At 50.1% G+C, this 54692-nt stretch carries 66 protein-coding genes and 8 pseudogenes; 65 read left to right on the top strand and 9 right to left on the bottom strand.

Going from position 1 to position 54692, the window contains the following annotated elements; translation table 11 throughout:
• Positions 1 to 311: 311 nt before the first annotated feature.
• The 3 genes and pseudogenes from A31E_RS21560 (at position 312) to A31E_RS21570 (ending at position 1393) form a co-directional block, all read left to right on the top strand.
• Positions 312 to 737 (top strand): antirestriction protein, encoded by a 426-nt coding sequence (locus A31E_RS21560; RefSeq protein ID WP_001198928.1) that lies wholly within the window; start codon positions 312 to 314, stop codon positions 735 to 737.
• A gap of 46 nt (positions 738 to 783) precedes the next feature.
• Positions 784 to 1205: pseudogene (locus A31E_RS21565) on the top strand (hypothetical protein).
• Positions 1202 to 1393 carry a hypothetical protein gene (locus tag A31E_RS21570; RefSeq protein ID WP_001027495.1) on the top strand — a complete coding sequence of 64 codons (192 nt, stop codon included), beginning with the start codon at positions 1202 to 1204 and terminating at the stop codon, positions 1391 to 1393. Before A31E_RS21565 ends, A31E_RS21570 begins: the two are co-directional and overlap by 4 nt.
• Before the next feature lie 194 nt (positions 1394 to 1587).
• On the opposite strand, the pseudogene A31E_RS26305 reads toward A31E_RS21570, so the two are convergent.
• Positions 1588 to 1874, bottom strand: a pseudogene (locus A31E_RS26305) (hypothetical protein); the annotation flags it as partial.
• A gap of 69 nt (positions 1875 to 1943) precedes the next feature.
• Here A31E_RS26305 and A31E_RS0121920 point away from each other — a divergent pair.
• From A31E_RS0121920 to A31E_RS21580, 3 genes are all read left to right on the top strand, one after another.
• Positions 1944 to 2150: a hypothetical protein gene (locus A31E_RS0121920; protein ID WP_000547955.1), complete on the top strand. Its 207-nt coding sequence runs from the start codon at positions 1944 to 1946 to the stop codon at positions 2148 to 2150.
• Positions 2151 to 2173: 23 nt separating this feature from the next.
• The gene (locus A31E_RS21575; protein ID WP_016248295.1) at positions 2174 to 2455 is read left to right on the top strand and encodes a hypothetical protein; all 282 of its coding nucleotides are present in this window, start codon (positions 2174 to 2176) and stop codon (positions 2453 to 2455) included.
• A 119-nt stretch (positions 2456 to 2574) separates the two neighbouring features.
• Complete coding sequence (locus A31E_RS21580) at positions 2575 to 3396, top strand: DUF932 domain-containing protein (protein ID WP_016233176.1); 822 nt, start codon at positions 2575 to 2577, stop codon at positions 3394 to 3396.
• A 295-nt stretch (positions 3397 to 3691) separates the two neighbouring features.
• On the opposite strand, the gene A31E_RS0121915 is transcribed toward A31E_RS21580, so the two are convergent.
• Entirely contained in the window at positions 3692 to 4339 is a 648-nt protein-coding gene (locus A31E_RS0121915; RefSeq protein ID WP_016233175.1) for a transglycosylase SLT domain-containing protein, read from the bottom strand.
• A 287-nt stretch (positions 4340 to 4626) separates the two neighbouring features.
• Between A31E_RS0121915 and traM the strand changes: the two genes are divergently transcribed.
• The 36 genes and pseudogenes from traM (at position 4627) to traD (ending at position 31851) form a co-directional block, all read left to right on the top strand.
• Positions 4627 to 5010 carry a conjugal transfer relaxosome DNA-binding protein TraM gene (gene traM, locus A31E_RS21585; RefSeq protein ID WP_000124981.1) on the top strand — a complete coding sequence of 128 codons (384 nt, stop codon included), beginning with the start codon at positions 4627 to 4629 and terminating at the stop codon, positions 5008 to 5010.
• Positions 5011 to 5200: 190 nt separating this feature from the next.
• The gene (locus tag A31E_RS21590) at positions 5201 to 5887 is read left to right on the top strand and encodes a PAS domain-containing protein (protein ID WP_016233174.1); all 687 of its coding nucleotides are present in this window, start codon (positions 5201 to 5203) and stop codon (positions 5885 to 5887) included.
• A gap of 93 nt (positions 5888 to 5980) precedes the next feature.
• Positions 5981 to 6208, top strand: coding sequence for a conjugal transfer relaxosome protein TraY (gene traY, locus A31E_RS21595; protein WP_001254386.1), 228 nt, complete (start codon positions 5981 to 5983; stop codon positions 6206 to 6208).
• A gap of 33 nt (positions 6209 to 6241) precedes the next feature.
• Positions 6242 to 6607 carry a type IV conjugative transfer system pilin TraA gene (gene traA, locus A31E_RS21600; protein ID WP_016233173.1) on the top strand — a complete coding sequence of 122 codons (366 nt, stop codon included), beginning with the start codon at positions 6242 to 6244 and terminating at the stop codon, positions 6605 to 6607.
• Between the two features lie 14 nt (positions 6608 to 6621).
• Positions 6622 to 6933, top strand: coding sequence for a type IV conjugative transfer system protein TraL (gene traL / locus A31E_RS21605; RefSeq protein ID WP_000012118.1), 312 nt, complete (start codon positions 6622 to 6624; stop codon positions 6931 to 6933).
• 21 nt (positions 6934 to 6954) lie between these two features.
• The gene (gene traE, locus A31E_RS21610; protein WP_000399792.1) at positions 6955 to 7521 is read left to right on the top strand and encodes a type IV conjugative transfer system protein TraE; all 567 of its coding nucleotides are present in this window, start codon (positions 6955 to 6957) and stop codon (positions 7519 to 7521) included.
• Positions 7508 to 8236 (top strand): type-F conjugative transfer system secretin TraK, encoded by a 729-nt coding sequence (traK, locus tag A31E_RS21615; protein ID WP_016233172.1) that lies wholly within the window; start codon positions 7508 to 7510, stop codon positions 8234 to 8236. Before traE ends, traK begins: the two co-directional genes overlap by 14 nt.
• A complete protein-coding gene (gene traB, locus A31E_RS21620; RefSeq protein ID WP_016233171.1) occupies positions 8236 to 9642 on the top strand; it encodes an F-type conjugal transfer pilus assembly protein TraB in 1407 nt (468 codons plus the stop codon). Before traK ends, traB begins: the two co-directional genes overlap by 1 nt.
• Before the next feature lie 10 nt (positions 9643 to 9652).
• Positions 9653 to 10238: pseudogene (gene traP, locus A31E_RS21625) on the top strand (conjugal transfer pilus-stabilizing protein TraP).
• Positions 10225 to 10545, top strand: coding sequence for a conjugal transfer protein TrbD (locus tag A31E_RS21630; protein WP_016233169.1), 321 nt, complete (start codon positions 10225 to 10227; stop codon positions 10543 to 10545). Before traP ends, A31E_RS21630 begins: the two are co-directional and overlap by 14 nt.
• The gene (gene traV / locus A31E_RS21635) at positions 10542 to 11057 is read left to right on the top strand and encodes a type IV conjugative transfer system lipoprotein TraV (protein ID WP_016233168.1); all 516 of its coding nucleotides are present in this window, start codon (positions 10542 to 10544) and stop codon (positions 11055 to 11057) included. Before A31E_RS21630 ends, traV begins: the two co-directional genes overlap by 4 nt.
• Before the next feature lie 134 nt (positions 11058 to 11191).
• Complete coding sequence (gene traR / locus A31E_RS23610) at positions 11192 to 11413, top strand: conjugal transfer protein TraR (RefSeq protein ID WP_001278689.1); 222 nt, start codon at positions 11192 to 11194, stop codon at positions 11411 to 11413.
• Positions 11406 to 11879 (top strand): hypothetical protein, encoded by a 474-nt coding sequence (locus A31E_RS21640; protein ID WP_016233167.1) that lies wholly within the window; start codon positions 11406 to 11408, stop codon positions 11877 to 11879. The genes traR and A31E_RS21640 overlap by 8 nt, the downstream gene beginning before the upstream one ends.
• A 79-nt stretch (positions 11880 to 11958) precedes the next feature.
• Positions 11959 to 12177 carry a hypothetical protein gene (locus A31E_RS21645; RefSeq protein ID WP_016233166.1) on the top strand — a complete coding sequence of 73 codons (219 nt, stop codon included), beginning with the start codon at positions 11959 to 11961 and terminating at the stop codon, positions 12175 to 12177.
• The gene (locus A31E_RS21650; protein WP_016248294.1) at positions 12174 to 12578 is read left to right on the top strand and encodes a hypothetical protein; all 405 of its coding nucleotides are present in this window, start codon (positions 12174 to 12176) and stop codon (positions 12576 to 12578) included. The genes A31E_RS21645 and A31E_RS21650 overlap by 4 nt, the downstream gene beginning before the upstream one ends.
• Entirely contained in the window at positions 12575 to 12922 is a 348-nt protein-coding gene (locus A31E_RS21655) for a hypothetical protein (protein ID WP_016248293.1), read from the top strand. Before A31E_RS21650 ends, A31E_RS21655 begins: the two co-directional genes overlap by 4 nt.
• 126 nt (positions 12923 to 13048) lie before the next feature.
• A complete protein-coding gene (traC, locus tag A31E_RS21660) occupies positions 13049 to 15679 on the top strand; it encodes a type IV secretion system protein TraC (RefSeq protein ID WP_016248292.1) in 2631 nt (876 codons plus the stop codon).
• Positions 15676 to 16062 (top strand): type-F conjugative transfer system protein TrbI, encoded by a 387-nt coding sequence (trbI, locus tag A31E_RS21665; protein WP_016233162.1) that lies wholly within the window; start codon positions 15676 to 15678, stop codon positions 16060 to 16062. Before traC ends, trbI begins: the two co-directional genes overlap by 4 nt.
• A complete protein-coding gene (gene traW, locus A31E_RS21670) occupies positions 16059 to 16691 on the top strand; it encodes a type-F conjugative transfer system protein TraW (RefSeq protein ID WP_016233161.1) in 633 nt (210 codons plus the stop codon). Before trbI ends, traW begins: the two co-directional genes overlap by 4 nt.
• Entirely contained in the window at positions 16688 to 17680 is a 993-nt protein-coding gene (gene traU / locus A31E_RS21675; RefSeq protein ID WP_001712363.1) for a conjugal transfer pilus assembly protein TraU, read from the top strand. The genes traW and traU overlap by 4 nt, the downstream gene beginning before the upstream one ends.
• A gap of 28 nt (positions 17681 to 17708) precedes the next feature.
• Entirely contained in the window at positions 17709 to 18044 is a 336-nt protein-coding gene (locus A31E_RS21680; protein WP_016233160.1) for a hypothetical protein, read from the top strand.
• Entirely contained in the window at positions 18037 to 18489 is a 453-nt protein-coding gene (locus tag A31E_RS21685; protein WP_016233159.1) for a hypothetical protein, read from the top strand. The genes A31E_RS21680 and A31E_RS21685 overlap by 8 nt, the downstream gene beginning before the upstream one ends.
• 27 nt (positions 18490 to 18516) lie before the next feature.
• Positions 18517 to 19155: a type-F conjugative transfer system pilin assembly protein TrbC gene (gene trbC, locus A31E_RS21690; protein ID WP_016233158.1), complete on the top strand. Its 639-nt coding sequence runs from the start codon at positions 18517 to 18519 to the stop codon at positions 19153 to 19155.
• A complete protein-coding gene (traN, locus tag A31E_RS21695) occupies positions 19152 to 20960 on the top strand; it encodes a type-F conjugative transfer system mating-pair stabilization protein TraN (RefSeq protein WP_016248291.1) in 1809 nt (602 codons plus the stop codon). Before trbC ends, traN begins: the two co-directional genes overlap by 4 nt.
• Positions 20961 to 20978: 18 nt before the next feature.
• Positions 20979 to 21044: pseudogene (locus A31E_RS25560) on the top strand (conjugal transfer protein TrbE); the annotation flags it as partial.
• Complete coding sequence (gene traF, locus A31E_RS21700) at positions 21037 to 21780, top strand: type-F conjugative transfer system pilin assembly protein TraF (protein ID WP_016233156.1); 744 nt, start codon at positions 21037 to 21039, stop codon at positions 21778 to 21780. The pseudogene A31E_RS25560 and the gene traF, both read left to right, overlap by 8 nt.
• 13 nt (positions 21781 to 21793) lie before the next feature.
• On the top strand, positions 21794 to 22159 hold the full coding sequence (locus A31E_RS21705; protein ID WP_000008454.1) for a hypothetical protein: 366 nt from the start codon (positions 21794 to 21796) through the stop codon (positions 22157 to 22159).
• Between the two features lie 378 nt (positions 22160 to 22537).
• Entirely contained in the window at positions 22538 to 22819 is a 282-nt protein-coding gene (gene traQ / locus A31E_RS21715; protein WP_016233155.1) for a type-F conjugative transfer system pilin chaperone TraQ, read from the top strand.
• Positions 22806 to 23351, top strand: a complete 546-nt coding sequence (gene trbB, locus A31E_RS21720; protein WP_016233154.1) for a type-F conjugative transfer system pilin assembly thiol-disulfide isomerase TrbB — start codon at positions 22806 to 22808, stop codon at positions 23349 to 23351. Before traQ ends, trbB begins: the two co-directional genes overlap by 14 nt.
• On the top strand, positions 23341 to 23655 hold the full coding sequence (gene trbJ / locus A31E_RS23605; RefSeq protein WP_016233153.1) for a P-type conjugative transfer protein TrbJ: 315 nt from the start codon (positions 23341 to 23343) through the stop codon (positions 23653 to 23655). Before trbB ends, trbJ begins: the two co-directional genes overlap by 11 nt.
• Complete coding sequence (trbF, locus tag A31E_RS21725; RefSeq protein WP_016233152.1) at positions 23609 to 24001, top strand: F-type conjugal transfer protein TrbF; 393 nt, start codon at positions 23609 to 23611, stop codon at positions 23999 to 24001. Before trbJ ends, trbF begins: the two co-directional genes overlap by 47 nt.
• Positions 23988 to 25361 (top strand): conjugal transfer pilus assembly protein TraH, encoded by a 1374-nt coding sequence (gene traH, locus A31E_RS21730; protein WP_016233151.1) that lies wholly within the window; start codon positions 23988 to 23990, stop codon positions 25359 to 25361. Before trbF ends, traH begins: the two co-directional genes overlap by 14 nt.
• Entirely contained in the window at positions 25358 to 28204 is a 2847-nt protein-coding gene (gene traG, locus A31E_RS21735; protein WP_016248290.1) for a conjugal transfer mating-pair stabilization protein TraG, read from the top strand. The genes traH and traG overlap by 4 nt, the downstream gene beginning before the upstream one ends.
• A complete protein-coding gene (traS, locus tag A31E_RS21740; protein WP_016233149.1) occupies positions 28201 to 28710 on the top strand; it encodes a conjugal transfer entry exclusion protein TraS in 510 nt (169 codons plus the stop codon). Before traG ends, traS begins: the two co-directional genes overlap by 4 nt.
• Positions 28711 to 28723: 13 nt before the next feature.
• Positions 28724 to 29445 (top strand): annotated as a pseudogene (gene traT / locus A31E_RS0121905) (conjugal transfer complement resistance protein TraT).
• A gap of 252 nt (positions 29446 to 29697) precedes the next feature.
• Positions 29698 to 31851 carry a type IV conjugative transfer system coupling protein TraD gene (gene traD, locus A31E_RS21745; protein WP_016233146.1) on the top strand — a complete coding sequence of 718 codons (2154 nt, stop codon included), beginning with the start codon at positions 29698 to 29700 and terminating at the stop codon, positions 31849 to 31851.
• Between the two features lie 8 nt (positions 31852 to 31859).
• On the opposite strand, the gene A31E_RS21750 is transcribed toward traD, so the two are convergent.
• Both A31E_RS21750 and vapB read right to left on the bottom strand, forming a co-directional pair.
• Positions 31860 to 32258 (bottom strand): type II toxin-antitoxin system tRNA(fMet)-specific endonuclease VapC, encoded by a 399-nt coding sequence (locus tag A31E_RS21750; RefSeq protein WP_001377646.1) that lies wholly within the window; start codon positions 32256 to 32258, stop codon positions 31860 to 31862.
• A complete protein-coding gene (gene vapB / locus A31E_RS21755) occupies positions 32258 to 32485 on the bottom strand; it encodes a toxin-antitoxin system antitoxin VapB (protein WP_000450532.1) in 228 nt (75 codons plus the stop codon). The genes A31E_RS21750 and vapB overlap by 1 nt, the downstream gene beginning before the upstream one ends.
• A gap of 81 nt (positions 32486 to 32566) precedes the next feature.
• Between vapB and traI the strand changes: the two genes are divergently transcribed.
• From traI to lolC, 17 genes are all read left to right on the top strand, one after another.
• Positions 32567 to 37732: a conjugative transfer relaxase/helicase TraI gene (gene traI, locus A31E_RS21760; RefSeq protein ID WP_016248289.1), complete on the top strand. Its 5166-nt coding sequence runs from the start codon at positions 32567 to 32569 to the stop codon at positions 37730 to 37732.
• Between the two features lie 19 nt (positions 37733 to 37751).
• Positions 37752 to 38498, top strand: a complete 747-nt coding sequence (gene traX, locus A31E_RS21765) for a conjugal transfer pilus acetylase TraX (RefSeq protein ID WP_016233144.1) — start codon at positions 37752 to 37754, stop codon at positions 38496 to 38498.
• 54 nt (positions 38499 to 38552) lie between these two features.
• On the top strand, positions 38553 to 39113 hold the full coding sequence (locus tag A31E_RS21770) for a fertility inhibition protein FinO (protein WP_016248288.1): 561 nt from the start codon (positions 38553 to 38555) through the stop codon (positions 39111 to 39113).
• A gap of 135 nt (positions 39114 to 39248) precedes the next feature.
• Positions 39249 to 39533 carry an ANR family transcriptional regulator gene (locus A31E_RS21775; RefSeq protein ID WP_016233142.1) on the top strand — a complete coding sequence of 95 codons (285 nt, stop codon included), beginning with the start codon at positions 39249 to 39251 and terminating at the stop codon, positions 39531 to 39533.
• Between the two features lie 222 nt (positions 39534 to 39755).
• A complete protein-coding gene (locus tag A31E_RS23595) occupies positions 39756 to 39962 on the top strand; it encodes a Hok/Gef family protein (protein WP_001558272.1) in 207 nt (68 codons plus the stop codon).
• A 283-nt stretch (positions 39963 to 40245) separates the two neighbouring features.
• A complete protein-coding gene (locus tag A31E_RS21785; protein WP_016233141.1) occupies positions 40246 to 40503 on the top strand; it encodes a replication regulatory protein RepA in 258 nt (85 codons plus the stop codon).
• 232 nt (positions 40504 to 40735) lie between these two features.
• The gene (gene tap, locus A31E_RS26530) at positions 40736 to 40810 is read left to right on the top strand and encodes a RepA leader peptide Tap (protein WP_032157818.1); all 75 of its coding nucleotides are present in this window, start codon (positions 40736 to 40738) and stop codon (positions 40808 to 40810) included.
• Entirely contained in the window at positions 40803 to 41660 is an 858-nt protein-coding gene (gene repA / locus A31E_RS21790) for an incFII family plasmid replication initiator RepA (protein ID WP_024193527.1), read from the top strand. The genes tap and repA overlap by 8 nt, the downstream gene beginning before the upstream one ends.
• 913 nt (positions 41661 to 42573) lie before the next feature.
• A complete protein-coding gene (yacA, locus tag A31E_RS21795) occupies positions 42574 to 42843 on the top strand; it encodes a type II toxin-antitoxin system antitoxin YacA (protein ID WP_000079931.1) in 270 nt (89 codons plus the stop codon).
• A complete protein-coding gene (gene yacB, locus A31E_RS21800) occupies positions 42843 to 43121 on the top strand; it encodes a type II toxin-antitoxin system toxin YacB (RefSeq protein WP_001384452.1) in 279 nt (92 codons plus the stop codon). Before yacA ends, yacB begins: the two co-directional genes overlap by 1 nt.
• Before the next feature lie 45 nt (positions 43122 to 43166).
• A complete protein-coding gene (locus tag A31E_RS21805; RefSeq protein WP_016233139.1) occupies positions 43167 to 43391 on the top strand; it encodes a hypothetical protein in 225 nt (74 codons plus the stop codon).
• Positions 43392 to 43658: a hypothetical protein gene (locus tag A31E_RS21810; RefSeq protein ID WP_000215180.1), complete on the top strand. Its 267-nt coding sequence runs from the start codon at positions 43392 to 43394 to the stop codon at positions 43656 to 43658.
• A gap of 1 nt (position 43659) precedes the next feature.
• Entirely contained in the window at positions 43660 to 44142 is a 483-nt protein-coding gene (locus A31E_RS21815) for a hypothetical protein (RefSeq protein WP_000189924.1), read from the top strand.
• Between the two features lie 49 nt (positions 44143 to 44191).
• Complete coding sequence (locus A31E_RS21820; protein ID WP_016233138.1) at positions 44192 to 44401, top strand: hypothetical protein; 210 nt, start codon at positions 44192 to 44194, stop codon at positions 44399 to 44401.
• Between the two features lie 107 nt (positions 44402 to 44508).
• Positions 44509 to 45150 carry a recombinase family protein gene (locus A31E_RS21825; RefSeq protein ID WP_016233137.1) on the top strand — a complete coding sequence of 214 codons (642 nt, stop codon included), beginning with the start codon at positions 44509 to 44511 and terminating at the stop codon, positions 45148 to 45150.
• Between the two features lie 68 nt (positions 45151 to 45218).
• Entirely contained in the window at positions 45219 to 45455 is a 237-nt protein-coding gene (locus A31E_RS21830; RefSeq protein WP_016233136.1) for a type 2 periplasmic-binding domain-containing protein, read from the top strand.
• A 124-nt stretch (positions 45456 to 45579) separates the two neighbouring features.
• Positions 45580 to 46779, top strand: coding sequence for a lipoprotein-releasing ABC transporter permease subunit LolC (gene lolC / locus A31E_RS21835; RefSeq protein ID WP_016233135.1), 1200 nt, complete (start codon positions 45580 to 45582; stop codon positions 46777 to 46779).
• Positions 46780 to 46866: 87 nt separating this feature from the next.
• Here the strand turns inward: lolC and A31E_RS0121890 are convergent.
• Both A31E_RS0121890 and A31E_RS21840 read right to left on the bottom strand, forming a co-directional pair.
• Positions 46867 to 47290, bottom strand: a pseudogene (locus tag A31E_RS0121890) (hypothetical protein); the annotation flags it as partial.
• A 55-nt stretch (positions 47291 to 47345) separates the two neighbouring features.
• The gene (locus A31E_RS21840) at positions 47346 to 47945 is read right to left on the bottom strand and encodes a ProQ/FINO family protein (RefSeq protein ID WP_032157808.1); all 600 of its coding nucleotides are present in this window, start codon (positions 47943 to 47945) and stop codon (positions 47346 to 47348) included.
• Between the two features lie 470 nt (positions 47946 to 48415).
• On the opposite strand from A31E_RS21840, the pseudogene A31E_RS0121885 reads away from it, so the two are divergent.
• Together A31E_RS0121885 and A31E_RS21845 are read left to right on the top strand one after the other, a co-directional pair.
• A pseudogene (locus A31E_RS0121885) lies at positions 48416 to 49000 on the top strand (hypothetical protein); the annotation flags it as partial.
• 279 nt (positions 49001 to 49279) lie between these two features.
• Positions 49280 to 51160 (top strand): colicin Ia central receptor-binding domain-containing protein, encoded by a 1881-nt coding sequence (locus tag A31E_RS21845; protein WP_016233131.1) that lies wholly within the window; start codon positions 49280 to 49282, stop codon positions 51158 to 51160.
• Between the two features lie 21 nt (positions 51161 to 51181).
• Here A31E_RS21845 and A31E_RS21850 read toward each other — a convergent pair whose 3' ends face one another.
• Positions 51182 to 51517 (bottom strand): colicin 1A immunity protein, encoded by a 336-nt coding sequence (locus A31E_RS21850; protein WP_001080730.1) that lies wholly within the window; start codon positions 51515 to 51517, stop codon positions 51182 to 51184.
• Positions 51518 to 51645: 128 nt separating this feature from the next.
• Between A31E_RS21850 and A31E_RS21855 the strand changes: the two genes are divergently transcribed.
• On the top strand, positions 51646 to 51993 hold the full coding sequence (locus A31E_RS21855; protein WP_000142455.1) for a DUF6404 family protein: 348 nt from the start codon (positions 51646 to 51648) through the stop codon (positions 51991 to 51993).
• A gap of 17 nt (positions 51994 to 52010) precedes the next feature.
• Here A31E_RS21855 and A31E_RS21860 read toward each other — a convergent pair whose 3' ends face one another.
• Together A31E_RS21860 and A31E_RS21865 are read right to left on the bottom strand one after the other, a co-directional pair.
• The gene (locus tag A31E_RS21860) at positions 52011 to 52601 is read right to left on the bottom strand and encodes a hypothetical protein (RefSeq protein WP_016233130.1); all 591 of its coding nucleotides are present in this window, start codon (positions 52599 to 52601) and stop codon (positions 52011 to 52013) included.
• Positions 52598 to 52858 (bottom strand): hypothetical protein, encoded by a 261-nt coding sequence (locus tag A31E_RS21865; protein WP_016233129.1) that lies wholly within the window; start codon positions 52856 to 52858, stop codon positions 52598 to 52600. The genes A31E_RS21860 and A31E_RS21865 overlap by 4 nt, the downstream gene beginning before the upstream one ends.
• A 531-nt stretch (positions 52859 to 53389) precedes the next feature.
• Here A31E_RS21865 and A31E_RS21870 point away from each other — a divergent pair.
• From A31E_RS21870 to A31E_RS26295, 3 genes and pseudogenes are all read left to right on the top strand, one after another.
• Positions 53390 to 53740 carry a hypothetical protein gene (locus A31E_RS21870; protein ID WP_016233128.1) on the top strand — a complete coding sequence of 117 codons (351 nt, stop codon included), beginning with the start codon at positions 53390 to 53392 and terminating at the stop codon, positions 53738 to 53740.
• Positions 53741 to 53809: 69 nt separating this feature from the next.
• Entirely contained in the window at positions 53810 to 54418 is a 609-nt protein-coding gene (locus A31E_RS21875) for a hypothetical protein (protein WP_016233127.1), read from the top strand.
• Positions 54419 to 54485: 67 nt separating this feature from the next.
• Positions 54486 to 54590 (top strand): annotated as a pseudogene (locus A31E_RS26295) (phage integrase family protein); the annotation flags it as partial.
• Between the last annotated feature and the right edge of the window lie 102 nt (positions 54591 to 54692).

Below are 54692 nucleotides of genomic sequence, written 5' to 3'. Positions count from 1 at the left end.
TGTGGGTTTTCAGTTATGTGGCCGCCGTGTCGTGTGCGGGCTGTGCCGTGCCTCCATCTTAGCCGGGCTGGCAGGGATGCAAGGGTACGCTTCGCCGCTGCGGTCACCCGGTCCCTCCTTCCCGTCTGCCGTGATTTTCCGGTCGTTCACTCGCTCAGATTTCGCGGTCTCACCCTCCAACTCCCGCCAGCCGTGTGCGTCAGGCTGCGGCTTCCCTTGCGCCCTGTGCATCCCCGCCTTATCGCCCGGCTTTTATGGAGGCACGGCACCGCCCGGTGTCGCGGAATATGTGAACAACGGAGGAAAACATCATGCAATATGCGAAACCTGTCACTCTGAATGTTGAAGAGTGCGACCGTCTCTCCTTTCTGCCGTATCTGTTTGGCAACGATTTTCTGTATGCCGAGGCGTATGTGTACGCGCTGGCGCAAAAAATGATGCCGGAATATCAGGGAGGCTTCTGGCACTTCATCCGCCTGCCGGACGGTGGCGGTTACATGATGCCGGACGGTGACCGTTTCCACATGGTGAACGGTGCAAACTGGTTTGACCGTACCGTGAGTGCTGATGCCGCAGGCATCATTCTGACTTCCCTTGTGATTAACCGCCAGTTGTGGCTGTACCACGACAGCGGGGATGCAGGACTGACTCAGCTTTACCGGATGCGCGATGCGCAGTTGTGGCGTCACATCGAATTTCACCCCGAATGCAACGCGATTTACGCGGCACTGGACTGATTAACGGACGGGGCGGCAATGCCGCCCCTGTAAAGGAGACGAGAACATGTACTGCACTGTTAAAGAAATTATCCGCGATGTACTGGATACAGACGTGCCGGACAGTGAATGCGTTTTTGCCGTGGTGCTGACCCGTGGGGGGGGCGCCACATAGCCCAGGACTGGAGTCTGACAGACGATGAGCTGGAAACCGTCATGCAGCGACTGGACGATGCCTTTGAGCATGGTGCGGATGTCAGCATTGTTCACGACGTTGTTCGTGAGCTGATGGAAGAAAAGCGCGCCAGCCGTCAGGTGACAGTTCCGGCGGTGATGCTGGAAAAAGTGATGGCGCTGGCAGGCAGTGAAATGAAGCGCCTGTATGCCGTCGGGAATGAGAACGGGGGCGACGGTGACGCATTCGTCAGGGAAGAACGCGAAGCAATGGACGTTGTGTTACAGGCGCTGGACGGGGAGCACATGTCATGAATATCAGCACAGAAACCCGCGAAATTCTGCGCAATTACAAAGCCGTGATTAATGCGCGGCGTCGTGAAATGGGGCAGAAACCGCTCACCACTGCGCAGATTGTTGATGAAATCTGCGATTTTGTGGCGAATCAGCAGGCTGTTTTCCTCGGCGGTCACTACATCCTTCAGGGCAGCAGAAACAGGTGATACAGGGGCAGGCGGTGGAGGCCGCCTGTCAGCCCGCGCGAAAACCCCTGGCAGGCTGACGCCTGCCGGAAGGGAAGCGGGCCACGCTGACGCGTCGCCCGTTACCCTTCCCGTTTGTGATGTGTCAGGAATGTTTTTTCCTGATGTTATATTTCTGTGGTTACTGTGCTTGTTACTGTTGTTGTTCTTCCTGTTCTTTCCGTTCTTCTCCTGTTTATGGCTTCCCCGGGCGTCCCCCTGGCGGGGCGGGCTGTCGTGAACGGAGCCAGCGAAGCTGTCTCCGCCCTGACGGGCTTCCATCCCTGACGCGAAACCCCGGGTTTGCAGCGACCGGAACGGTCGCGCCACCCTTGTCGCGCCGTGGCCTGCGCTCCCGGCATCCCGGCAAAAGGCCGCCGGGATGTGAGGGGCAACGCCGTTTCGCAAACCGCGCTTCACGTCGTTGCGGCGGGACCCTGCCCGTTGTTGTGTCCGGTGCCATTCACCTGTTTAAGCCCCTGTCGCCGGGGGCAAAGACAGCCACAACCGTCTCCGCCAGTCCAGGGGTGAAATGCACATCCCGCAAAACTTTTTGCCCAAAAGCAGGCAAAAACTTTTGCGGTCTGCCCCCGGACAGTCGTTTCCGGCCGTGGCAGTGATGCCCCTTGCGGCGAAGGTTCTCAAAAAGGTGATGGTTAATACCGGAGGGAACAAAAGGCAGGTCCCCGCAAAACGTCAAAACCGCGGCTCCCGAAACTCAAAAGATGATGGGGGCTGAAAACATCAGATACGGGAGGAAACATGAGCGCATTTTCTTTTGACACCGCTTATCAGCCAACCGGCGATCAGCAGAAGGACGCAATCGCACAAATCGACATCATGCAGAATCGTGCTGTTCAGGCAAATCTTGCATACCAGAGCAGCCTGGATGCGGAAACGCTGATGAAACAGTTAGGGCAAATCAATGATGAACTGGGGGCGTTGTTGGACAGCGTGGAAAATCACACGCCAGTTATCAGAAAAAAAGCCAGTGATTTGAGTGCACTGATGATGCTTTTCAGCCAACAGGCCGGTCAGCCATGACCAGTCCGGTGTGATGATTTTCCCCCTGGTTGTTGTCGATTTGTTAACAATAATCAGGGGGAGGAAATTAAGCGAAAAAATTTTTGACTTATTTTTTCTTTCAGCGAGGAGTGAATATTATGCGACTGGCTTCCCGTTTTGGCCGATATAATTCCATTCGCCGTGAGCGCCCGTTAACGGATGACGAATTAATACAGTTTGTGCCGTCTGTTTTTTCTGGTGATAAACATGAATCCCGGAGTGAGCGTTATACATATATCCCAACCATCAATATCATCAATAAGTTACGTGATGAAGGTTTCCAGCCGTTCTTTGCCTGTCAGAGTCGGGTTCGTGATTTGGGGCGTCGCGAATACAGTAAACATATGTTACGTCTTCGCAGGGAAGGGCATATTAACGGGCAGGAAGTTCCTGAAATTATCCTGCTTAATTCACATGATGGTTCATCCAGTTATCAGATGATCCCCGGAATTTTTCGTTTTGTCTGCACAAATGGCCTGGTGTGCGGGAATAATTTTGGTGAAATCCGCATTCCGCATAAAGGCGATATTGTCGGGCAGGTTATCGAGGGAGCATATGAAGTGCTCGATGTCTTTGATAAGGTCACTGATAATATGGAGGCGATGAAAGAAATTCATCTTAACAGTGACGAGCAACATTTATTTGGCAGAGCTGCACTGATGGTCAGGTATGAAGATGAAAATAAAACGCCAGTGACGCCTGAACAGATAATTACTCCCCGTCGTCGGGAGGATAAACAGAACGATCTCTGGACAACCTGGCAGCGGGTTCAGGAGAATATGATAAAAGGTGGATTATCGGGGCGAAGTGCCTCCGGGAAAAATACCAGGACAAGAGCCATTACAGGTATTGATGGTGATATAAGAATCAACAAGGCGTTATGGGTGATTGCCGAACAGTTCAGAAAGTGGAAGTCATGATAATATAAGTAAAGCCCCGAAAAATTTTCGGGGCTTTACTTATATTATCATTCTTCGGCATCGCTGTGTCGTCTGATATACCTCAATTTCATCAACCGGCTTTCCGGTTGTCTGTAAATATTGTGCCCGCGAAAAATGGTCTGGCAGGAGGCTGCGCAGTTACCGGGTATATATAAGATGGGTTCCCGCTTCGCGGGGCTTCGGCCAGTCAGTATTGTCACTCATATAATATTTTTGTGTGTGGCCTTCCATGCCGCTTTTGCGGCATAACCGGTATCTGACAATGTCTGTAAGATTAATTGTTCTGCACGCTGTTAATTTCCGAAAGTGATTTCTTCGTGGCCGGAATCCGGATACCTTTACTGTTTTTTATCCCGGTATAAATCCGGTAAACATCTGATGCGTAGGCAAGACGTCTCTGGTTCTGGCGTTCGGTCTTCCTGAATCCGGCATTGTATGCACCAACGGCCTCCCAGGAGACGCCCCATTTTTTAAAGGCTATTGCCAGATAATAAGCACCGGTATAAATGTTCATGCAGGGATCTGTTGTCAGATGTTCCGGCTTAATTCCATAGCGGGCCAGTTCATTAAAATGCTGGGAATCTACCTGCATCAGTCCGCTGCCATATCCCGTTACCGGATTAATACCGATGGCATTAACCCGGTAACGGGATTCTTTCCATGATATTGCTCTCAGTAAATCAGGATCTATTTTGTAATCCCGGCCTGCAAGATCAAAGCAATCAGTGGCATGGCAGATCTCATTTATAAACATCAGGCAGATGGCTAACATCCATTTTTTCATTTTTCCACCTCTGGTGACTTTATCCGTAAATAATTTAACCCACTCCACAAAAAGGCTCAACAGGTTGGTGGTTCTCACCACCAAAAGCACCACACCCCACGCAAAAACAAGTTTTTGCTGATTTGCTTTTTGAATCATTGGCTTATGTTTTAAATAATGTATTTTAATTTATTTTACATTATTAAATAGGGTCGTTGACGACCCTATAGCGACCCTATAGCGACCCTATGGCGACCCTTGTTAGGGTCAGTACTGACAAATTTTATGAAAAACATTTGGATATATTAGGGCCGCCCCTAGCAGCGCCGTGCGTTTTTTTATAGTATGACCCTAGGGGCGCTGCTAGGGGTGCTCTTCTTTTTTCAGACCAAACTATGAGTAAATGGAATAAAACACTTATTTCAGAATATAAAAGGTACTGTCTTATGGCCAGAGTAAATCTGTATATCAGTAATGAGGTTCATGAAAAAATTAACATGATTGTTGAAAAGCGTCGTCAGGAGGGAGCAAGAGATAAAGATATAAGCCTTTCAGGAACTGCTTCAATGCTTCTTGAATTGGGGCTTCGCGTATATGATGCACAGATGGAGCGTAAAGAGTCTGCGTTTAACCAGACAGAGTTTAATAAACTTCTTCTTGAATGTGTTGTAAAAACACAGTCAACGGTGGCAAAGATTTTAGGTATTGAGTCTCTCAGTCCTCATGTCTCCGGAAACCCGAAGTTTGAATATGCCAGTATGGTTGACGATATCAGAGAGAAAGTGTCTGTTGAGATGGACCGTTTTTTTCCAAAAAATGATGATGAATAAATGAAAATGAAGTTTGAGTTGGTTCAAATATAAGAATTTTTATGATTCAAAAAGATGACAATACGTCAGATAATTAGTATATTAATTACGTGGTTAATGCCACGTTAAAAATTGAAACTGAAAATCGCCGATGCAGGGAGTTCAGACCTCCCTGCATCGACTGTCCATAGAATCCTTAACGGAGGTTCCTATGTGTGCGCTGGATCGTAGAGAAAGGCCACTTAACAGTCAATCTGTAAATAAATACATCCTTAACGTTCAGAATATCTACAGAAATTCTCCCGTTCCGGTTTGTGTCCGTAACAAAAACCGGAAAATCCTTTATGCCAATGGGGCTTTTATTGAACTCTTTTCCAGAGAAGATAAACCTTTATCCGGAGAGAGTTATATACGTCTGCAGGTTGAAATTTTTCTTTCATCACTTGAACTGGAATGCCAGGCTCTTGGACATGGCTCTGCATTTTGTCGTCGTTTTAATTTTCATGGCGAAATCTATCAGATAAGGATGGAGAATGTTTCTTTTTATAATGACGAATCTGTTGTTTTATGGCAAATTAATCCGTTTCCTGATTATCCATTTTTTGCGTTAAATCAGAGCGTAAGTAATACAAATACTTCTGGTCAATTAACGATATGGAATGATCTTTCTCCAGGAACATTGGTTGTTTTCTCTTTTTATATGCTGGGTGTTGGTCACGCAACAATTGCCAGAGAGTTGGGTATTACAGACAGAGCATCTGAGGATCGAATTAAACCAGTTAAACGGAAAATAAAAGAATTTTTTGAATGCTTTGATTTATTCAGGGTGTCATGTATCTATAAAGGAGAAATAGATTCGCTATTAAGTATAATTCGTGAATTTTATGGCGTTAAATAAATGTTGAATAAGACACGCCAATTTTGGCGTGTTTTTTTTCGCCGGTTTCTGTGCAATCATAATTTTATTAGTCGGGAAACAGAGGTGAATTTAGTGAGGAGGCGTAACGCGAGAGGCGGTATAAGCAGAACGGTCTCGGTGTATCTCGATGAAGATACAAATAACCGACTTATTAAGGCCAAAGATCGTAGTGGAAGAAGTAAAACGATAGAAGTCCAGATCCGTCTCAGAGATCATCTGAAACGGTTTCCTGATTTCTATAACGAAGAAATATTCAGGGAGGTGACAGAAGAGAGCGAGTCAACATTTAAAGAACTTTAGTTTTTATCTATCAATATTAAACAGAGGAATCATATGGACGCCATTTTAAGTGTTCAGGGTGCTTCTGCGCCCGTCAAAAAGAAGTCGTTTTTTTCTAAATTCACTCGTCTGAATATGCTTCGCCTGGTTCGCGCTGTGATCCCGGCTGCTGTTCTGATGATGTTCTTCCCGCAACTGGCGATGGCCGCTGGCAGCAGTGGTCAGGACCTGATGCAGAGTGGTAACTCCACGGTTAAGGCGACCTTCGGTAAGGACTCCAGTGTTGTTAAATGGGTTGTTCTGGCTGAAGTCCTGGTCGGTGCGGTCATGTACATGATGACCAAAAACGTCAAGTTCCTGGCCGGTTTTGCCATCATCTCTGTATTTATTGCTGTGGGTATGGCCGTCGTTGGCCTCTGACAGGAAATAAAACGATGTCGGGAGACGAGAATAAACTTAAGAAATATCGTTTCCCGGAAACACTGACCAACCAGAGCCGCTGGTTTGGCCTGCCGCTGGATGAACTCATCCCCGCAGTAATCTGTATTGGATGGGGAATGATGACATCAAAATATCTGTTCGGTATTGGTGCAGCGGTTCTGGTTTATTTCGGGATTAAAAAACTGAAGAAAGGGCGGGGCAGCTCCTGGTTACGTGACCTGATTTACTGGTATATGCCAACAGCCCTGCTGCGCGGTATTTTTCATAATGTTCCCGATTCGTGTTTCCGGCAGTGGATTAAATAGAACTGATACCAGGATTGTTATATGGAACACGGTGCCCGTTTAAGTACCAGTCGTGTAATGGCCATCGCCTTTATATTTATGTCAGTACTTATTGTTCTCAGCCTCTCTGTTAACGTCATTCAGGGGGTGAATAATTACCGTCTTCAGAATGAGCAACGCACTGCTGTGACGCCAATGGCATTTAATGCCCCCTTTGCCGTGTCACAGAACAGTGCCGACGCCTCTTATTTACAGCAGATGGCGCTGTCATTTATTGCCCTCCGTCTGAATGTTTCATCAGAAACTGTCGATGCCTCACATCAGGCGCTTCTGCAATATATCCGTCCGGGCGCACAGAACCAGATGAAAGTTATTCTAGCTGAAGAAGCGAAGCGTATTAAAAACGATAACGTGAACTCAGCATTTTTCCAGACCAGTGTTCGTGTCTGGCCTCAGTATGGCCGTGTGGAAATTCGTGGTGTGCTTAAAACCTGGATTGGTGATTCAAAACCTTTCACTGATATCAAACATTACATCCTTATTCTGAAGCGGGAAAACGGGGTGACATGGCTGGATAATTTCGGGGAAACAGACGATGAGAAAAAATAATACAGCAATAATATTCGGCGGCCTGTTTTTTTCCTGCAGCGTGATGGCCGGAGCCGGTACGCTGGCCCCCACCGTGGTGCCAATGGTGAACGGTGGGCAGGCCAGTATTGCCATCAGCAATACCAGCCCGAATCTGTTTACCGTTCCCGGTGACCGGATTATCGCCGTGAACAGTCTGGATGGTGCCCTGACCAATAATGAGCAGACCGCCTCCGGCGGTGTGGTGGTGGCCACCGTCAACAAAAAGCCCTTTACGTTCATTCTGGAAACAGAACGTGGTCTGAACCTTTCCATTCAGGCCGTTCCCCGTGAAGGCGCGGGGCGTACCATTCAGCTGGTCAGTGACCTGCGCGGAACCGGAGAAGAAGCCGGTGCGTGGGAAACGTCCACGCCTTACGAATCCCTGCTTGTGACCATCAGCCAGGCCGTTCGTGGCGGAAAATTACCTGCAGGCTGGTATCAGGTGCCTGTGACAAAAGAAACCCTGCAGGCTCCGGCGGGGTTGTCTTCAGTGGCGGATGCAGTATGGACGGGGAATCACCTGAAGATGGTCCGCTTTGCCGTGGAAAATAAAACGCTGTCTGCCCTGAATATTCGGGAAAGTGACTTCTGGCAGCCGGGAACCCGTGCCGTGATGTTCAGCCAGCCTGCCAGCCAGTTACTGGCAGGTGGGCGCATGGATGTGTATGTCATCCGTGACGGGGAGGGCAACTGATGGCCAGTATCAACACTATTGTGAAACGCAAACAGTACCTGTGGCTGGGGATTGTGGTTGTCGGTGCAGCCTCCGCGATTGGTGGGGCACTGTATCTGTCTGATGTGGACATGTCCGGTAACGGTGAGGCGGTGGCTGAACAGGAGCCTGTGCCGGATATGACCGGTGTGGTGGATACGACCTTTGATGACAAGGTGCGTCAGCATGCCACCACAGAGATGCAGGTGACGGCAGCGCAGATGCAGAAGCAGTATGAGGAAATCCGTCGAGAGCTGGATGTTCTGAACAAACAGCGCGGTGATGACCAGCGTCGTATTGAAAAGCTGGGACAGGACAATGCTGCCCTGGCAGAGCAGGTGAAAGCCCTGGGTGCAAATCCCGTCACCGCGACCGGAGAGCCAGTACCGCAGACGCCAGCCTCACCGCCCGGGCCGGAAGGCGAACCACAGCCAGGAAACACTCCCGTATCCTTCCCGCCGCAGGGCAGCGTTGCTGTTCCACCGCCGACGGCGTTTTATCCCGGGAATGGTGTCACGCCACCACCACAGGTGACGTACCAGTCTGTGCCGGTGCCTGGCCGGATACAGCGTAAGGTGTTTACCCGTAATGAGGGAAAACAGGGACCATCGCTGCCGTACATTCCGTCAGGAAGTTTTGCGAAAGCCATGCTGATTGAAGGGGCGGATGCCAATGCCTCAGTCACCGGTAATGAATCCACGGTGCCGATGCAGCTGCGTATCACCGGCCTGGTGGAAATGCCGAACAGCAAAACGTATGACGCAACGGGATGTTTTGTGGGGCTGGAAGCCTGGGGGGATGTCTCCAGTGAGCGTGCCATTGTACGTACCCGCAATATCAGCTGCCTGAAGGACGGCAAAACCATTGATATGCCGATTAAGGGGCATGTCAGCTTCCGGGGTAAAAACGGTATCAAGGGCGAAGTGGTGATGCGTAACGGCAAAATCCTCGGCTGGGCATGGGGCGCGGGATTTGTTGATGGTATCGGTCAGGGAATGGAGCGCGCCTCCCAGCCGGCGGTTGGGCTGGGGGCTACTGCCGCTTACGGGGCAGGCGATGTCCTGAAAATGGGTATCGGTGGCGGCGCATCGAAAGCCGCACAGACGCTCAGTGACTACTACATCAAACGTGCCGAACAGTATCACCCGGTGATACCGATTGGTGCGGGCAACGAAGTGACCGTGGTGTTCCAGGACGGCTTCCAGCTGAAAACCGTGGAAGAGATGGCGCTGGAGCGCACGCAGAACAGAGCAGAAGAAGACAATCCGGAAAGTCCGGTTCCTGTTCCGCCATCAGCTGAAAGTCATCTTAACGGCTTTAATACTGACCAGATGCTGAAGCAGCTGGGCAACCTGAATCCGCAGACATTTATGTCTGGTAGTAAGTAAGGAGGTTTCAATGGTTAATAATTCGTTTTTCCGTAAAACGTGGGCTGTTACCCGGTATGTTATTGCCCGAATTCTGCGAGTGTTTTCCTGGTGTCTGATGTACACCGTTATTCTGCCGCTGGCCACAATGGTCCTGATGACGTTATTTGTTTTATGGAAGGATAACACCACACCTGGTCAGTTGCTGATGCAGGAAATTGAGTTCGTCAGGGAGGTGGCTCCTGCCGGGCAATTCCCGGTCCGTGACTGCTCTGCAGTGGTCGACGGTAAATACACTGAACCGCTGAATCAACGTTGCACCGTGATTTTCACGGATGCTGAGGGGTATATCGAAGACACTAACAACTCGCTGGAAAGTCTGGTTTTGATGCTCTGGAGCACGCTGGCACTGGTATATGCTGCGATGGCACTGTTCAGGAAAGTTCAGAAAGCTCCGGAAAAAATAACATGTATTCGTGTTGCAACCGCAGATGAACGTCTGAAGGAAGTTCTTACGGAAGATGCTTCCCTGCCGGAAAAAAATCAGGAAATGCCCTGTTTATTTCCCTGATGCCAGAACAAACAGAAACAACGGAGATAAAAATGAACATGCGTAATATTCATGTTATTACTGCCCGCTCTGTGCCAGGTAATACCATATCAGATGATTTTATGCATGCTGTTCTCAGTAACTGCACCACAAGAATCGTACTTCCTGCACCGGAGAAATTCAGTTCTGAATCATTGCCACACAATTTTAATATGGCTGCTGTCGGTGTGATGAAGAAGGGAATGGCGATGAGTTTATTTTTTCCTCCGGGAAATACAGTAGTCTCCGGACAACCCTGTGCAGGAAAAATAAATCTGACAGCAGAGTTAATTTCTGCTGTTGTGGGGAGTAATAAAAAAGGAGAAGGGCAATGAAACAGATTTCTTTATTTATTCCTCTGCTGGGAACCTTATTACTTTCCGGCTGTGCCGGAACTAATACGGAATTTGAGTGTAACGCCACCACATCAGATACCTGTATGACGATGGAGCAGGCCAATGAGAAGGCCAAAAAACTGGAGCAGTCCTCAGAAGCAAAGCCGGTTGCGGCATCACTGCCGCGCCTGGCTGAAGGGAACTTCCGGACAATGCCGGTGCAGACCGTCACCGCGACCACTCCGTCCGGCAGCAGACCTGCGGTGACGGCACTTCCGGAGCAGAAACTGCTGGCGCCACGCCCGCTGTTTACCGCTGCCCGGGAAGTGAAAACGGTTGTTCCGGTCAGTTCAGTTGTGCCGGTAACACCTCCCCGTCCGCTAAGAACGGGTGAGCAGACGGCAGCATTATGGATAGCGCCTTATATTGATAATCAGGATGTTTATCATCAGCCATCCAGTGTGTTTTTTGTTATTAAACCGTCTGCGTGGGGAAAACCACGTATTAATTAACTGGCCCTGAAGTTGTATATCAGCCGGCAATGCCGGCGGGCTTTCTGTATTCAAAATCTGCCTGTAAAACGAGTGCCCTGTGCGTGAAAAGGGATGGGCGGTAGCGTGTCAGAACATGTCGGGAGGAATATTCCGTGAGTGATGAAGCCGATGAAGCATATTCAGTGACAGAACAACTGACCATGACAGGAATAAACCGGATACGCCAGAAAATAAATGCTCATGGTATTCCTGTTTATCTCTGTGAAGCATGCGGAAATCCTATTCCGGAAGCCCGGCGGAAAATATTTCCCGGTGTGACGTTATGTGTTGAATGTCAGGCGTATCAGGAAAGGCAGAGGAAACACTATGCATAAATCAGAAACTGAAAAAATAGATTCTATTCTGGATGAACATCAACAGATATATCGCAGACATAACCGAATAGATAACATCCTGGCGTTTTGTGCGTGTATTGCATGGATTCCCTGTGTTATTGCTGTGTTCGGCGTTGATGGTATATATCTGAAAATCCTGTTTGCGGTCCTTGCCTGCAGTGGTGCGGTATGCTTTTTTATTTGCTTCTTCACCCTCCTGCCAGAATCACTCATGGTCCTCAGCCGTCAGAGCCTGCTTCAGCTTATGCGTCTGACTGAAGACGTACCGGATGCGAGACAGGAACTGCTTAACCGTCTGCTGTCCGGTAAAAAACTGACTGGTCGGGATGAAAAGGATATCCGGCGTCTCTGGCAGGAGAAAGTGGATGCAATGCAGGAGTCTGCCACCCGTCAGCGTGAACAGGATACCATCCGGAAGTTTGCTGAAGAGAGTAAATCTGAATGAAAATCTGCTGTGTTTTATAACCTCATAAGTTAACTGAAGGAATATTCAGTGATTAATATTTAACTGGAGGTAATAAAGAATGCATACCTTTATCTTTCTTGTGCTGATGAAAAATGTTGGCGGTGGTGGTATCTGGAATATTACACCCATGCCAAATACGGATGTATGTGTAGAGATCCTTCGGAGAATAGAAGCGCGTGGAGGCAGGGGCTTTGGAAATACAGGGGAGTGTATTGAAGTTAAAACAAATGAACCTTTGAACAACGTGATGGAAACACTGAATGGTAGTGGACAATGAGAGCTTACTACTTCGAAGAAAATAATATTGACTGGTTTATATGCCTGTGCCTCTTTCTTGTGGTTATCTGTGTTGTTAACGCACTGGCTATGTTTGTTATCCCTGAAAAATTCAGTCTGCAGGTCAGCAGAGGAAAAATATTAGTTTGTAGTGTGCTTACTGGATGTATTTCTTTTATTACGCTTGTTGTGTTCGCCAGTCAGTCATTCTCGATGGATGAACTGGATGTCGGGAGATACTGGAAAAATGACTGTAAACTTCTGGAAGTGAATATACCGACAGGCGCATTTACTGAACCGGTTAATAAACTGGAGTGTGCCGGAGCCATCGTTAATGTGCCAGTAGCTCAGTATGAGGAGTATATCCGACAGTGGGAATTATATAAGGCTAAAATGAAATGAAGTCGATATATTTAAAATCTGCTCTGGCTTTTATATTTGTTGGCGTTATGGCTATGTTGATATGTGGTCTTTTTTACAATGATTACCTTGAGCAACAACCTGCAACACCAGAACAACTGACAGAGATTGCTCAGGATACCCCCTGTGCAGCAGAAGCATTTCAGGAAACACTTAATTATCAGCCTGAACCTTTAAGTCTTGGTAAGGCAAAAGAGCTTGCATCAGCGTGTAGAGAAAGAAACGAAATGGCAGAGGTGAAACGGGTAAGAGAAAACGAGCGCAATAAGATACGCGAAAAACAACTTCAGGCATTAAATGATGCTCATTCAGTAAAGGAACGTTAATCCTGTTTTCCTGTTAAAAGCCTCCATCTCTTATTTGTGCTGTGGTTTTAAGAATGGCACTGCGTGATATATCCACGGCCCACAGACTGATATTTTCCTTTTTTAAACGCACTAAGGAATACTCATATGAGTAATAACCCACTTGAGACCGTCACTCAGGCGGTTAATTCACTGCTGACTGCGCTTAAATTACCGGATGAATCCGCTCAGGCTAATCAGATCCTCGGTGAGATGAACTTCCCGCAGTTCAGCCGTCTGCTGCCGTATCGTGATTACAACCAGGAGTCCGGCCTGTTCATGAATGACACCACGATGGGCTTTATGCTGGAAGCCATTCCCATCAATGGTGCGAATGAGTCTATTGTGGAGGCGCTCGACCACATGCTGCGCACCAAACTGCCGCGCGGAGTGCCGTTCTGCATCCATCTGATGTCCAGCCAGCTTGTTGGTGACAGAATTGAATACGGGCTGCGTGAGTTCTCCTGGTCCGGTGAACAGGCTGAACAGTTTAACGCCATTACCCGTGCCTATTATATGAACGCGGCAGCGACACAGTTCCCGCTGCCGGAGGGGATGAATCTGCCCCTGACCCTGCGCCATTACCGGGTATTCTTCTCGTACTGTTCTCCCTCGAAGAAAAAAAGCCGGGCTGACATTCTGGAAATGGAAAACCTGGTGAAAATCATCCGGGCGTCGTTACAGGGGGCCAGTATCACCACACAGGCGGTGGATGCACAGGCCTTTATCGATATTGTCGGGGAGATGATTAACCATAACCCGGACTCCCTGTATCCGAAAAGACGTCAGCTGGACCCGTATTCTGATCTGAATTATCAGTGTGTGGAGGACAGTTTTGACCTGAAAGTCCGGGCTGATTACCTGACGCTGGGCCTGCGTGAGAACGGCAGGAACAGCACGGCCCGCATCCTGAATTTCCATCTGGCCCGTAACCCGGAAATCGCCTTCCTGTGGAACATGGCCGACAACTACAGCAATCTGCTGAACCCGGAACTGTCCATCTCCTGTCCGTTTATCCTGACGCTGACTCTGGTGGTGGAAGACCAGGTGAAAACCCACAGCGAAGCCAACCTGAAGTACATGGACCTGGAGAAAAAGTCGAAGACCTCCTATGCCAAATGGTTTCCGTCCGTGGAGAAAGAGGCGAAGGAGTGGGGGGAACTGCGTCAGCGGCTGGGCTCCGGTCAGTCCTCCGTGGTGTCCTACTTCCTCAACATCACAGCCTTCTGCAAGGACAATAATGAAACGGCGCTGGAAGTGGAGCAGGACATCCTGAACAGCTTCCGAAAAAACGGTTTTGAGCTGATTTCACCGCGCTTTAACCACATGCGCAATTTCCTGACCTGCCTGCCCTTTATGGCCGGGAAAGGGCTGTTTAAACAGCTGAAAGAGGCCGGTGTGGTTCAGCGCGCAGAGAGCTTTAATGTGGCCAACCTGATGCCATTAGTGGCGGATAACCCCCTGACACCGGCAGGTCTGCTGGCACCCACCTACCGTAACCAGCTGGCGTTTATCGATATTTTCTTCCGGGGGATGAATAACACCAACTACAACATGGCGGTCTGTGGCACCTCCGGGGCCGGTAAAACCGGACTGATACAGCCCCTTATCCGCAGCGTGCTGGACTCCGGGGGCTTTGCCGTGGTGTTCGACATGGGGGATGGCTACAAGTCCCTGTGTGAGAACATGGGCGGGGTGTATCTGGACGGTGAAACCCTGCGTTTTAACCCGTTTGCGAACATCACCGATATTGACCAGTCAGCGGAGCGTGTCCGTGACCAGTTGTCGGTGATGGCCAGCCCCAACGGTAACCTGGATGAAGTGCATGAAGGTCTGCTGCTGCAGGCGGTCAGGGCCTCCTGGCTGGCTAAAAAGAACAGAGCGCGCATCGATGATGTGGTGGATTTCCTGAAAAACGCCCGTGATAACGACCAGTATGTCGAGTCACCGACCATCCGCAGCCGTCTGGATGAAATGATTGTCCTGCTGGATCAATATACCGCCGGCGGCACTTACGGCCGGTATTTTAACTCCGATGAGCCGTCCCTGCGGGATGATGCGAAAATGGTGGTGCTGGAGCTGGGCGGACTGGAAGACCGTCCGTCACTGCTGGTTGCGGTGATGTTCAGCCTCATTATTTACATCGAGAACAGGATGTACCGCACGCCGCGTAACCTCAAAAAACTGAACGTCATTGATGAGGGATGGCGTCTGCTGGACTTCAAAAATCACAAGGTCGGTGAGTTTATTGAGAAAGGTTACCGTACCGCCCGCCGTCATACCGGTGCCTATATCACCATCACACAGAACATCGTCGACTTTGACTCTGACAAGGCCTCCAGTGCTGCCCGCGCGGCATGGGGTAACTCCTCCTACAAAATTATCCTCAAACAGAGTGCGAAGGAGTTCGCGAAATACAACCAGCTGTATCCGGACCAGTTCCTGCCACTGCAGCGTGACATGATTGGTAAGTTCGGTGCGGCCAGAGATCAGTGGTTCAGTTCCTTCCTGCTGCAGGTGGAAAACCATTCCTCCTGGCACCGTCTGTTTGTGGACCCGTTAAGCCGCGCCATGTACAGCTCTGACGGCCCGGATTTTGAGTTTGTGCAGCAGAAGCGTAAAGAGGGGCTGAGTATTCATGAGGCGGTGTGGCAGCTGGCGTGGAAGAAGTCAGGGCCGGAGATGGCTTCGCTGGAAGCCTGGCTGGAAGAACATGAGAAATACAGGAGTGTTGCATGACCACAACGCAAAAAACGACTGACGTTACAGCCCCCCGACGCAGCCACTGGTGGTGGACGCTGCCGGGATGCCTGGCAATGGTGTTACTGAACGCAGCCGTCAGTTACGGCATTGTCAGACTGAACGCACCGGTGACTGTCGCCTTCAACATGAAACAGACCGTGGATGCGTTTTTTGACAGCGCCAGTCAGAAACAACTGTCAGAAGCACAGTCAAAAGCCCTTTCAGCGCGTTTTAACACGGCACTGGAAGCCAGCCTGCAGGCGTGGCAGCAGAAACACCACGCGGTCATTCTGGTGTCGCCTGCCGTGGTACAGGGAGCACCGGATATCACCCGGGAAATCCAGCAGGATATTGCCCGGCGAATGAGGGCGGAACCATGAGATGCCGGGGGCTGATTGCCCTGCTGATATGGGGGCAGAGTGTGGTCGCCGCCGATCTTGGCACCTGGGGCGATCTGTGGCCGGTAAAGGAGCCGGACATGCTGACGGTGATCATGCAGCGCCTGACGGCACTGGAGCAGTCCGGTGAGATGGGCCGGAAAATGGATGCCTTTAAGGAGCGGGTGATCCGTAACAGCCTGCGGCCCCCTGCCGTGCCCGGTATCGGACGCACGGAGAAATACGGCAGCCGGTTGTTTGACCCGTCCGTCAGACTGGCTGCGGATATCCGGGATAACGAAGGGCGGGTGTTTGCCCGTCAGGGTGAAGTGATGAATCCGCTGCAGTATGTTCCTTTTAACCAGACGCTGTATTTCATCAATGGCGATGATCCGGCGCAGGTGGCCTGGATGAAACGCCAGACGCCGCCCACACTGGAGAGCAAAATTATCCTGGTGCAGGGAAGTATCCCGGAGATGCAGAAAGCGCTGGACAGCCGTATTTACTTTGACCAGAACGGTGTGCTCTGCCAGCGTCTCGGCATCGATCAGGTCCCGGCACGGGTGAGCGCCGTTCCCGGCGATCGCTTCCTGAAGGTGGAATTTATACCGGCAGAGGAGGGCAGAAAATGAAGCGAAGCCTGTGGCTGCTGATGTTATTCCTTCTCGCCGGTCATGTCCCTGCAGCGTCTGCGGATTCTGCCTGTGAGGGGCGTTTTGTAAACCCGATCACGGATATCTGCTGGAGCTGTATTTTCCCGCTCTCGCTGGGCAGTATCAAAGTCAGTCAGGGTAAGGTCCCCGACACGGCGAACCCGTCGATGCCCATTCAGATTTGTCCGGCACCGCCGCCGCTGTTCAGGCGTATCGGGCTGGCCATTGGTTACTGGGAGCCGATGGCGCTGACGGACGTCACCCGATCACCGGGATGCATGGTGAACCTGGGCTTCAGCCTGCCGGCTTTTGGTAAAACGGCACAGGGAACGGCGAAAAAGGATGAGAAGCAGGTGAACGGGGCGTTCTATCACGTTCACTGGTACAAATACCCGCTGACGTACTGGCTTAACATCATCACATCGCTGGGCTGTCTGGAAGGTGGTGACCTGGATATTGCTTATCTTTCTGAAATTGACCCCACCTGGACGGACAGCAGCCTGACCACCATTCTCAATCCGGAAGCCGTCATCTTTGCCAATCCGATAGCCCAGGGGGCCTGTGCTGCAGATGCCATTGCCAGCGCCTTTAATATGCCCATCGATGCTCTGTTCTGGTGTGCCGGTTCGCAGGGAAGTATGTACCCGTTTAATGGCTGGGTGAGTAATGAGTCCAGTCCGTTGCAGTCTTCCCTGCTGGTCAGTGAACGCATGGCATTCAAGCTGCACCGTCAGGGCATGATTATGGAAACCATCGGGAAAAATAACGCCGTCTGTAATGAATATCCGTCCCCAATCCTGCCCAAAGAACGCTGGCGTTATCAGATGGTGAATATGTATCCGGACAGCGGACAGTGCCACCCGTTCGGGCGCAGCGTGACCCGCTGGGAAACCGGGAAAAATCCGCCCAACACAAAGAAAAACTTCGGCTACCTGATGTGGCGTAAACGTAACTGTGTCTTCCTGTAAATCGAGTTAACAAATGAGAGGAATATCTATGAAAATTGAGATGATGAAAAATAAATACATACATAATTTTATAAATGTATATTATGTCCTTATCCATCTGATAAATGAAACGTTAAAATGGTTTCCTTTTAATCTGGTAATGGTGTCTGTGATATTATTTTATTTTGCTCCTGATGGCATTCTCGGTGAAAATATTCATGAATGGCAAAAAACAGATATATCAGGGAAAATATTTCTCATTCGATTATATCTGGAGGTTACTTTTGTATGTGTTTTTGCTGTTGTGTTTTTAAAATATTTGTATTTTAACGTATTCATTCAGGATAAGTGTGTAAGCAAAAACAGAGGAGGATGTAATGAGTAATAATATAAAATATGGTTCCAGAATACTTGATATGGGTGTTCTGCTGGAGATGAAAGCGCTTGTGAATGCAAATGGTGGTGTGTCACGGTGCATTATGGAGTGCCGGCAGCTTGCCTGTGAGGTCCGTCATTCGCAACAATTACTGGATAAGCTGTCATGTATTGACGACTGGCTGTGCCGGTTTTCCTCAATAATGTATCACCGTTTTGATAAAGAACAGATTCAGTGGCGGGAGGAGGTGGACAGGGATTATCCCAGAGAAAAGGTTTATATTTTCAGTCCCGATAATGTCTCCGTCCATAATAATGATGTTAAAGACTCTGCCAATAATACATCAGGAATAACCGTATCGGTTACAGCCAGTAAAATATGTGCAGGTCAGAAAGAATTTGATGCTTTTTTAAAACTGGCAGAAAAACTGAGAGAAAACCCTACGGGTAATTAAATTGTAATAATGCCATCAGGATATATCATGAACTGGAAAATATTTGCGCTTTTTGCCCTGACTGCAGGGATGCATATCACTGTTCATGCCTCAGAAAATGTGAACACACCTGAAAACCGCCAGTTCCTGAAGCAGCAGGAAAATTTAAGCAGACAACTGCGTGAAAAACCTGACCATCAGCTGAAAGCCTGGGCGGAGCAACAGGTGCTGGAAAACCCCCTTCAGCGTTCAGATAACCATTTCCTGGATGAGCTGGTTCGTAAACAGCAGGCTTCACAGGACGGGAAACCCCGGCAGGGTGCCCTGTATTTTGTGTCGTTTTCCATTCCCGAAGAGGGGCTGAAACGGATGCTGGGCGAAACCCGGCACTACGGTATTCCGGCCACACTGCGGGGCATGGTGAATAATGACCTGAAGACCACCGCTGAAGCCGTGTTGTCCCTGGTGAAAGACGGCGCGACAGATGGTGTTCAGATCGACCCGACGCTGTTTTCACAGTACGGCATTCGCAGTGTACCGGCACTGGTGGTGTTCTGCCGTCAGGGATACGACATCATCCGGGGAAACCTGCGGGTTGGCCAGGCGCTGGAGAAAGTGGCCGCCACGGGTGACTGCCGGCAGGTGGCTCATGATTTACTGGCAGGGAAAGGAGATTCCGGGAAATGAAACGTATTTTACCTCTGATACTGGCTCTGGTTGCCGGCATGGCACAGGCTGACAGCAACAGTGATTACCGGGCCGACTCTGATTTTGCTCACCAGATCAAAGGACAGGGAAGCAGCAGTATTCAGGGCTTTAAGCCACAGGAGAGTATCCCCGGCTATAACGCGAATCCGGACGAGACAAAATATTACGGTGGCGTGACTGCCGGCGGGGATGGCGGCCTGAAAAATGACGGCACCACGGAATGGGCGACCGGTGAAACCGGAAAAACCATTACAGAGTCATTCATGAACAAGCCGAAAGACATTCTTTCACCGGATGCACCGTTTATCCAGACCGGCAGGGATGTGGTGAACCGGGCTGACAGCATTGTGGGAAACACCGGGCAGCAGTGCAGTGCGCAGGAGATTAGCCGGAGTGAATACACGAATTACACCTGTGAGCGGGATTTACAGGTGGAGCAGTACTGCACACGAACTGCCCGTATGGAGCTGCAGGGGAGTACCACATGGGAAACCCGGACGCTGGAGTATGAAATGAGTCAGCTACCTGCACGTGAAGTGAATGGTCAGTATGTTGTCTCCATTACCTCTCCCGTTACCGGTGAAATTGTCGATGCGCATTACAGCTGGAGTCGTACTTACCTGCAGAAGAGTGTACCTATGACAATTACAGTACTGGGAACCCCACTGAGCTGGAATGCCAAATACTCAGCAGATGCCTCATTTACACCAGTACAGAAAACACTGACTGCCGGTGTGGCTTTTACGTCATCTCACCCCGTCCGGGTCGGGAATACAAAATTCAAACGTCATACGGCAATGAAGCTGCGTCTGGTTGTCAGGGTAAAAAAAGCCTCGTACACCCCGTATGTTGTCTGGTCTGAAAGCTGCCCGTTCAGCAAGGAGCTGGGGAAACTGACAAAAACAGAATGTACGGAGGCTGGCGGGAACAGGACGCTGGTGAAAGACGGTCAGTCATACAGCATGTACCAGAGCTGCTGGGCATACCGGGACACGTATGTCACGCAGTCAGCAGACAAGGGAACCTGTCAGACCTACACCGACAATCCTGCCTGTATCCTGGCGTCGCACCAGTGTGCCTTTTACTCCGAAGAAGGTGCCTGTCTGCATGAATATGCCACGTACTCCTGCGAGTCAAAAACATCCGGAAAGGTCATGATTTGTGGTGGTGACGTCTTCTGTCTCGATGGCGAATGCGATAAGGCTCAGAGCGGGCAGAGTAATGATTTTGCCGAAGCTGTTTCTCAACTGGCAGCACTGGCCGCTGCAGGTAAGGATGTTGCGGCGCTGAACGGGGTGGATGTCCGTGCTTTCACCGGTCAGGCGAAATTTTGTAAGAAGGCTGCAGCCGGATACAGCAACTGCTGTAAGGACAGCGGCTGGGGACAGGATATCGGGCTGGCTAAATGCAGCAGTGATGAAAAAGCCCTGGCTAAAGCAAAATCAAACAAACTGACCGTCAGCGTCGGAGAATTCTGTTCGAAGAAAGTGCTGGGAGTCTGTCTGGAGAAAAAACGCAGCTACTGTCAGTTTGATTCTAAACTGGCGCAGATAGTCCAGCAGCAGGGGCGCAACGGTCAGTTGCGTATCAGTTTTGGCAGTGCGAAGCATCCTGACTGCCGGGGAATTACGGTTGATGAGCTGCAGAAAATTCAGTTCGACAGACTGGATTTCACTAACTTTTACGAAGACCTGATGAATAACCAGAAAATCCCGGACAGTGGCGTTCTGACGGAGAAAGTGAAAGAACAGATTGCTGACCAGCTGAAACAGGCAGGACAGTAAGGTATGGAAAATAACCGTTCTGCCCTGACTGACCTGCAGAAACCTGATGAAAGAAAAAGTGATGAAAGGAATGAAGATGAATAAAGCATTACTGCCACTGTTACTCTGCTGCTTTATTTTTCCGGCGTCAGGGAAAGATGCAGGCTGGCAGTGGTATAACGAGAAAATAAATCCGAAGGAAAAAGAAAATCAACCCGCACCTGCAGCCCCCCGTCAGGAACCGGATATTATGCAGAAACTGGCCGTGCTGCAGACGGCAACAAAGCGGGCGCTGTATGAAGCCATTCTGTATCCCGGCGTGGATAATTTTGTGAAATATTTCCGGCTGCAGAATTACTGGACTCAGCAGGCCGGGCTTTTCACCATGAGCGCCAAAAAAGCCATGCTGGCGCATCCCGAACTGGACTATAACCTGCAGTACAGCCATTACAACGGCACGGTCCGGAACCAGCTGGCGGCAGACCAGGCGCAGCAGCGACAGGCCATTGCGAAACTGGCTGAACACTACGGCATCATGTTTTTTTACCGGGGTCAGGACCCCATCGACGGGCAGCTGGCGCAGGTCATTAATGGCTTCAGGGATACGTATGGTCTGAGTGTTATTCCCGTTTCCGTGGATGACGTAATTAATCCGCTGTTGCCGGATTCCCGGACTGACCGGGGGCAGGCGCAGCGCCTCGGCGTGAAATATTTCCCGGCCATGATGCTGGTTGACCCGAAACAGGGCAGTGTTCGTCCGTTATCATACGGCTTTATTTCGCAGGATGACCTGGCAAAACAGTTCCTGAACGTTTCTGAAGACTTTAAACCGAATTTTTAAAGAGGTCGTTTAAATGAGTTTTATTTCTTTATGGCCTTTATTGCTGGCCCAGGTGACAGTCATGTCACTGACAGTGATTTTCCTTGCTGCTGACAGGCGTTTTTTTTCATGGGACTGTTTTGTTGTTTGCACCCTGTCCATGATGATGGCAGAAGGTATTGTTATTATGAAATATGAACTGTGGCATATCCCTCCTGCCCTGCTGGGTCTGGCAGGAGTGTTGTCATGGTTGCTGCTGCTACTCCATACAGGATATTTTTCAGGCATATCAGAAGGAGTGCATAAGCGTTTGTGGCTCGCTGTTGCCGCAGTGTTTTCTGGTGCGGGAATGATTATATTCTACTGGTTGCTCCATGCATCAGAAAACATAATAAAATAACGAATAGTTAATGCGAGAATAAGACACATCCAGAGAATAAATATTATAAGTGCGAGTTTTGCCCTTCTTATTCGTAACGCGGACAAGTAATTTATTACAGAGAGGAGCATCCAGAGTTCAATGCATATTATTATTAATATAAAAACAGAGAGCATGATAATTGATGGACTGTTCTTTTGTACCATATAGTCCGGTGAAATGTTTATCAGTAAGACAATGGCAACATTGCCTAACATTGTTTCCCGGATAATGTCTCTGATAGCTTCCAGTGTTTTTCTGTCAAAAAATAAACTCATAGTATTAAATCCGTGATAATTAACATAACTGTGTCTGATTGATGAAATCAGCAATATACTGAATAATAATGGTGTTTTAAATATGAGAAAATATAAATTCTCTTTACCCCGGCTTGATATTACGGGTATGTGGGTATTTTCCCTGGGTGTCTGGTTTCATATCGTCGCCCGTCTTGTTCACAGCAAACCCTGGATGGCTTTTTTTCTGGCGGAGCTGATTGCGGCCATCCTTGTGCTGTTCGGCGCATACCAGGTGCTGGATGCATGGATTGCCCGTGTCAGCCGGGAAGAGCGTGAGGCACTGGAAGCCAGGCAACAGGTCATGATGGAAGGGCAGCAGGAGGGCGGACATGTCTCTCACTAAATTACTGTCGGTTATTCTGTTGATGATGGCCACAGGTGTGCAGGCCTCCACCCGGGATGAAATTGAACGACTCTGGAATCCGCAGGGTATGGCTGCGCAGCCTGCACAACCGGCAGCAGACACGCCAGCCAGGACAGAAAAGCCGGCCCCCCGCTGGTTCCGCCTCAGCAACGGCAGGCAGGTTAACCTGGCCGACTGGAAGGTGGTGCTGTTTATGCAGGGGCATTGCCCTTACTGTCACCAGTTTGACCCGGTACTGAAACAGCTGGCGCAGCAGTACGGCTTTTCCGTTTTTCCCTACACCCTGGATGGTCAGGGGGATACCGCCTTTCCGGAAGCATTACCGGTGCCACCGGACGTGATGCAGACCTTCTTCCCGAATATCCCGGTGGCCACACCGACCACCTTCCTGGTCAACGTCAACACGCTTGAGGCATTACCGCTTTTACAGGGGGCAACGGATGCCGCCGGTTTTATGGCGCGGATGGATACCGTTCTGCAGATGTACGGAGGGAAAAAAGGTGCGAAATAAGCAGGTGGTGTTACTCATTGCCGGAATATCCGGCATCGCGACGGGAATAATCGTCAGCCTGAATATCCCCTTTATCCGTCAGGGGCTTTTTTATCCCGCCAGCCCTGTAGAAATTGTCGTTTCGCTGTGCCTTACCTTTTCTGTTTCTGTTGTGTTTTTTGTGGGGGCAATTGTGGGATGGATTTCGGTGTCTGAAATATATTACAGCCGCATGACCAGTCTGAATGAATCATCAGTAATATCAGAGGAAACTTATAATGACAGAAAACAAAAAGAATCAGGAATTCAAAATCAGAAAAATTAGACGGAATATTGAGTATAGTTTCAGAGGTTCTGACAGATATTTTGATTTGTTTATTGTTTTCCTTGTTACCGGAATTGTTTTATGGGCAGTTATGCACGTTATTTTCGATGTCTGTATTGATTCGTGGAAAGCTGACCCTGAGTTAAATAACTTACGTTATATGTGGAACATCCTGATGTATGCCATTCCGTGTACGTTATGGGCGCTGGCATCCGGTTTTTTTGTTGCAGGTTATCTGCTGCCTTTATGTGCATTATCAGGCAGAAATATCATGATATTCCTGCTGAGACGCCGTATGCGCCGGGAGAACACATTAAGGGAGGGCAGCAATAATGTTTCGCATTAAGCCTCTTTTTATTCTTTGTGCCGCCTTACTGACGGTGACGCCTGCAGCGTCAGCGGATGTGAACAGCGACATGAATCAGTTCTTTAACAAGCTGGGCTTCGCCTCCAATACCACACAGCCGGGCGTCTGGCAGGGGCAGGCTGCCGGCTATGCTTACGGCGGCTCCCTGTATGCCCGTACTCAGGTCAAAAATGTTCAGCTGATTTCCATGACGCTGCCGGATATCAATGCCGGATGTGGCGGCATCGACGCCTACCTCGGTTCGTTCAGTTTTATTAATGGCGAGCAGTTGCAGCGTTTTGTTAAGCAGATTATGAGCAATGCTGCCGGTTACTTTTTTGACCTTGCCCTGCAGACAACGGTGCCGGAAATCAAAACCGCAAAAGACTTCCTGCAGAAAATGGCAAGCGACATTAACAGTATGAACCTCAGTTCCTGCCAGGCTGCACAGGGGATTATCGGCGGGCTTTTCCCCCGGACGCAGGTGTCCCAGCAGAAAGTCTGTCAGGACATTGCCGGTGAGAGCAATATTTTTGCTGACTGGGCGGCTTCCCGGCAGGGATGTACCGTTGGCGGAAAATCTGACAGCGTCAGGGATAAAGCCAGCGACAAGGATAAGGAGCGGGTGACCAAAAACATCAACATCATGTGGAATGCCCTTTCCAAAAACAGAATGTTTGACGGCAACAAAGAGCTGAAAGAGTTTGTGATGACGCTGACCGGCTCACTGGTGTTTGGTCCCAACGGCGAAATCACACCGCTGTCGGCCAGAACCACTGACCGCTCAATTATCCGGGCCATGATGGAAGGCGGCACAGCAAAAATTTATCACTGCAACGACTCTGACAAATGCCTGAAAGTGGTGGCAGACACACCGGTGACCATCAGCCGGGATAATGCACTGAAATCTCAGATTACTAAACTTCTGGCCAGCATTCAGAACAAGGCGGTCAGTGACACGCCTCTGGATGACAAGGAAAAAGGCTTTATTTCCAGTACCACCATCCCCGTCTTCAAATACCTGGTTGACCCGCAGATGCTCGGTGTTTCCAACAGCATGATTTACCAGTTGACGGACTATATCGGTTACGACATCCTGCTGCAGTACATTCAGGAGCTGATACAGCAGGCCCGGGCGATGGTGGCCACGGGAAATTATGACGAAGCGGTTATCGGGCATATTAACGACAACATGAATGATGCCACCCGGCAGATTGCGGCGTTTCAGTCACAGGTGCAGGTACAGCAGGATGCGCTGCTGGTTGTCGATCGTCAGATGAGCTACATGCGTCAGCAGCTTTCCGCCCGCATGCTCAGTCGTTACCAGAACAACTATCACTTCGGAGGGAGCACGCTGTGAATGAAGTTTATGTGATTGCCGGTGGTGAGTGGTTGCGGAATAACCTGAACGCCATTGCCGCCTTTATGGGAACCAGGACGTGGGATTCCATTGAAAAAATTGCGCTCACATTGTCTGTTCTCGCGGTGGCCGTGATGTGGGTACAGCGGCACAACGTGATGGATTTACTGGGCTGGGTGGCCGTGTTTGTGCTTATCAGCCTGCTGGTTAATGTCCGCACATCGGTGCAGATTATTGATAACAGTGACCTGGTCCAGGTTCACCGGGTGGATAATGTGCCGGTCGGACTGGCGATGCCACTTTCACTGACGACCCGTATCGGGCATGCAATGGTGGCCGGCTATGAGATGGTGTTCGCTCAGCCGGACAGCGCCACCTACAGCAAAACAGGTATGCTGTTCGGGGCGAACCTGATTGTGAAAAGCACCGATTTCCTGTCCCGGAATCCGGAAATCATCAATCTGTTTCAGGACTACGTCCAGAACTGCGTGCTGGGTGATATTTACCTGAACCACAAATACACGCTGGAAGACCTGATGGCCTCCTCTGACCCGTACACCATAATCTTTTCTCAGCCCAGCCCTTTACGTCAGGTGCCGAATAATAATTACAGTTTTCTGCACAGCTCAGAGCCGTTTGTGTCCTGTAAGGACGCCTCCGTCGGACTGAAGGATAAGCTGAATTTTGATACGAATACCGGAGGCAAGACCTGGCATTATTATGTGCAGCAGATATTTGGCGGCAGACCGGACCCTGACCTGTTATTCAGACAACTGATGAGTGACAGTTACAGTTATTTCTACGGCTCCAGCCAGTCTGCCAGCCAGATTATGCGCCAGAACGTCACCATGAATGCCCTGAAAGAGGGGATCACCAGTAATGCGGCCCGCAATGGTGACACCGCCAGCCTGGTCAGTCTGGCCACCACCTCATCGATGGAGAAACAGCGTCTGGCGCATGTAGCCATTGGTCATGTGCTGATGCGAAACCTGCCGATGGTGCAGACCATTCTGGTGGGCATTACCATCGGTATCTTCCCGCTTCTGGTACTGGCAGCTGTCTTCAACAAACTGACGCTGTCTGTACTGAGAGGCTATGTGTTTGCCCTGATGTGGTTCCAGACCTGGCCGTTGCTGTATGCCATTCTGAACAGTGCCATGACATTCTATGCGAAGCAGAATGGGGCTCCGGTCGTGCTCTCTGAACTCTCTCAGATACAGCTGAAATACTCCGACCTGGCTGCCACTGCCGGATATATCTCTGCCATGATACCTCCGTTGTCATGGATGATGGTAAAAGGCCTTGGCGCAGGTTTTTCCAGCGTGTACAGCCACTTCGCCTCTTCATCTATCAGCCCGACTGCCAGTGCGGCAGGCAGTGTGGTTGACGGTAATTACTCCTATGGCAACATGCAGACGGAAAACGTGAACGGCTTCAGCTGGAGCACCAACAGCACCACGTCGTTTGGTCAGATGATGTACCAGACCGGCAGTGGCGCAACTGCCACACAGACCCGTGACGGTAATATGGTGATGGATGCAAGCGGAGCGATGTCCCGGTTACCGGTTGGTATCAATGCAACGCGTCAGATTGCGGCGGCGCAACAGGAAATGGCCCGGGAGGCGTCGAACAGAGCCGAAAGCGCCCTGCATGGTTTCAGCAGCAGTATTGCCAGTGCCTGGAACACGCTCAGTCAGTTTGGTTCTAACCGGGGGAGCAGTGATTCTGTCACCGGTGGTGCTGACAGCACGATGAGTGCTCAGGACTCCATGATGGCCAGCCGTATGCGCAGTGCAGTGGAAAGCTATGCGAAGGCGCATAATATCAGTAATGAGCAGGCGACTCAGGAACTGGCATCAACAAGTACCAGGCTATCTGGTGGAATGTATGCTGATGCTCATGCTGAATGGGGGGTTAAACCTAAAATTCTTGGTGTTGGTGGTGGGGTAGGCATCAGAGGTGGATTTAAGGGGAGCCTGGATGCAACGGATGATGACTCACATTCAGCAAGTAGTGGCAGCAGGGCTACCCATGATGCTCGCCATGATATCGATGCTAAAGCCAGTAAGGACTTTAAAGAGGCCAGCGATTACTTTACCAGTCGCAAAGTCAGTGAATCCGGCAGCCATACTGACAATAATGCCGATTCCCGCGTGGACCAGTTGTCTGCAGCCCTGAACTCAGCAAAACAGAGTTACGACCAGTACACGACGAATATGACCCGCAGCCATGAATATGCTGAAATGGCATCCCGTACTGAAAGCATGAGTGGGCAGATGAGTGAAGATCTGTCGCAACAGTTTGCACAGTATGTGATGAAACACGCGCCGCAGGATGCAGAAGCTATTCTGACAAACACCAGTTCACCGGAGATTGCAGAACGCCGTCGGGCGATGGCATGGTCTTTTGTTCAGGAACAGGTGCAGCCTGGTGTTGATAATGCCTGGCGTGAATCCCGTGGGGATATTGGTAAAGGAATGGAGAGCGTACCTTCGGGTGGTGGCAGCCAGGATATTATTGCTGACCATCAGGGGCATCAGGCCATTATTGATCAAAGAACGCAGGACAGTAATATCCGTAATGATGTAAAACATCAGGTTGATAATATGGTCACAGAATATAAAGGGAATATCGGAGATACTCAGAATAGTATTCATGGCGAAGAAAATATTGTAGACAGACAATATTCAGAGTTAAAAAATAATCACAAACAGGAAGAAATTCAACAAAACAACAGATATAATGAAGAAAATAAACGACAGAAATTAATGCCAACACCGTCTGAAGATGCGTTAAAACAGATGGTGGATGATAAGAAAGAACGATTGAAGGGGCCATTATGATCACTCACTATGATATAAAAATGGAGATGCAAAAACTAAAGGAGGTCCTCTCTGTAGAGGGTGTTAATATCCCATCATTATTACAAGTCATAAAGCCGGGAACTTATGTGTTTTTATGGGTTTTATTATGGCCAACTTTTCTGCGTTTAGTATCGGTTAAAAGTGATGTCAGGGATGTTGGCTTTGATATATGTGCTAGTGGAATGATGGGGTTCCTGCTTTTTGTGGCTATTACAAATGGAATGATGTTATACCTTGCTATTCCTGATAGTTTCAGAAAAGATTCAAAAATAATAAATTTTATGTATTCTAAGAGTAAGACATATATTTTGTTGTTTTTGATTGTTTTTTCTATGGTTTCGTTTATGCATTCTATCTTATATGTTTTTGCACTAATGATTACATTCATATTATTTTTCTTGGTGTATACCATAGATATAAATCGTTATAATCTCTCAGCTATAGCCTCAGTAATAGGACTGTTCAAAAAAAAGTCTGTTAGTTAAAAGGATATTTTGGATGAAAATAAAAAAATTGATGATGGTTGCACTGGTCAGTTCCACTCTGACCCTTTCAGGGTGCGATGAGCACAGCAATCAAGAAGCGTAACCTTGAGGTGAAGACTCAGATTAGTGAGACCATCTGGCTTGAACCCGCCAGCGAACGCACGGTATTTCTGCAGATCAAAAACACGTCTGATAAAGACATGAGTGGGCTGCAGGGCAAAATTGCTGATGCTGTGAAAGCGGTATCAGGTGGTGACTTCTCCGGATAAAGCCTACTACTGGATTCAGGCGAATGTGCTGAAGGCCGATAAGATGGATCTGCGGGAGTCTCAGGGATGGCTGAACCGTGGTTATGAAGGCGCAGCAGTTGGTGCAGCGTTAGGTGCCGGTATCACCGGATATAATTCCAGTTCTGCCGGTGCCACACTCGGTGTGGGCCTTGCTGCCGGTCTGGTGGGTATGGCTGCAGATGCGATGGTGGAAGATGTGAACTATACCATGATCACGGATGTGCAGATTGCAGAGCGTACTAAGGCAACGGTGACAACGGATAATGTTGCCGCCCTGCGTCAGGGCACATCAGGTGCGAAAATTCAGACCAGTACTGAAACAGGTAACCAGCATAAATACCAGACCCGTGTGGTCTCAAATGCGAACAAGGTTAATCTGAAATTTGAAGAGGCGAAGCCTGTTCTCGAAGACCAGTTGGCCAAATCAATTGCAAATATTCTCTGATTATCTTCCGGAGGCTGGTCTGACCGGCTTCCTGACTGACGCCTCGCTTTGCTCGTTGTCCAACCCCGGAAAGAAATAAAATAAATTTTATTTCTTTCCGGCGTTTCCGAAATAAATATGAAAACACTGAGCGGTTGTGCAAATTCTTTGTGCGACCGTGAAGTGTTGCCGGCGAAGCCGGAATTTAACGGTTATTAATCTTTTCATCATTAATAATCAGTCCGACTGACTTTTTTTCTTCGGAATATCATCATGAGTTTTAACGCAAAGGATATGACCCAGGGCGGTCAGATTGCGTCCATGCGTATCCGCATGTTCAGCCAGATCGCCAATATCATGCTTTACTGCCTGTTTATTTTTTTCTGGATACTCGTAGGTCTGTTTTTATGGGTAAAAATAAGCTGGCAGACGTTTGTGAACGGCTGTATTTACTGGTGGTGTACCACGCTGGAAGGCATGCGGGATTTAATCAAGTCCCAGCCGGTCTATGAGATCCAGTATTACGGCAAAACCTTCCGGATGAACGCTGCTCAGGTACTGCATGATAAATATATGATCTGGTGCGGAGAGCAGCTATGGTCCGCATTCGTTCTGGCTACAGTTGTGGCACTGGTTATTTGCCTGATCACCTTCTTTGTTGTCTCCTGGATTCTGGGGCGTCAGGGTAAACAACAGAGCGAAAATGAAGTCACAGGTGGTCGTCAACTGACAGACAATCCGAAAGACGTTGCCCGGATGCTGAAAAAAGACGGCAAGGACTCCGATATCCGGATTGGCGACCTGCCGATTATCCGGGATTCCGAAATCCAGAACTTCTGTCTGCACGGCACGGTTGGGGCCGGTAAGTCGGAGGTTATCCGTCGTCTGGCCAACTACGCCCGTCAGCGTGGTGATATGGTGGTGATTTATGACCGTTCAGGGGAATTTGTTAAAAGTTACTATGATCCCTCCATCGATAAAATCCTGAATCCGCTGGATGCACGCTGTGCCGCCTGGGATTTGTGGAAGGAGTGCCTGACACAGCCGGATTTTGATAATACGGCAAATACCCTGATCCCGATGGGTACAAAAGAGGACCCGTTCTGGCAGGGTTCAGGACGTACCATTTTTGCGGAAGCGGCGTACCTGATGCGCAATGACCCCAACCGCAGCTACAGCAAACTGGTGGACACACTGCTTTCCATCAAAATTGAAAAACTGCGTACCTTCCTGCGTAACTCACCGGCGGCCAACCTGGTGGAAGAGAAAATCGAGAAAACGGCGATTTCCATCCGTGCTGTGCTGACCAACTACGTGAAAGCCATCCGTTACCTGCAGGGGATTGAGCATAACGGTGAGCCTTTTACCATCCGTGACTGGATGCGTGGTGTCCGGGAAGATCAGAAAAACGGCTGGCTGTTTATCTCGTCGAATGCCGACACCCATGCCTCCCTGAAGCCGGTGATCTCCATGTGGCTGTCCATTGCCATTCGTGGTCTGCTGGCAATGGGAGAAAACCGTAACCGTCGTGTGTGGTTTTTCTGTGATGAATTACCCACGTTACACAAACTGCCGGACCTGGTGGAGATCCTGCCGGAAGCCCGTAAGTTCGGTGGCTGTTATGTGTTTGGTATCCAGTCCTATGCCCAACTGGAAGATATCTACGGTGAGAAAGCGGCAGCCACGCTGTTTGATGTGCTGAATACCCGTGCTTTTTTCCGATCCCCGAGCCATCAGATTGCAGAGTTTGCTGCCGGTGAAATTGGTGAGAAAGAGCACCTGAAAGCCAGTCTGCAGTATTCCTACGGTGCTGACCCCGTGCGTGACGGGATATCGACCGGTAAGGATATGGAGCGTCAGACGCTGGTCAGTTATTCCGACATTCAGTCTCTGCCGGATCTGACCTGCTATGTCACCCTACCCGGACCGTATCCGGCAGTAAAACTCTCCCTGAAATATCAGACACGACCGAAGGTCGCTCCGGAGTTTATTCCGCGTGACATCAACCCGGAAATGGAGAATCGCCTGAGTGCTGTGCTTGCCGCAAGAGAAGCAGAAGGTCGCCAGATGGCTAGCCTCTTCGAACCGGATGTCCCGGAGGTTGTTTCCGGAGAAGACGTGGTTCAGGTTGAACAGCCACAACAGCCAGTGTCTTCGGTCATCAATGATAAGAAGTCAGATGCAGGTATGAATGTTCCGGCAGGGGGGATCGAGCAGGAGCTGAAAATGAAACCGGAAGAAGAGATGGAACAGCAACTGCCACCCGGGATCAGTGAAACCGGTGAAGTGGTGGATATGGCCGCTTATGAGGCATGGCAACAGGAAAATCATCCGGACACCCAGCAGCAGATGCAGCGTCGTGAAGAGGTGAACATCAATGTGCACCGGGAGCGCGGGGAGGATGTTGAGCCGGGAGATGATTTCTGATGAACAGGTCAGCTCCAGTCTTCAATTCTCAGGCCGCCCACACGTTCAAATTCCCGGGTGTTATTAGTCACAATAATCAGCCCCCGACTGCGGGCATGACCTGCGATCATTTGATCAAATGGCCCGACAGGGCGTCCCTGACGGGCAAGTTCTGCTCTTATCTGGCCAGTGTGTGTGGCTGCAGCAGCGTCGTAATCCAGAACATCAATGCGGGAAACAAATCCCTCGATCACAGCGAGATTACGTTCAGGCATCTGGCTTTTTTCTGCACCATATATCAGCTCCATCAGGGTGACCGAACTGATACACATTCTCCCCTGGTTCAGGTTAAAACGGTCCCTGACACGGGCGGGTTTGTTCTTTATCGTAAAAATGCAGATGTTGGTATCGAGCATAAACTTCAGCATCAGAATGACTCCCTTTCCTGCATACCGGGCTGTTCCCTGTTATCCATAAAATCGGCGCTGACGCTGTTTCCGTCGAACCATTCGTCCCATGTCTCTCCGGCTGGCGTAATGATTCTGGTTCGTCCGACAGCAATCACTTCAACGCGTTTTACGTTTTCCGGCAATGCAACCGCTTTTGGCAGTCTGACCGCCTGGCTGCGGTTGCTGAGAAATACGGTGGTTTCCATTATTTGCCTCCTTATGTGGATATGTCTTGTGTATATCCATTGTGGGATTGATACCGGGATATGTCAAAGGGATATACGTTTATGATGAGTATCGCGCAGGTCAGATCGGCCGGAAGTGCCGCTAACTATTATACCGACAAGGATAATTACTATGTGCTGGGCAGCATGGGAGAACGCTGGGCCGGCAGGGGGGCTGAACAGCTGGGGCTGCAGGGCCGCGTCGATAAGGATGTTTTTACCCGTCTTCTGGAGGGGAAGCTGCCGGACGGAGCGGATTTAAGCCGCATGCAGGATGGCAGTAATAAGCATCGTCCCGGCTACGACCTGACCTTCTCCGCTCCCAAAAGTGTCTCCGTGATGGCCATGTTAGGCGGTGATAAACGTCTTATTGATGCACATAACCAGGCCGTGGATTTTGCTGTCCGTCAGGTGGAGGCGCTGGCTTCCACACGGGTTATGACGGACGGACAGTCAGAAACGGTGCTGACCGGTAATCTGGTGATGGCGCTTTTTAATCACGACACCAGTCGCGATCAGGAACCACAGTTACACACGCATGCGGTGGTGGCCAATGTTACACAGCATAACGGCGAGTGGAAGACACTGAGCAGTGACAAAGTGGGAAAAACAGGGTTCATTGAGAATGTGTACGCTAATCAGATTGCCTTTGGCAGACTCTACCGGGAAAAGCTGAAAGAGCAGGTTGAGGCGCTGGGCTATGAAACCGAAGTGGTCGGTAAGCACGGGATGTGGGAGATGCCGGGCGTACCGGTGGAGGCCTTTTCCAGTCGTTCGCAGGCTATCAGGGAGGCCGTCGGGGAAGACGCCTCGCTGAAATCCCGGGATGTGGCAGCACTGGATACGCGAAAATCCAAACAGCACGTCGATCCTGAAATCAAAATGACCGAGTGGATGCAGACGCTGAAGGAAACCGGGTTCGATATCCGGGCATATCGTGACGCGGCGGAGCAACGGGCAGAGACCCGCACGCAGGCGCCCGGGGCTGTTTCACTGAAGGGACCGGATGTGCAGCAGGCGGTGACACAGGCCATTGCCGGATTAAGTGAACGAAAAGTGCAGTTCACGTATACGGACGTGCTGGCCAGAACAATCGGCATACTGCCGCCGGAAGAGGGCGTGATTGAGCGGGCATGCGCTGGTATTGATGAGGCCATCAGCCGTGAGCAACTCATCCCCCTTGACCGTGAGAAGGGGCTGTTCACGTCCTGGATTCATGTGCTCGATGAACTGTCAGTCCGGGCACTCAGTCGCGATATCATGAAACAGAACCGGGTAACCGTACATCCGGAGAAAAGTGTTTCCCGGACTGCCGGTTACAGCGATGCGGTCAGTGTTCTGGCACAGGATCGTCCGCCACTGGCTATTGTGTCAGGGCAGGGTGGCGCAGCCGGGCAGCGTGAGCGGGTGGCTGAACTGGCAATGATGGCCCGGGAGCAGGGGCGGGAGGTGCAGATTATCGCTGCTGACCGTCGCTCACAGATGAACCTGAAGCAGGATGAATGGCTGTCCGGTGAACTGATAACCGGGCGTCGTCAGTTGCTGGAAGGCATGGCCTTCACACCAGGCAGTACAGTTATTGTCGACCAGGGTGAAAAACTCTCCCTGAAAGAGACGTTAACCCTGCTGGACGGTGCCGCACGTCATAACGTACAGATCCTGATAACCGACAGCGGGCAGCGAACCGGTACAGGCAGTGCGCTGATGGCCATGAAGGATGCCGGGGTGAACATATATCGCTGGCAGGGCGGAGAGCAGCGACCGGCAACCATCATCAGTGAACCGGACCGTAATGTCCGCTATGCCCGGCTGACCGGGGATTTTGCGGCCAGCGTGAAAGCCGGAGAAGAGAGCGTGGCACAGGTCAGCGGGGTACGGGAACAGGCCATTCTGACACAGGCCATTCGCAGTGAGCTGAAAACACAGGGCGTGCTCGGACACCCGGAAGTAACCATGACCGCCCTGTCACCGGTCTGGCTGGACAGCCGGAGCCGTTATCTGCGGGATATGTACCGCCCGGGGATGGTGATGGAGCAGTGGAACCCGGAGACACGCAGTCATGACCGCTATGTTATCGACCGGGTGACGGCGCAGAGTCACAGCCTGACCCTGCGGAATGCACAGGGTGAAACGCAGGTGGTGCGTATTTCCTCGCTGGACAGCAGCTGGTCGCTGTTCCGGCTGGAAAAAATGCTGGTGGCAGACGGCGAGCGTCTGAGGGTGACGGGAAAAATCCCCGGACTCCGCGTCTCCGGCGGTGACCGCCTGCAGGTGGCATCCGTCAGTGAGGATGCGATGACGGTTGTTGTGCCGGGACGGGCTGAACCGGCCACCCTGCCTGTGGGGGATTCACCGTTCACGGCACTGAAGCTGGAGAACGGCTGGGTGGAAACACCCGGGCATTCCGTCAGTGACAGTGCGACGGTTTTTGCCTCCGTCACACAGATGGCAATGGACAATGCCACCCTGAACGGTCTGGCCCGCAGTGGTCGTGATGTCCGGCTGTATTCCTCACTGGATGAAACCCGTACTGCGGAAAAACTTGCCCGCCATCCGTCCTTTACGGTGGTTTCTGAGCAGATAAAGACGCGGGCCGGTGAGGCATCGCTGGAAACGGCTATCAGTCATCAGAAGTCCGCACTTCACACGCCGGCACAGCAGGCCATTCATCTTGCCCTTCCGGTGGTGGAAAGTAAAAACCTGGCCTTCAGCCATGTGGACCTACTGACAGAGGCAAAGTCGTTTGCTGCAGAAGGAACCAGTTTTGCTGACCTGGGGCGGGAAATCAATGCGCAGATAAAACGGGGCGATTTACTGCATGTGGATGTGGCAAAAGGTTATGGCACAGACCTGCTGGTTTCCCGTGCGTCGTATGAGGCTGAAAAAAGCATTCTTCGCCATATTCTCGAAGGTAAGGAGGCGGTCACGCCGCTGATGGAGAGAGTACCTGGCGAACTCATGGAGAAACTGACATCAGGACAGCGCGCCGCCACCCGCATGATACTGGAAACGTCCGACCGTTTCACGGTGGTGCAGGGCTATGCCGGTGTGGGTAAGACCACACAGTTCCGGGCGGTGATGTCAGCCGTGAACATGCTGCCGGCGAGTGAGCGTCCCCGTGTCGTTGGGCTGGGTCCCACGCACCGTGCGGTCGGGGAGATGCGCAGCGCAGGCGTGGATGCACAGACACTGGCGTCCTTTCTGCATGACACGCAGCTGCAGCAGCGCAGCGGAGAAACGCCGGATTTCAGCAACACGCTGTTCCTGCTCGATGAGAGCTCAATGGTGGGCAATACCGACATGGCACGGGCATACGCCCTGATTGCGGCCGGTGGTGGTCGTGCCGTGGCCAGCGGTGACACGGACCAGCTGCAGGCCATCGCGCCCGGTCAGTCTTTCCGTCTCCAGCAGACGCGCAGTGCTGCCGATGTGGCCATCATGAAGGAGATTGTGCGTCAGACGCCGGAACTGCGGGAGGCGGTATACAGCCTGATTAACCGGGATGTGGAAAGGGCACTGTCCGGGCTTGAGAGTGTGAAACCGTCTCAGGTGCCACGTCAGGAGGGCGCATGGGCACCGGAACACTCTGTGACGGAGTTCAGTCACAGCCAGGAAGCGAAACTGGCAGAAGCGCAGCAGAAGGCGATGCTGAAAGGCGAGGCTTTCCCGGATGTCCCCATGACACTGTATGAAGCCATTGTCCGCGACTATACCGGCAGGACACCGGAAGCACGGGAGCAGACGCTGATTGTTACGCACCTGAATGAAGACAGGCGCGTGCTGAACAGCATGATTCATGATGCACGGGAAAAGGCCGGTGAGCTGGGAAAAGAGCAGGTCATGGTGCCTGTCCTGAACACAGCGAATATACGCGACGGGGAGTTGCGTCGTCTCTCCACCTGGGAGACACATCGGGACGCACTTGTCCTGGTGGATAATGTGTATCACCGGATTGCCGGTATCAGTAAGGGTGACGGGCTGATAACCCTGCAGGATGCGGAAGGTAACACGCGGCTGATTTCGCCCCGGGAGGCGGTGGCTGAAGGTGTCACACTGTACACCCCGGACACCATCCGGGTGGGGACCGGTGACCGGATGCGCTTCACGAAGAGTGACCGGGAGCGCGGCTATGTGGCCAACAGCGTCTGGACGGTGACGGCGGTTTCCGGTGACAGTGTCACGCTTTCTGACGGACTGCAGACCCGGGTGATTCGCCCCGGTCAGGAGCAGGCAGAACAACATATTGATTTGGCCTATGCCATCACTGCCCACGGTGCACAGGGGGCGAGTGAAACCTTTGCCATCGCGCTTGAAGGCACGGAAGGTGGCCGGAAACAGATGGCCGGCTTTGAGTCAGCCTACGTTGCCCTGTCGCGTATGAAGCAGCATGTGCAGGTGTACACTGATGACCGTCAGGGCTGGACGGATGCCATCAACAATGCCGTACAGAAAGGGACTGCCCACGATGTGCTGGAGCCGAAAGCTGACCGGGAGGTCATGAATGCAGAGCGGCTGTTCAGTACGGCTCGGGAACTGCGGGACGTGGCGGCAGGGCGTGCCGTTCTCCGTCAGGCGGGACTTGCCGGGGGAGACAGTCCTGCACGGTTTATTGCACCAGGGCGCAAATATCCGCAGCCGTATGTGGCACTGCCGGCTTTTGACCGTAACGGCAAATCAGCAGGTATCTGGCTGAACCCGCTGACCACGGATGACGGAAACGGGCTGCGGGGATTCAGCGGTGAAGGCCGGGTGAAAGGCAGCGGAGATGCGCAGTTCGTGGCCCTGCAGGGCAGCCGTAACGGAGAGAGCCTGCTGGCTGATAATATGCAGGATGGTGTCCGGATTGCCCGTGATAATCCTGACAGCGGTGTGGTGGTGAGAATTGTCGGTGAAGGTCGCCCGTGGAATCCCGGTGCCATCACCGGCGGTCGCGTGTGGGGGGATATCCCGGACAACAGTGTCCAGCCGGGTGCCGGAAACGGTGAGCCGGTCACGGCAGAGGTACTGGCACAGCGGCAGGCTGAAGAGGCTATCCGCCGTGAAACGGAACGCCGTGCGGATGAAATTGTCCGTAAAATGGCAGAGAACAAACCTGACCTGCCGGATGGCAAAACAGAGCAGGCTGTCAGGGAGATTGCCCGGGAAAACCTGCTGCAGGAGCGACTGCAGCAGATGGAGCGGGATATGGTTCGTGACCTGCAGAAAGAGAAAACCCTGGGTGGAGACTGATACAGGAAGACAAACGCTGATGACAACGGATAACACGAACACGACACGTAACGATTCACTGGCTGCCCGGACCGATACCTGGTTGCAGTCGTTGCTGGTCTGGTCACCCGGCCAGCGGGATATCATCAAAACGGTGGCACTGGTGCTGATGGTTCTGGACCATGCAAACCGCATTCTGCATCTGGACCAGTCGTGGATGTTTCTGGCCGGGCGCGGGGCCTTTCCGCTGTTTGCTCTGGTGTGGGGGCTGAATCTGTCCCGTCATGCGCATATCCGGCAACCGGCCATTAACCGGTTGTGGGGATGGGGAGTGATTGCCCAGTTCGCGTATTATCTGGCCGGTTTTCCCTGGTATGAAGGAAATATCCTGTTTGCCTTTGCGGTTGTGGCACAGGTGCTGATGTGGAGTGAAACGCGCACCTGGTGGCGTTCCGCAGGGTGCATGTTGCTGCTGGCAGTATGGCTGCCTTTGTCCGGTACCAGTTACGGCATTGCCGGGCTGCTGATGCTGGCGGTCAGCCACCGGTTGTATCAGGCGGAAGACAGAATGGAACGTCTGGCGCTGGTTGCATGCCTGCTGGCCGTGATTCCGGCGCTTAACCTTGCCACCAGTAATGCGGCGGCTGTAGCCGGCCTTGTGATGACAGTGCTGACTGTTGGTCTGGTGTCGTGTGCAGGGAAATCCTTACCCCGTTTCTGGTCCGGAGATTTCTTCCCGACGTTCTATGCCTGTCATCTGGCTGTGCTGGGCGTTCTGGCACTGTGACGGGTGTGGTATCTTTGGCCGCAAGAGGACGATTCGTCAGAGGCAGAATACAGCATGACAGAGCAGAAGCGACCGGTACTGACACTGAAGCGGAAAACAGAGGGAACAACACCTGTCCGCAGCCGGAAAACCATAATCAATGTCACCACGCCACCAAAGTGGAAGGTGAAAAAGCAGAAGCTGGCCGAGAAAGCGGCCCGGGAAGCAGAGCTGGCGGCAAAAAAAGCGCAGGCCAGACAGGCGCTGTCCATTTATCTGAGCCTGCCCACGCTGGATGAGGCCGTGAATACCCTGAAGCCCTGGTGGCAGGGATTGTTTGACGGTGACACCCCCCGGCTTCTGGCCTGCGGTATCCGGGACGTGTTACTGGAAGACGTGGCGCAGCGGAATATCCCGCTCTCGCATAAAAAACTGCGCCGTGCGCTGAAGGTCATCACCCGTTCAGAAAGTTATCTGTGTGCCATGAAAGCCGGTGCCTGTCGGTATGACACGGAAGGGTATGTGACGGAGTATATTTCTCAGGAGGAGGAAGCGTATGCGGCAGCGCGTCTGGAGAAAATCCGTCGCCAGAACCGGATAAAGGCAGAACTTCAGGCTGTGCTTGATGAGAAATAAAAAGGCCTCCCCGAAAGAGTGAGGAGGCTGAAACAATAAGGCTTAAAAGGAAATAACTTCCGTACCCGAAAGGAAGTCAGTCCACTGAATTATTTACCACAATAATACTGACGACTAAAAGGGAGGAGCAGAAAAATGAATGGATTCAGAAACAGTTCACGGAACGGTCAGGTCTGGCGTTACCAGCGTGCCGGAGGCCGGGCCGTTATTCTGGAGGTCAGTGGACGTTGGATGGAGGCTGCTGAAGCATGGAGACGGGCTGCTCATATTGCTCCCCGTACTGACTGGCAGCAGTTTGCGTGGCAGAGAGCAGAATACTGCCAGCGGCGCAGCAGGGGTAAGGCCGGACATCAACCACGCCCTTCAGGAGGTAGTGGATGCCTGGCGAAAACCAAAGAACATACAAGTCAGGCAGGCTGACGCCTTCGCGTTGCTCAGTTGTCCAACGCCGGGGACGGGAAAAAGCAAGTTTTTCCCGTCCCCGGCGTTTCTGTAACAAAAACAGGTAAATGGGGGTAATAGTCAGCAACAGGGAATGTGGTATTATCGCGGCGGGTGTCTGAGCCTTTCTGGTTCAGGCAAGACGCAGGTGCCAGAAATGCGAAGACCCCACTCGTTAATCCATTAACTCGTGAGGTCTGCATGAAGTATCTCGACACTACTGATTGTAGCCTCTTCCTTGCAGAGAGGTCAAAGTTTATGACGAAATATGCCCTTATCGGGTTGCTCGCCGTGTGCGCCACGGTGTTGTGTTTTTCACTGATATTCAGGGAACGGTTATGTGAGCTGAATATTCACAGGGGAAATACAGTGGTGCAGGTAACTCTGGCCTACGAAGCACGGAAGTAAGCTGCCGGGCGGGGACGGAAGTCCCCGCTTTCCGGAAGTGTGAGGTATTTCAGGGGCAGACACCCGAAATGCCAGAAACAGCCGGTCCCGCCCGGGGTCGGCATCCTGGTTAAGGCATTTCCTGCTTTTCAGTCATTTCATTATCAAAATCACATTAAACGGTCGTAATCAGACATGATTTGTGCGCCAACACTGATCATCGTCACAACTTTCAAGTCGCTGATTTCAAAAAACTGTAGTACCCTCTGCGAAACGATCCCTGTTTGAGTATTGAGGAGACGAGATGTCGCAGACAGAAAATGCAGTGACTTCCTCATCAGGCACCAAGCGTGCATACCGGAAAGGTAACCCTGTTCCGGACAGAGAGAGGCAAAGAGCTTCTCTGGCTCGCAGAAGCAACACTCATAAGGCTTTTCATGCGGTTATCCAGGCCCGGTTAAAAGACAGGCTGAGTGAACTGGCGGATGAGGAAGGTATTACCCAGGCGCAGATGCTTGAAAAACTGATTGAATCAGAGCTGAAACGCAGAGCGACTTCGTAAATATTCACATTCTTGCTTATCTCAGGCGTGAGTGATAGATTGCTGATCGTTTAAGGAATTTTGTGGCTGGCCACGCCGTAAGGTGGCAGGGAACTGGTTCTGATGTGGATTTACAGGAGTCAGAAAAGCGAAAACCCCGATAATCTTCTTTAACTTTGGCGAGTGAGAAAGATTACCGGGGCTAACAAGAAACTGCATAGAAGCTGTTGCTCTATGCGGGGAGTATAGTTATATGCCCGGAAAAGTTCAAGACTTCTTTCTGTGCTCACTCCTTCTGTGCAACATAAGTGCAAGATGGTGTGACTGATCTTCTACAAACGTATTACCGCCAGGTAAAGAACCCGAATCCGGTGTTCACACCCCGTGAAGGTGCCGGAACGCTGAAGTTCTGCGAAAAACTGATGGAAAAGGCGGTGGGCTTCACCTCCCGTTTTGATTTCGCTATTCATGTGGCGCATGCCCGTTCGAAGGGACTGCGTCGGCGCATGCCACCGGTGCTGCGTCGGCGGGCTATTGATGCGCTGCTGCAGGGGCTGTGTTTCCACTATGACCCGCTGGCCAACCGCGTCCAGTGTTCCATCACCACACTGGCCATTGAGTGCGGGCTGGCGACGGAGTCTGCTGCCGGAAAACTCTCCATCACCCGTGCCACCCGGGCCCTGACGTCCCTGGCAGAGCTGGGGCTGATTACCTACCAGACGGAATATGACCCGCTTATCGGGTGCTATATCCCGACCGATATCACGTTCACACCGGCGCTGTTTGCTGCTCTCGATGTGTCTGAAGAGGCTGTGGCTTCCGCACGCCGCAGCCGCGTGGAATGGGAAAACAGACAGCGTAAAAAGCAGGGACTGGATACCCTGGGTATGGATGAACTGATAGCGAAAGCCTGGCGTTTTGTCCGTGAGCGTTTCCGCAGTTACCAGACAGAGCTTAAGTCCCGGGGAATAAAACGTGCCCGGGCGCGTCGTGATGCGAACAGGGAACGTCAGGATATCGTCACCCTGGTGAAACGACAACTGACGCGTGAAATCTCGGAAGGGCGCTTTACAGCTAATCGTGAGGCGGTAAAACGCGAAGTGGAACGTCGTGTGAAGGAGCGCATGATTCTGTCACGTAACCGTAATTACAGCCGGCTGGCCACAGCCTCCCCCTGAAAGTGACTTCTTCTGAATAATCCGGCCCGCGCCGGAGGCATTCGCACGCCTGAAGTCCACCAGAGCACAAAAAATCAGCACTACATACAAAAAACAACCTCACCATCCACCTTCTGGTGCATCCGACCCCCTGTTTTTAATACAAAACACGTCTCACAGACGGGTAATTTTGCTTATCCACATTAAACTGCAAGGGACTTCATCATAAGGTTACAACCGTTTATGTCATAAAGCGCCAGCCGTTAGCCCTACAGGGTGCAATGTATCTTTTAAACACCTGTTTATATCTCCTTTAAACTACTTAATTTCATTCATTTAAAAAGAAAACCTATTCACTGCCTGTCCTGTGGACAGACAAATATACACCTCCCACCGCAAGCGGCGGGCCCCGACCGGAGTCAATTTAGTTACAACATGCAAACATAGACCCCGGAAAAACCCCGGTCCAGCGCAGAACTGAAACCACAAAGCCCCTCCCTCATAACTGAAAAGCGAGGCCGCCCCCGCCCAAAGGGCGGGAACAACATCGCTTTTAATTATGAATGTTGTAACTAAGTATTCTCATCGCTGTCAGTCTTCTGGCTGGAAGTCCTCAATACACGCTCGTAAGCGGCCCTCACGGCCCGCTAACGCGGAGATACGCCCCGACTACGGGTAAACCCTTGTCGGGACCACTCCGACCGCGCACAGAAGCTCTGTCATAGCTGAAAGCGGGTATGGTCTGGCAGGGCTGGGGATGGGTAAGGTGAAATCTATCAATTAGTACCGGCTTACGCCGGGCTTCGGCGGTTTTACTCCGGTATCACATGTAACCACAGCGTGCCGCCTTCCATGCCGCTGGCGCGGCATATCCTAGTGACGATATCTGAATCGTTATATACTGTGTATATACGTAGTAATGACGAGGTGATAAATGGCACAGGTTAATATGAGTTTAAGAATCGACGCTGAACTGAAGGATGCTTTTATGGCCGCTGCAAAAAGCATGGACCGTAATGGCTCTCAGTTAATCCGGGATTTTATGCGCCAGACCGTTGAACGGCAGCATAATACCTGGTTCCGTGACCAGGTTGCGGCAGGACGTCAGCAACTCGAGCGCGGCGATGTGCTTCCCCATGACATGGTCGAATCTTCTGCCGCTGCATGGCGGGATGAAATGAGCAGGAAGGTCGCCGGTAAATGATGGAGATATTCTGGACCATGCTGGCCAGCCAGGACAGGAAGCGCATTCGTGAGTACATTGCAGAGCAGAACCTGATGGCCGCCATTGAACTGGACGAACGGATTGGTTATTCAGCCAGCAGCCTGGCCGGGCAGCCGTATAAAGGCCGCAATGGTCGTGTGGAAGGTACCCGGGAACTGGTTATTCACCCGCATTTTGTTCTGGTTTATGAGGTCGACAGCCAGTGGGGAAAAGTGTATATCCTGCGTGTATTGCATACTGCACAGAAGTGGCCATAGAGGGGCTGTCCGGATATAAAAACGTCTGACGGAGATGCAAGAACCATGAATAATGATGAGCTGGTCACCAGACGTGCGCAGGCGATTGCCGAATTTTCATTTTGCTCAGCACAGGACCGCAATCTTATTTCGGTAAAAGGAAATAGCTTCAATAATATAAAAGGGAAAACCTTGGGAAACCATGGTAAAGTTCGGGTGTCACAGAACCCCGAACCGCAGCGGTTGAAATTCGACCAATCCAAAGCAACCAAATACAGCAAGGAAAACTAAATGACCGTTGATGAATATGTAAAGAAGATAGCGAAAGAAATTTTTGATGAACCTTCATCCTATGAATCTATTTTAGCGAAGGCCACAAATGTAATCGAAAAATCAAATATTAAAGTAGAGTCGAAAGAAAAATTTTGGATCGACCTCTATAATGAGTTAGGTGGAAATTTAACACCTTGTTTTGAAAGCCAAGACTCCAGGAAACTATGGAATTTAATTGCCGCTGCAAAAGCTGCTGTCGCTGCTAAAGTGCAAGGAAAGAAATAGAATGACACAAGAGGCTTACAATATAGGATCATTAATTGTATATGTTATATCTGCTGTCATTGCTTTAATTATGCTCGGTGTTGCCATATCACAATTAAGTAAGTTAAGAATCCAGGTTCAGGAAGCTGTAAAATCTAATAGAATTAGTGAATTAGGAACTTTTCTTGAGGTTGAAAATCAAATAAAAAATAGTCGAAGAGAGTTAACAAAAGCAAGTTTAAATGTTCTTACATTGAAAGACAAAGGAAGGCAAGATGAACTAGACTCTGCATCTTTGTATTTAGATGAATGCATCGAAAATTATTTAAACGGATTGGATCGTTTATGTTTTTGCATTATTAAAGAATACTTCGATAACGATGATATGAAAATTGAATATAGACATGTGATAAACGATGCAGTAGAAAAAAATCCAACGTATTTTCAGCAGGCATCAAAGCATCGAAATATTAAAAAGATCCATGAAAAATGGGCAGATAGTTAATGGCTCGCACAATGACGTTACATCATCTTTCTGACTTGCGGGAGAAGCCGTGACGCTGACAGAAAAATCAGGTCATCTGGCGTGGTGTGCCTTGGTGGCACTTGCGCTGGCTAGGCAGGATGGTGGCGTTCTCTCGTCGGCACAGGAAAACCTCTTTACCCGCTGGCTGGCAAGCGCACTAAAGCAAGGGGTCAGTTTGGATATTGGAAATTATTGTACGGTAAGCCTGTTTTTTGAACAGGCTTACCTATCGCGATAGGGTACACCCTGATGCGAGATATAAAATGTGACCTCATACAATTAATGACATAACCTATATGCGATAGAATATATGCAACAACCTAAATGCGATAATGCGGTGAAAAAATGTTCATCAGAGCTTATTTAAGGGGGTCAACAGAAGATCAGTTTGCAGATCGGGCAAAAGAGATACTGGAACAGTTCGTCCAGGAACGGGGGCATAAAATTGCCAGTTATTATCGGGAGAACATAAGCGGTACAAAGCTTGACCGTCCGGAACTGGGGCGATTACTGATGGACAGTCACCGTAATGATATTTTACTGGTTGAGCAGATAGACCGCTTGACCCGTCTTAGCAACAGCGACTGGATAACGCTGAAAAAGCAAATTGAACAACATGAATTGCGAATTGTCAGTCTAGATGTTCCAACATCATGGCAAGCCCTTTCAGATAAAGATCCTTCACAATCAGATCCGATTACCCGCGCAGTGATAACTGCAATAAATAATATGCTTATAGACCTGATGGCCGCGATGTCGCATAAGGACTGGCTGAGTCGTCGCCAACGCCAAAAACAGGGAATTGAACGAGCTCATACGTTGGGTAAATACCGGGGAAAACAAGCCGATCAGGAACGGCATCAGAAAGTGTTGTACTACAGACAAGTAAAAAAACTCAGCATTAGAGAAACAGCAGATGCTACGGGCTACAGCACTTCGCAGGTTTGCCGTATTCAGGCACTTTATCGAGAACCAATGACTGATTAAAAAGTAGCCTTAACGTACAATAATTTTCGATATCCAAACTGACCCCAATATGCTGGTTCAGGGACAGAATGTCGGTTAACAGTATCAGCCAGATTCGACAGACCTGTCCCGATGATTACGCTCTGGCATATGTTCCGCAGGAACTGGTGCAGAATGACATCACATCAGGAACACTGTTGACTGCCCTGGGCGATTTTTCAGTCACTTTCCCGGGCTATTATCTGTATTATACCAGTCGCCTGAAATCCTCTGCGGCATTTAATATTATTGTCGAATCACTGCGAATGTCTGACTCGCCCCGATAAACCAGTAGGGTAGCTCAATACAGGAGCAGAAATTCGTTAACTGATGACAATTATCCTGCCGGTTATTAACCTGCTGGCCGGCGTATAAACAATTCTGATTAGTAACCATTGTTAAAAAAGAGATATGTACAAACCTGTAACTGTTTTTATAGGGCTTCGCTATAAATATGGTAGCGCAGCAGACCGCTTCAGCCGATTTGTATCCTGGCTTTCAACGATTGGTATTACTCTCGGCGTTATGGCCCTGATAACAGTATTATCTGTAATGAACGGATTTGAACGTGAATTACAGAAGAATATTCTGGACCTTATGCCCCATGCCATTCTCTCTGCAGAAAAAGGTTATATTAATGACGACATATTACCTGCAGACAGGATAAAGCTTGACGGTGTTCAGCGAATTGCCCCCTTAACAACAGGTGAGGTTGTGCTGCAAAGTGCCGGCAATGTGGCTGCCGGAATTATGCTGGGTATCGGGCCGGCAGAAAAGGACCCTCTGTCACCTTATCTGGTCAATGTGAGCCAGTCCGTATTACAACCGGGTGAGTATAATGTCATTCTTGGTGAACAGATTGCGGCTCAGTTGGGGGTTAATCGCGGTGATAAAGTCCGCATTATGGTTCCGTCAGCCAGTCAGTTCACTCCACTCGGTCGTCTGCCTGCTCAGCGCCTGTTTACTGTCGCAGGAATTTTTGCTGCCGGCAGTGACATTGACAAGAGTGAGCTACTGGTAAATATACAGGATGCGTCACGCCTTATGCGTTATCCTTCGGGGAGTTTTTCCGGATGGCGTCTGTGGCTGACAGCCCCATTGCAGGTGGGAGAACTCAGCCGTCAGACTCTGCCGGACGGAATAACATGGACAGACTGGCGTGAGCGAAAAGGAGAGTTATTCCAGGCCCAGCGGATGGAGAAAAACATCATGGGGCTTTTACTCAGTCTTATCGTGATTGTTGCCGCATTTAATATCATCACTTCTCTTGGACTTATGGTGATGGATAAACAGGCCGAAGTGGCGGTACTGCAGACGCAGGGATTAACTTCACGTCAGGTAATGATGGTTTTCATTGTTCAGGGAGTCAGTACAGGTGTCATCGGTGCGCTGGTTGGCGCAGTATCAGGTATAGTACTCGCAGGCCAGTTAAATAACCTGATGCCGGTAACGGGGTTACTGACCGGAAATATCGAGTTACCCGTAGCCACAGAACCATTGCAGGTAATTTTCGTCGTTCTGGCAACAATACTCATCTCCTTATTGTCCACACTGTATCCGGCATGGAAAGCAGCATCCATACCGCCTGCAGAGGCATTACGGTACTCATAATTCACTGACCAGAACGATTCAGATGATTAATGTCTGTCGGATATAATCAGAGGAGGGTATGGATACCCCTCTTTTTCATTTATTTCCCTTTTTATCAAGAAACTTCCTGATGTTATTAAGTGCTTCTTTTGTTTTTAGAATGCGCTTGATATCCATTTCATCCCGCCCGATCATTCTTTTTCCGGACAAAAGACGGTCAAGAAGCTCCTGTTTCGCATCAGGAGAATCTTTGGCGAGCTCCATCAGGTTAAGCAAATCTTCACGATTGAGAGGAAAGAAGTATTTTACAAAATACTTGAAAAGCGAAAGAAAGTAGTATGCTGTCCATGCAATACAGAAACCGATTCTGAGAAACTCATTGTCAACTATACAGAAATACAAGTATACAATCAGGAGAACAGGTAAAATCCATAATACTATAGCTAAAAATATATACGGGGATCAGGAGTCTGTATGGCCGTTCATGTTTATTCAGGATGAATAAAATCTTCTCCGCTTCTGAATCACACATAACATCCTCTTCCCATTTTTTCTGATACGTAATATCCTGCTGTTATCGGGAGTGTTTATTGCTCAGAAATATTCTCCTGCTGTGCCTTCATCCTGAACCACCTTTGTTCCAATATCGCCAGTCTGCGACCGGCACTCTGTGCTTCAGATTGTGATACCTGCCCTTCAGGGTGACCATCCAGACCATAACGAGGGACGCCGGCGACAGCTGTCCGCTGCAGATATACGCGGCGGGAGGTGATGCAGGATACTGCACAGAGCCATTCATCCATGGACAGTTCTGTCTCCGGGTGTTCTGCCAGAAATGCCGAAATATCATTGCTTATGCCAATTTTCAGGGGAATAAATCCACCACCTTCAGCACGAAGATGAGGAAACAGGGCCTTTATTTTTTCCACGCACTCGTGAGTATACTCACGGGTCCAGTGGGAGGGACGTGGGAAACGGTGTTTTTTCTTCTTCCTGGCTGGCGATTCGGGGATATGTGTTTCGACGGCAGATGAATTGATTCCAGTGTGGGCTGATTCTGCTGCCTGTTCAGTAAATGCAGATTCTATAATATCTGTTTTTTCGGATAAGGAAGGTAGCGAAAAAGTACGACGTTTTTTCACTACAATGACGGGGGTTTTTCTTTCTTCCTGATTTTTTTCATAAATACCTCGGTTGGCTGGCTCTACTCTTTAATGATATCACACTCCATAAATTAGTAAATTTTCCGCCAGGTGATTTTCATGGTTAATAAGTCCGTTCTCTGAATATTTATACTAGAAGTAGTAACAGTTATGGCGTGATAGTCAAATTGATAAGCGACTGACCCCTGACGGAAACATGGTTGATATATTCTCTCACTTTAATGTTGCCATGATATAAATAAAAACAATTCCTTTTAAAAAATATAAGAAGAAGAGATCGGGCGCACAGTTCATCTCTGCCTTTGTACTGTTCGTGTACATAAGGAGTGCTTTCATTATGCCAATGATACTTGTAAAGAAGAATCCCCGGGGAAAAGTGATTCGGAGCTTAGCAGTGAGGAAGAGACCGCAGTAAAGACGGTCTGTGGACTGAAAAAGCCAGCAACTACGGCACTACATACACTGGCCAATGATCTTCTCCGGGAAATGCGTGAGTCTGTCGTGATGCTGTGGAAATTCACTGGGCGAACGGTAATATTCAGGTCATCAGACCTGTGCGGGAGAACAGTATTAATGGTGAAGCGCAGGGCGGAATACGTCCCCCTTACTGGGTTATTCTTGCTTTTTGCCGGAGTGCCGATGGCAGAATCATCTGCAGTGAAGGGTATGCTCATGCTCTTTATCAACTGACATGTCCGGTGCCTGTGGACAGCAAACTGGAACGAAACACGCTCACTGCTCTTCTGAATGTGACCAGCTGGCTTAAAAAAAAGCCTGGTACGCCGGAATTAAGTCTGGAAAGGCCCCTGTTTGATACAGAGGTTTATGTTAATGGTGAAAAGAAATATGTCCTGCCGGATTTCATTGTCACAGCAAGGGCTCCTGACGGAATGACGGTCAGAGTGGTAATCGAAATGATGGGATATGAAGACAGTGATTACTGCGCGAGAAAATCCTGGCAAAATACCGGCATGAAGCAGATTGGTGTTCTGCATACCGATCCACCGAAATGGCTGGATAACGATCATCCCCCTTTTGAGAAACATATGTACGGTGTTTTTATGCATCTCAGGTACTGAGATATTTCGTGGCTCAGTTCTGTTACTTTCCCCGTAACATTGTCTGTTGTTACGGGGAAAGTCCGGTTTTTGTATTTCTCCTGAGAATACTCAGACTGTGATGCTGCCACAGCGTCAGCCGGCTTTCTGAACGGTTTAACACCACTTCATGTTAATGATAATCACTATCATTAAATCTTGACATGCCATTTTCTCCTTAATAAATTAATACTGTATATGTATCCATGTATATAAGCAGTTATTTCATTTGTTTTCCTCAGAGGATGAAGGAGATACCGAATGTCTGACCCTGTACGTATTACAAATCCCGGTGCAGAATCGCTGGGGTATGATTCAGATGGCCATGAAATTATGGCCGTTGATATTTATGTAAACCCTCCACGTGTCGATGTCTTTCATGGTACCCCGCCTGCATGGAGTTCCTTCGGGAACAAAACCATCTGGGGCGGAAACGAGTGGGTCGATGATTCCCCAACCCGAAGTGATATCGAAAAAAGGGACAAGGAAATCACAGCGTACAAAAACACGCTCAGCGCGCAGCAGAAAGAAAATGAGAATAAGCGCACTGAAGCCGGAAAACGCCTCTCTGCGGCGATTGCTGCAAGGGAAAAAGATGAAAACACACTGAAAACACTCCGTGCCGGAAACGCAGATGCCGCTGATATTACACGACAGGAGTTCAGACTCCTGCAGGCAGAGCTGAGAGAATACGGATTCCGTACTGAAATCGCCGGATATGACGCCCTCCGGCTGCATACAGAGAGCCGGATGCTGTTTGCTGATGCTGATTCTCTTCGTATATCTCCCCGGGAGGCCAGGTCGTTAATCGAACAGGCTGAAAAACGGCAGAAGGATGCGCAGAACGCAGACAAGAAGGCCGCTGATATGCTTGCTGAATACGAGCGCAGAAAAGGTATTCTGGACACGCGGTTGTCAGAGCTGGAAAAAAATGGCGGGGCAGCCCTTGCCGTTCTTGATGCACAACAGGCCCGTCTGCTCGGGCAGCAGACACGGAATGACAGGGCCATTTCAGAGGCCCGGAATAAACTCAGTTCAGTGACGGAATCGCTTAACACGGCCCGTAATGCATTAACCAGAGCTGAACAACAGCTGACGCAACAGAAAAACACGCCTGACGGCAAAACGATAGTTTCCCCTGAAAAATTCCCGGGGCGTTCATCAACAAATCATTCTATTGTTGTGAGCGGTGATCCGAGATTTGCCGGTACGATAAAAATCACAACCAGCGCAGTCATCGATAACCGTGCAAACCTGAATTATCTTCTGAGCCATTCCGGTCTGGACTATAAACGCAATATTCTGAATGACCGGAATCCGGTGGTGACAGAGGATGTGGAAGGTGACAAGAAAATTTATAATGCTGAAGTTGCTGAATGGGATAAGTTACGGCAAAGATTGCTTGATGCCAGAAATAAAATCACCTCTGCTGAATCTGCGGTAAATTCGGCGAGAAATAACCTCAGTGCCAGAACAAATGAGCAAAAGCATGCAAATGACGCTCTTAATGCCCTGTTGAAGGAAAAAGAGAATATCCGTAACCAGCTTGCCGGCATCAATCAGAAGATAGCGGAAGAGAAAAGAAAACAGGATGAACTGAAGGCAACGAAAGACGCAATTAATTTCACAACAGAGTTCCTGAAATCAGTTTCAGAAAAATATGGTGCAAAAGCTGAGCAGTTAGCCAGAGAGATGGCCGGGCAGGCTAAAGGAAAGAAAATACGTAATGTTGAAGAGGCATTAAAAACGTATGAAAAGTACCGGGCTGACATTAACAAAAAAATTAATGCAAAAGATCGTGCAGCGATTGCCGCAGCCCTTGAGTCTGTGAAGCTGTCTGATATATCGTCTAATCTGAACAGATTCAGTCGGGGACTGGGATATGCAGGAAAATTTACAAGTCTTGCTGACTGGATCACTGAGTTTGGTAAGGCTGTCCGGACAGAGAACTGGCGTCCTCTTTTTGTTAAAACAGAAGCCATTATAGCAGGCAATGCCGCAACGGCTCTTGTTGCACTGGTCTTCAGTATTCTTACCGGAAGCGCTTTAGGCATTATCGGGTATGGTTTACTGATGGCTGTCACCGGTGCGCTGATTGATGAATCGCTTGTGGAAAAAGCGAATAAGTTCTGGGGTATTTAAATAAAATATAAGACAGGCTGTCTATCTTACAGACAGCCTTTTTATAATAACAGAAAGAATATATATCATACTTAACGGAAGAGATAATATGAAAACAGTACCCGTATAAACAGCAAGCAATCCCATTTTTCCAGGTGTATCAGCAAAAAAACCGCTGTTCCAGAAATCAGGCCGGGTAAATTTCAGAGCTGTATCCTCAATATACCATTTTGCAACCGGATACAAAACCATTCCGCAGAGAGAAATACACCAGAACAGTAATCTGTATTTAAAATCATAATCCCATGACATATACAGCATATATCCCCCCGTCACCCATCCCCACCACATATTATTAAAATAATATTTTCTGTTCATCTGCCTGTTTTCCTTTCTTTTGCACTTTTGTCAGTGTACTGATGCATGACAACATAACCACAGCATGATAATAATAATCAATAACAATAAGCTGTGTCACGTTTACATCATGGAACGGAGGTGCTCCTGTGACTTTTGAGCAGAAAAAAGCCCGGGCCATTGCCCTGATGGACAGCAAAAAGATGTGGCGGAGCAATTATGCCCCTCCTCTTCTGCGTATTCTCTGGCGGCTGGGTATCCGGCTTCCGCCATTACCCTTTATGCCGTTCTGGCAGGTCACGGTGCTGACGGGGGGCTTATGGGGCATTTCCTGGGGATGTGCAATGTGGTTTATCTACTGGGGGCCGTCAGGAATGGTGGCAGGTGAGGCCATTATTATAAGTATCACGGGGGGTTTTTGGTTCGGACTGCTCATGGCCTCTTTCCACTGGTGGCGCAGGAAAGTTAACCGGCTGCCACCATGGGATAACGTGTAAACCGTGCTGGTATGTTTTTACGGGGTGACGCTTTCATTAACCTGTACACGAACCTCCATTCCGGCATCGTGACAGGCCTGCAGCCACTGCGCCACTTCCAGCGGATCGCCCTCCAGGCGTACCACCCTGCCTTCTTTATTCCATAACTGCAGACAGGTGCTGCCGTCGAGACGCACCACAAAATCCCCACGGCAGGCCTGATACGTCATGCCGTTCAGCTCCACCGCCAGATCAGTGGCAGAAGTGCCGTCTGCGGGCAGACCTGCTGCCGGGACCAGCGGCAGTACGACGACTTCTGCCGCACGCTGTTCTGCCCGGAGGCGGTCCTGTTCTGCCAGCAGCAGAGGCTGTGCCACGGCCCAGCCGGCGTCCGTCAGCTCGACAGCCAGCTGCAGATTCGGGGCGCGCAGGGTACGCAGCCAGCCGGCATCCTCCAGACGACGGCAGGAGGCGCGCAGGTTTGGCCCGTAGACCGGGGCTTCCCCGCTTCGCTCCAGCACCCGTTCCAGGTCCCGCGTCAGCACGGGGCCCGGCCGTTTTTCATCAAGGGCAGCCAGCACAATCAGCACTCTCCGCTGCAGTGGCGACGGTCGGCGGCTCTGAGTCATTTCCAGTCATCCTCCGGCCAGATGAGCTTTCTGAGGCGCTGATGGTCGGCGTCAATGATCTCCTGTCTCTTTATGGCATTCATTGAGGCATAGCCATTTATGGCCAGTTCATGCCAGAAGATCAGCACGGCTCCGGCTTTGGCTGACTCGCAGAGATAAATCGCGCCCTGGCTGTCCAGATTGCATTCCCGGATGCGTCGTTCCGCAAACCGGGTCAGTTGTTCATAACTGAGTGAAAACACCCTTTCTTCATCCATCCTGCACGCTCCATCTGATAATGTTCTGACAGGTAAAAATAATATCCTGCATGATTTGTGTGCTCCTGATTTCTGATATGATTTTATGTGTGTTTTTTATTATCATATCATTCGCGTCTTTTCTTCCGCGCAGATCCGGTTTCCGGCGGTTCAGGATCTTCTTCAGCCCCGCCGGCGCGCAGCGGTCACCGCATTCCATATCTTGTGGTCATTGTCCCTTTCCATGCGAGATGATACCCCATATATTGTGTTACATCCTGTTCCGGACATACAGCCGCTGCACACCGGAAAACACCGCTTTGCTTATTCCGCGTGCATGATTCACTTCCGGAAAGTTGTAAATACGCAGAAAATCGGATTATCTGAAAACCACTGTTCGGTAATTTAATGGAGTGGTTATATGCCTGATTATTATTTCAATATGTGAAATTCATTTTTGTGAAAGTCACTTTCTCAACAGAGTAGCACTCATCTGGCGATGATTGAGGTGTGGTAAAATTGCACGGCTAACTATTCAACTGAGGAAATGACATGTTTACTGCATTCTATGAGAGAAATGATTTCAGTTATGCTTTTGAAAAAATCCGTAATGCGATTTCCGCGCCAGGAGAAAATAATGTTTATGCTGCAACAGAATTAGGTCTTGGCATTCTGCTCCGTAAATACGAGCAGTTTCGCCGGGAGCTGGATGCGGCCGGTGAGCTGGGAAACTGGGAATATGATCTCGATACCTACAATCACTGTATTGCGGTGCTACAACGTTACTTCACCGGTAATCCATCCGGACTGACAGAACGTGATGCCCGGATTTACAGTCATTACCTGCAGACTGAGCACAAAGGGTTTGTGAAGCTGGCTGAAGAACTGGCTGCTGACCGCTGAATACATACAGTAGGCGGGATTTCCGGATAAGGTACCGAACCGGGGCTGTTAAAAGATTCTGGAGCTGAAATGAAAAAGGGAAAAACGTTAGAACCGGGGCTGCTGGCCAGCGACAGCGACTGGCACAATAATGCCTGCCTGAATTACATGCCGGATCATGGTACAGCTTACACTGAAGGTTACAGGCGAGCTGCTGATATTCTGATTAACCACATTGATGAATCCGGGCGGGACCAGGATTTTCTGGTTTATCCGGTGTTGTTTCTCTACCGACATCACTTGGAGCTCCTTATCAAACAAATTATCGGACTGGCCCTTGCACTGGCAGAAGACCCGGATAAACACCAGTACAAAAAAGATGACCATAACCTGAATAATCTATGGCCGCTGGCACAAAAGCTGATCCTGGAAGTTGATGACAGCTACCGGCCTTCCGATTTTAAAATCGTCAAAGAGGTGGTTAAAGCTCTTCACCAAGCGGATGAACGGGCGACAGATTTCCGATATGCCAAGAGAAATGACGGCACCCGGAGCCTTGAAGGAATTCATTACGTCAACACCCGCCGCTTTGGGGAAAAAATGGGAGAGGCTTCCGATTTACTTGACGGGGTCGACAACGGCCTCCGGTACCTGCTGGACTGTAAGGCCGAATGGAATCAAATTCTGGACAGCTTCTGACAGCCAGAAACGGCGCGAAAAATCCATCAGACTTACCTGAACAACTAATGATACTGAGATACCGATCATGACTGGCCTCATACCTTCAGCTACTTCTCAGGGCTCAATGGCCGCCCTGCCAGTGACCATCGACTATCCCACAGCACTGGCCTTACGGCAGATGGCGCTCGTTCATCGACAGGAATTTAAACCCTAAAAAGATTAAAAAAACACCCAAAAACGGATGTTTATTCAACACTGCCTGCGTGCCATGAGTGCACCGCCGTCAATTAAA

The organism is Escherichia sp. KTE159, from assembly GCF_000408805.1.
Classification (GTDB): Bacteria; Pseudomonadota; Gammaproteobacteria; order Enterobacterales; family Enterobacteriaceae; genus Escherichia; species Escherichia marmotae.
Note: the sequence above shows the minus strand (reverse complement) of the source record. Positions and strands in the feature narration are given on the sequence as shown.

What these genes read in the sequence shown, in the direction of transcription:
- A31E_RS21650 (WP_016248294.1), top strand. Translation starts at nt 12,174, where the DNA reads ATGAGAGCTTACTACTTCGAAGAAAATAATATTGACTGGTTTATATGC.
- A31E_RS21560 (WP_001198928.1), top strand. Translation starts at nt 312, where the DNA reads ATGCAATATGCGAAACCTGTCACTCTGAATGTTGAAGAGTGCGACCGT.
- vapB (WP_000450532.1), bottom strand. Translation starts at nt 32,485, where the DNA reads ATGGAAACCACCGTATTTCTCAGCAACCGCAGCCAGGCGGTCAGACTG.
- A31E_RS21685 (WP_016233159.1), top strand. Translation starts at nt 18,037, where the DNA reads ATGAGTAATAATATAAAATATGGTTCCAGAATACTTGATATGGGTGTT.
- trbB (WP_016233154.1), top strand. Translation starts at nt 22,806, where the DNA reads ATGTCTCTCACTAAATTACTGTCGGTTATTCTGTTGATGATGGCCACA.
- A31E_RS21850 (WP_001080730.1), bottom strand. Translation starts at nt 51,517, where the DNA reads ATGAACAGAAAATATTATTTTAATAATATGTGGTGGGGATGGGTGACG.
- A31E_RS21805 (WP_016233139.1), top strand. Translation starts at nt 43,167, where the DNA reads ATGAATAATGATGAGCTGGTCACCAGACGTGCGCAGGCGATTGCCGAA.
- traK (WP_016233172.1), top strand. Translation starts at nt 7,508, where the DNA reads ATGAGAAAAAATAATACAGCAATAATATTCGGCGGCCTGTTTTTTTCC.
- traC (WP_016248292.1), top strand. Translation starts at nt 13,049, where the DNA reads ATGAGTAATAACCCACTTGAGACCGTCACTCAGGCGGTTAATTCACTG.
- A31E_RS21775 (WP_016233142.1), top strand. Translation starts at nt 39,249, where the DNA reads ATGAATGGATTCAGAAACAGTTCACGGAACGGTCAGGTCTGGCGTTAC.
- traI (WP_016248289.1), top strand. Translation starts at nt 32,567, where the DNA reads ATGATGAGTATCGCGCAGGTCAGATCGGCCGGAAGTGCCGCTAACTAT.
- traQ (WP_016233155.1), top strand. Translation starts at nt 22,538, where the DNA reads ATGAGAAAATATAAATTCTCTTTACCCCGGCTTGATATTACGGGTATG.
- traW (WP_016233161.1), top strand. Translation starts at nt 16,059, where the DNA reads ATGAGATGCCGGGGGCTGATTGCCCTGCTGATATGGGGGCAGAGTGTG.
- A31E_RS21645 (WP_016233166.1), top strand. Translation starts at nt 11,959, where the DNA reads ATGCATACCTTTATCTTTCTTGTGCTGATGAAAAATGTTGGCGGTGGT.
- A31E_RS21570 (WP_001027495.1), top strand. Translation starts at nt 1,202, where the DNA reads ATGAATATCAGCACAGAAACCCGCGAAATTCTGCGCAATTACAAAGCC.
- A31E_RS21770 (WP_016248288.1), top strand. Translation starts at nt 38,553, where the DNA reads ATGACAGAGCAGAAGCGACCGGTACTGACACTGAAGCGGAAAACAGAG.
- A31E_RS21575 (WP_016248295.1), top strand. Translation starts at nt 2,174, where the DNA reads ATGAGCGCATTTTCTTTTGACACCGCTTATCAGCCAACCGGCGATCAG.
- A31E_RS21830 (WP_016233136.1), top strand. Translation starts at nt 45,219, where the DNA reads ATGTCGGTTAACAGTATCAGCCAGATTCGACAGACCTGTCCCGATGAT.
- A31E_RS21870 (WP_016233128.1), top strand. Translation starts at nt 53,390, where the DNA reads ATGTTTACTGCATTCTATGAGAGAAATGATTTCAGTTATGCTTTTGAA.
- traE (WP_000399792.1), top strand. Translation starts at nt 6,955, where the DNA reads ATGGAACACGGTGCCCGTTTAAGTACCAGTCGTGTAATGGCCATCGCC.
- A31E_RS21705 (WP_000008454.1), top strand. Translation starts at nt 21,794, where the DNA reads ATGAGTTTTATTTCTTTATGGCCTTTATTGCTGGCCCAGGTGACAGTC.
- trbC (WP_016233158.1), top strand. Translation starts at nt 18,517, where the DNA reads ATGAACTGGAAAATATTTGCGCTTTTTGCCCTGACTGCAGGGATGCAT.
- A31E_RS21630 (WP_016233169.1), top strand. Translation starts at nt 10,225, where the DNA reads ATGAACATGCGTAATATTCATGTTATTACTGCCCGCTCTGTGCCAGGT.
- traU (WP_001712363.1), top strand. Translation starts at nt 16,688, where the DNA reads ATGAAGCGAAGCCTGTGGCTGCTGATGTTATTCCTTCTCGCCGGTCAT.
- A31E_RS21815 (WP_000189924.1), top strand. Translation starts at nt 43,660, where the DNA reads ATGACACAAGAGGCTTACAATATAGGATCATTAATTGTATATGTTATA.
- A31E_RS21865 (WP_016233129.1), bottom strand. Translation starts at nt 52,858, where the DNA reads ATGGATGAAGAAAGGGTGTTTTCACTCAGTTATGAACAACTGACCCGG.
- yacB (WP_001384452.1), top strand. Translation starts at nt 42,843, where the DNA reads ATGGAGATATTCTGGACCATGCTGGCCAGCCAGGACAGGAAGCGCATT.
- traN (WP_016248291.1), top strand. Translation starts at nt 19,152, where the DNA reads ATGAAACGTATTTTACCTCTGATACTGGCTCTGGTTGCCGGCATGGCA.
- A31E_RS21580 (WP_016233176.1), top strand. Translation starts at nt 2,575, where the DNA reads ATGCGACTGGCTTCCCGTTTTGGCCGATATAATTCCATTCGCCGTGAG.
- A31E_RS21810 (WP_000215180.1), top strand. Translation starts at nt 43,392, where the DNA reads ATGACCGTTGATGAATATGTAAAGAAGATAGCGAAAGAAATTTTTGAT.
- traA (WP_016233173.1), top strand. Translation starts at nt 6,242, where the DNA reads ATGGACGCCATTTTAAGTGTTCAGGGTGCTTCTGCGCCCGTCAAAAAG.
- A31E_RS0121920 (WP_000547955.1), top strand. Translation starts at nt 1,944, where the DNA reads ATGCACATCCCGCAAAACTTTTTGCCCAAAAGCAGGCAAAAACTTTTG.
- traM (WP_000124981.1), top strand. Translation starts at nt 4,627, where the DNA reads ATGGCCAGAGTAAATCTGTATATCAGTAATGAGGTTCATGAAAAAATT.
- traF (WP_016233156.1), top strand. Translation starts at nt 21,037, where the DNA reads ATGAATAAAGCATTACTGCCACTGTTACTCTGCTGCTTTATTTTTCCG.
- lolC (WP_016233135.1), top strand. Translation starts at nt 45,580, where the DNA reads ATGTACAAACCTGTAACTGTTTTTATAGGGCTTCGCTATAAATATGGT.
- yacA (WP_000079931.1), top strand. Translation starts at nt 42,574, where the DNA reads ATGGCACAGGTTAATATGAGTTTAAGAATCGACGCTGAACTGAAGGAT.
- A31E_RS21655 (WP_016248293.1), top strand. Translation starts at nt 12,575, where the DNA reads ATGAAGTCGATATATTTAAAATCTGCTCTGGCTTTTATATTTGTTGGC.
- traS (WP_016233149.1), top strand. Translation starts at nt 28,201, where the DNA reads ATGATCACTCACTATGATATAAAAATGGAGATGCAAAAACTAAAGGAG.
- A31E_RS21825 (WP_016233137.1), top strand. Translation starts at nt 44,509, where the DNA reads ATGTTCATCAGAGCTTATTTAAGGGGGTCAACAGAAGATCAGTTTGCA.
- trbI (WP_016233162.1), top strand. Translation starts at nt 15,676, where the DNA reads ATGACCACAACGCAAAAAACGACTGACGTTACAGCCCCCCGACGCAGC.
- A31E_RS21750 (WP_001377646.1), bottom strand. Translation starts at nt 32,258, where the DNA reads ATGCTGAAGTTTATGCTCGATACCAACATCTGCATTTTTACGATAAAG.
- A31E_RS21860 (WP_016233130.1), bottom strand. Translation starts at nt 52,601, where the DNA reads ATGACTCAGAGCCGCCGACCGTCGCCACTGCAGCGGAGAGTGCTGATT.
- traV (WP_016233168.1), top strand. Translation starts at nt 10,542, where the DNA reads ATGAAACAGATTTCTTTATTTATTCCTCTGCTGGGAACCTTATTACTT.
- A31E_RS21640 (WP_016233167.1), top strand. Translation starts at nt 11,406, where the DNA reads ATGCATAAATCAGAAACTGAAAAAATAGATTCTATTCTGGATGAACAT.
- A31E_RS21845 (WP_016233131.1), top strand. Translation starts at nt 49,280, where the DNA reads ATGTCTGACCCTGTACGTATTACAAATCCCGGTGCAGAATCGCTGGGG.
- A31E_RS21590 (WP_016233174.1), top strand. Translation starts at nt 5,201, where the DNA reads ATGTGTGCGCTGGATCGTAGAGAAAGGCCACTTAACAGTCAATCTGTA.
- trbF (WP_016233152.1), top strand. Translation starts at nt 23,609, where the DNA reads ATGACAGAAAACAAAAAGAATCAGGAATTCAAAATCAGAAAAATTAGA.
- A31E_RS21875 (WP_016233127.1), top strand. Translation starts at nt 53,810, where the DNA reads ATGAAAAAGGGAAAAACGTTAGAACCGGGGCTGCTGGCCAGCGACAGC.
- traH (WP_016233151.1), top strand. Translation starts at nt 23,988, where the DNA reads ATGTTTCGCATTAAGCCTCTTTTTATTCTTTGTGCCGCCTTACTGACG.
- traX (WP_016233144.1), top strand. Translation starts at nt 37,752, where the DNA reads ATGACAACGGATAACACGAACACGACACGTAACGATTCACTGGCTGCC.
- traB (WP_016233171.1), top strand. Translation starts at nt 8,236, where the DNA reads ATGGCCAGTATCAACACTATTGTGAAACGCAAACAGTACCTGTGGCTG.
- traD (WP_016233146.1), top strand. Translation starts at nt 29,698, where the DNA reads ATGAGTTTTAACGCAAAGGATATGACCCAGGGCGGTCAGATTGCGTCC.
- A31E_RS21785 (WP_016233141.1), top strand. Translation starts at nt 40,246, where the DNA reads ATGTCGCAGACAGAAAATGCAGTGACTTCCTCATCAGGCACCAAGCGT.
- A31E_RS0121915 (WP_016233175.1), bottom strand. Translation starts at nt 4,339, where the DNA reads ATGATTCAAAAAGCAAATCAGCAAAAACTTGTTTTTGCGTGGGGTGTG.
- A31E_RS21680 (WP_016233160.1), top strand. Translation starts at nt 17,709, where the DNA reads ATGAAAATTGAGATGATGAAAAATAAATACATACATAATTTTATAAAT.
- A31E_RS23595 (WP_001558272.1), top strand. Translation starts at nt 39,756, where the DNA reads ATGAAGTATCTCGACACTACTGATTGTAGCCTCTTCCTTGCAGAGAGG.
- traL (WP_000012118.1), top strand. Translation starts at nt 6,622, where the DNA reads ATGTCGGGAGACGAGAATAAACTTAAGAAATATCGTTTCCCGGAAACA.